Here is a 57,671-nt window from a genome sequence, read left to right as displayed (position 1 = left end):
ATGACCCAGTAGTTACCGGTGCCTACCCGTCCGTCTTTGCGGTGATAGCCCATGAAGGTGCGGTTTTTCCAGGGAGATGTATCCGGCGGCGTCCATTCAGCATGCCGTTCCCCGCTCACGCTGAACTGCCCCGAAGCGTGGCGTATATTTTTAGTGGTGATAAGTTCCCCGGCAGGAATATCTTCATTGGCCAGTCCTACCAGTACGCCGTACATAATCACGGGGCTATCTTTGGGAATAAGGCGTACCGCTATTTTATGCTTGGCGGCAATATCACGTATAGCCGTTACCGTTTGTTGCCCATTGGTCACCGCAGTACCGGCGGCAATATTTTGCAGCGCTACCCAAACGTTATCTCCCGGATGGATCTGTAAGATGCTTTGTTTCATTATTGTTTAAATAAAATGAGTTTACACCAGGGCCCTGTCCAGATGCACATAGCCACCATCCACATGAATGAGTTGTCCTGTAGTATGGCTTGATTTCACCGACAGGAGGAATGCGGTCATCTGGGCAATTTCTTCGGGGGCGGTCATGCGTTTTTCCAGTGGAATACGTTCCACGATGCTGGCCAGTTTCGCTTCCTTATCGGGGAAGGTGTTGATCCAGCTTTCATATAAAGGCGTCCATGATTCCGCTACCACAATGGCATTTACGCGGATGCTGAAAGGAAGCAGTTCCACTGCCCATTCCCGGGTAAGGGCATTGCGGCCGCCATTGGCAGCCGCGTAGGCGGAAGTATTTCCCTGCCCGGTTTCCGCGGTTTTGGAGGTGATATTTACAATAGCTCCTTTGGATGTTTTCAGGTAGGGAAGGGCATGATGCGCTACCAGGTAATAATGTACCAGGTTACGGTGCAGTGATTGCATAAAAGCCTCGTAGCTTCCTTTTTCCAGTCCAACGCCATCATTAATGCCGGCATTGTTCACGAGGCCGTCTATACGCCCGAATTCCGCCGCTACGACCGCTACTGCCTTTTCGCAGGCATGCGGATCAGTAAGCTCGGCTGTCACCTGTGCGCCTTTGCCACCGGCCTGCTGTATTTGCTCCAGGTGCCGCCGGTTATCTGCTTCACTTCTGCCAACAATAACAGGAATAGCGCCTTCCTGCGCCAGTACGCTGCTGATGGCGGCGCCAATGCCTTTGGCGCCGCCGGTTACGATGATGATCTTATCTTTTAAACCCAGGTCCATACGTAATATTTAGAGGGAGTTTTTTGAAATATCGCCATTCACCTGCCGCCATATCTTCATGGGATTTTCATCCTGTAGTTCAGGAGGCAGCAGGTAGGAGGGGAAGTCCTGGTAGCATACAGGGCGGCAGAAGCGGTAAATGGCAGCAGTACCTACGGAAGTGCCGGCGGCAGGGGTAGTAGCCGGCCAGGGGCCGCCGTGCACCATAGCATGACTAACGGCAACGCCTGTAGGAAAACCATTGATGATGATCCTGCCGGCTTTTTCCCGGAGTATATCAATCAAAGCGCTGTGCTCCCTCAGTTCTTCTTCTGTACCATGGATAGTGGCGGTGAGCTGACCTTCCAGGCGCTGCGCCACGGTATATATTTCTTCTATGCTGCCCGCATGGATGTGCAGGGAAGAAGGGCCAAATACCTCATGACAGAGGGAGGGGTTTTCCAGGGCCTGTGCAGCCGTTACCTGTAATAAACTGGGGGTAGCCTGTTGTGGCGCAGTGCCGGCTTCTCCGAGTATTTGTACTCCCTGCGCACGTAATGCGGCAATGCCATTATGATAGGCTTCCAGTATGCCAGGCGTGAGCATGTAGCCGTTGGGCAGCGTGCTGATGCCTTGCCGGAGCGCATCTATAAAAGCATCGGTAGGATTGCCTGCCGTGGTAATGAATAACCCGGGGTTGGTACAGAACTGCCCGGTGCCCAGGGTAACCGACTGAAGAAACTGGGTAGCCAGCGCCGGTCCCTTCTCCCGTAAAATACCCGGAAGAAAGAATACGGGGTTTACACTGCCCATTTCTGCATACACGGGAATAGGAACCGGTCTTCGTGTAGCCGTTTCATATAGTACCTTGCCGCCTTTAAAGGAGCCGGTAAAGGCAATGGCCGATACCAGCGGATGCGCGGCCAGGTACTGCCCCGTTTCATGGGAGGTGCCGTGTACCAGCGAGAACACTCCATCGGGCATACCGGTGCGTAAAACAGCTTTACGTATAGCCGTGGCAGTTAAGTGGGAAGTATGCGGATGCGCCGGATGCGCTTTAAATACAACAGTACAACCGGCGGCCAGTGCAGCGGTAGTATCTCCGCCGGCTACGGAAAATGCCAGCGGAAAATTACTTGCGCCAAAAATGCCGGTAACGCCTATGGGTATCTGCATTTGCCGCAGGTCCGGCGTGGGCGTGGTGATCCGCGCATTTACCCATGAGCCTTCCGTGATAGTGGCTGCAAACAGCCGGAGCTGCCCGGTGGTGCGGTCCCTTTCTCCCTGTAGCCTCGGTAACGGGAGCCCGCTTTCCGCGGAGGCGGTGTTGATCAATTCATCTCCCAGGGAAATTATTTCCTCTGCAATAGCATGCAGGAAAGCGGCTCTTTGCTCCGGGGTTGTTTTTTTATAAACGTTAAAAGCCTGTGCGGCCAGGTGTAAAGCCGAATCAATTTCGCCGGTAGTAGCTTCCCTGAATTCCTGCGGCAGCCATTGCTGCTGCAGGGGTGCGAACGCCCGGAAGGTATGGTCGCCTTCACCGGAGAAATTGTTGCCTATCATCTGCAATCCTGTCAATGATGTTCTGTTCATATTATTATGATTAGTTTACTTCCAGGTCGTTCATAGCCGGCAGTTTGGGGAATGGGGCATGTGGTTCGCGCTGGTACCAGTATACTACGCTGCTGATATCAGACTGTTGCGGAAGATAACGCCCGCCGCTGCGCCAGCCCAGGTCCTGTATAGTGATCTTCAGTTCTTTTTCAAAACGTATGGGATCCATGATATGCCAGCGGTATAAGCCAAACCGTTGCTGCGATTTGTACAGGCCATCGGGGCGTATTACCTGCGCCAGCCCTGAATACGGCGTGCAGAATTCCTGATACCGCCCTTTGTTATCGAAGTTATAGGAGCCGCAGAAATAATCTTCTGTACCGGTGCCGCAAATGGTAGGATATTGTTTATCGCCATCCATAAAGAATTTTATTTCTCCTTCTCCCCACCAGCCGTTGTTGTTAACGCCCCAGGCAATGTAGGTGCCCACGTACTGGCCTTTTCCTTTTACACCGTCGATCATGGTAAAGCTGGCATCTTTCACGGGATTGTTGCGGCGGAACTGCGCGTGGAAATAGCCCGCATCCTCCGGTACGTTGGTAAGTGTATAATCTACCTGGTAGTACAGCGTCATTCTTTCTGTATTGATATTTTCCATGGTGATGCGGCATTTCTTCCGGAAAGGCATAGCCCAGTAGCAGTTAAAGGCGCTGCCGGGGTTTACGCATACCGCCAGTGAGTTGAGCGGTGCATATTCGCCCCAGCCCATGCCGAAGAAATCGCCTACCGGCACTTCTACGGATGGAGTGGTTTCATCGTCCCAGTAAAAACGGATAATGGAATAGCGCCAGTTGCCGGTGGGAGTCATCCATATATGCTGGATGGCGCCAGGGCCTGTTATTTCAGCGAGGGTAACGGTTTTTCCCGGTTCAATATGAATATAGGGATTTACTTTCCATCCCTGTCCCAGTTCCCTGGCGGCGCCGCGGGCATTGCCCTGTTCCAGGGTGGCCATGCCGCCTTTGCCAGGCTCGCCGGTAAAGTTTTCCGGGCTGATAGAACGGGTTTTTGCATCAGATAAACGGTACAGATTTCCCATGTTCATTTCCAGGCCGTTAAAGGGTTGCTGGGCGCTGGCAGCGGTCCATGTGAAGAGCGCAAACAAAGAAAGGCGCAATAGTTTTTTCATCATACGTGAATATTAAATGATTAGGTTTACGGGTTTTGCTGAATATTGCTTTATCGTTTAAGCAAAATGATATGTTTTAAAGGATCATTTTCATACGTGCTTTAAAGATCACCGGCTTCCACAGGATTTCCTTATTACCAGCGTGGTATCGATACTAATGGCCGTAGTGGCGGAAGTATCATCTGCAATCTGTTCCAGCAACACGCGTACTGCTGCTTTTCCTATTTCAAGGATCGGCTGCCTTACAAATGTTACAGGCGCATAAAACAGGTCCAGCGCTTCTCCTTCGTCAAATGTGATCACTGCCAGTTCATCCGGTATGCGTATGCCAAGTGTGTTAATATATTTCAGTCCCTCTATGGCCAGGCTGTTGGTGGCAAAAAAGATGGCATCTGCCGGCTGTTTCCCTTTCAGCAGCTGGTCAATAGCCAGCTGTATATCTTCTTTCAGATGCGAGTATCTTGCTTTCTTCAGCCAACTATTACTGGCCTTTATTTTATGTTGTTGTAATGCATCCTGGTAACCGCCAATCCGCTCGCTGATATGATGCAGGGTGGTTTTATACGCAACCATGCCAATCCGTTTCCTGCCGGCCTTAATAAGATGCGATACGGCGCCGGCTGCGGATTCCCGGTTGTTAACCGCAATATAGCTGGCTGCAATGCCGGGAAAGAACCGGTCGATCAGCACAAACGGGATCTTCTGTTCCTTCAGTTGCTGCAGCTGCTGCTCAGATCCTTCTGTAGGTGTGATGATCAGGCCATCGACCTGCCGGTTTACCAGCACATTGATCAGGTCCTGCGACTTATCCACGTTTTCATCCGAACTGCCAAAGATCACGTTGTAATTGTTTTTTTTGGCTTCGTCTTCAATGGTACGTGCAATATTGGCAAAGAAAGGATTGGAAATATCCGCCACGATCAGGCCAATGGTGAACGACCTGCCGCTTTTCAGGCTGCGGGCAATGTGATTGGGCTGGTAATTCAGCTTCCGCGCAATTTCGCGGATCTTTTTTGCCATGCCTTCCCCGACACGGGCTTTCTTATCCTTGTTGGTCAGCACATAAGATACCAGCGCAGTGGATACACCTGCTTCGGTAGCGATATCTTTCAGCGAGACTTTCTTCATCTTTTAAAAATATGCTTAAACGTTTAAGTTTGCAAGTTTTTTGGAAGAAATTTTTTCAGATAGGAAGAAAGAGGGTCGAAAAGATTATGGTATTCCCGCATATCCAAAGGAAATACGGACATTTGTCCGGATAACGTAATAAGGCATTGACAATGAGTAGCTACATATTTACCTCCGCACGCCTGGGATTCAGGTACTGGGAAAATGAAGACACACCTCCTTTTTGTGAAATGTGCCGCGATCCCAGAGTAATGGAGTTTTTTCCAGGCACCCTGTCAAACCAACAATCGGAAGAAATGATCATCCGCATAAAAAAACATTTTGCGGAAAAAGGATATGGCTTATATGCTGTAGACCGGTTGGATAGGCAATCCTTTATAGGTTTCATTGGATTTTCCACCCCCTCATTTGAAGCCTCATTTACTCCCTGTACGGAAATAGGCTGGCGACTGCAACACGACGCCTGGGGACAGGGATTTGCTACTGAAGGGGCTATCCGTTGCCTGGAGTACGGATTTGCTACCTTTCATTTCCCGGAAATTTATTCATTCACCGCAGTGATCAACAAACGTTCGGAACAGGTAATGATCAAAGCAGGCATGCAGAAAACAGGTTACTTTGATCATCCGCTCGTTCCGGATAACAGTCCTCTGCTCCGGCATATCTTGTATAAAATAGTCCCCCCAACGGAGCATTTGTAATTTCAGTGGCAATGGGCTACTTTTAACAGTATGATACAGCTGGAAAGATTTACTGCCGCGGATTTTGACCGTTTTATTTCGTGGGTCGACAATGAAGAAGCACTGGTCCAGTTTGCCGGCCCGTTGTTTACTTACCCATTAACCCATGCACAGCTGAGTGCTTACCTGCAGCAAACAAAGAAGCAACCTTTTAAGATCCGCCTGCTGGAAACGGGCCAGGTGATCGGGCATTGCGAACTGAATTTCGAAAAAGAGATGCCCCGCCTGTCGCGTATCCTGATCGGGGAAAAAAGCATGCGCAACAAGGGCCTGGGCAAGCAGGTGGTAAAGGAAATGGTGAACCGTTTATTCAGCACAACGGAGCATACGGCGGTTGATCTGAACGTATTCGAATGGAACCACAATGCCGTGGCCTGTTACACCCAACTGGGATTTAGGATCAACCCGGATATGGCAGGCACTACCAAAGTAGGCGAAGCGGTATGGAATACCTATAATATGGTGTTGCAGAAAGCCGACTGGATACAGAAACATCATGTGGTGGACGGAGCAAAAGAAAGATATCTTTTTGAATGGCCGGGAAAACGCGCCGCTATGGCGGCCGCCAGCTCGCCGGCCACACAGGTCCTGCATCCCGTGAAAACAGATGCAGTGAATTTTGACAGTACAGAAAATATTTATATTGAAGGAGATAATCTTGAAGTGCTGAAACTGCTGCATCAGCAATATACCGGCAGCATCAAAATGATTTATATCGACCCTCCTTATAATACCGGGCGGAAATTTGTATACCACGATAATTTCAGGCAAAGCAGCGCCAGCTATCATATGCTCATTGAGCAGGATGAAGCTATGCCGGATCCCGAAGCCAGTGGCAGGTATCACGCCAGCTGGCTGTCTATGATGTACCCCCGCCTGAAGCTGGCTGGTACTTTATTGCGTGAAGACGGTATCCTCTTTATTTCCATTGATGACCGTGAACTGCCTAATCTCAGGAAGATCTGTGATGAGATTTTCGGAGAGATGAACTTTGTAAGTTGCCTGCCACGCATCACCAAAAAAGCCGGTAAATCTACCAGCATGATCGCCAGGAACAATGATTATGTATTATGCTACCGCCGGTCGCCTTCCGCCCGTTTTAATACCTCGCGCTTTGATGCCGCAGGATATATTCATTCTGATGAGTATGAGGCGGAAAGAGGCCGGTATAAATTAAACCAGCCCCTGGATTACAGCTCTATCCAATATTCCCCTTCCATGGATTATGAAATTGAAATAGAAGGACAGGTGCTGCGGCCCGGCAATGCCACCCGGGAGGAAATGCTCAAAAGACAGCAACGCAATCCTAAAAGTGATTTCTGCTGGAGATGGAGTAAAGACTTGTATGAATTTGGACGGAAGAACGGCTTTGTAGTGCTGAAACAATCCAGGAATGGTTACCGGATCTATACCAAAACATACGAGAAAGCTACCATTTCCCGTGCAGGGGACCAATATTCCGTGGAGATGAGGGAAAGAACAAAAGCCTTCTCCAGCCTTGATCTTATCGATAACCGCTTCTCAAACGATAATGCCAAAAAAGATATAAGCAAATTGTTCGGGGAGAAAATATTTGAATATTCAAAACCGGTATCCCTGCTCAGCGAATTAATTGACCTGGCTACAGACGAAGGCGATATAGTGCTGGATTTCTTTTCAGGATCAGCCACCACCGCACATGCCGTGTATTCGGTAGCAGCGCTCAGCGGTAAACAGCGGAAATTTATCCTGGTGCAGGAACCTCAGCCTACAGATGAAGAAAGCGAAGCCTGGCATGCAGGCTATAAAAATATTTGTGAAATAGGAAAGGAGCGGATCCGCCGGGCCGCCCAAGCCATAAGAACGGAAACCGGTGCATCATTCGACGATGGTTTCCGCGTTTACCGACTGGGAAATCCCGGCCAATAGCCATCTCCGTTAAAGCAACTTGAACCATATTCCACCACAGTTCTTTTATTAATTATATTTGGGCAGGCATGTCCAATTGCTGCCATTCCATTTGTTATAAGGTATATTATCACACTTAAAACTTAAAAAGATGGAAGAGTTTATGTTGATTTTCAGACACGAGGATGGCAATAAAGTAGCCTCCCCGGAGCAAATCCAGGTTTGGATGAAACAAACAATGGACTGGATCGGCGGGATTGCCGCGCAGAACAAATTCGTGGAAGGAAATGGCTTACCGTTTGCCGACAGCAGGGTGGTGCACCACAATAACGTAGTGACCAACGGGCCTTTCGGCGAAATCAAAGAAACCATCGGCGGGTATATTATTGTGAAAGCTGCTTCAGTGGAAGAAGCGGTGGAGTTTGCAAAAGGAAGCCCGGTATTACAGGGCGATGGCAATACTGTGGAAGTAAGGAAGGTGGACCGTCATTAAAATTATACAGAGGGGCATCAAAAGTAATTTTGCCCAATTCCATCCGGAGCGCATTTCCGCTTCATTACTTTTGATACCCCTCCTGTTTTGTATGGAACAACCCGGCTTAATACCGCACCTGTTCCGGACAGAGTTCCGGAAAATAACGGCCGTACTTTGCAAGGCTTTTGGCATTGCACATATGGAAGTAGCGGAAGACATTGCCGCTGAAACCTTTCTCTCTGCCATGGAAACCTGGCCCTATAAAGGCGTTCCGGAAAATCCAACCGCCTGGTTGTATCTCGTGGCCAAAAACAAAGCGAAGAATTATTTCCAGCGGAACAGGTTGTTTGCAGAAAAAATTGCGGTGCAGATAAAAAATACAGCCACAGAAACAGCAGTGCCGGAGATTGATTTATCGGAAGAAAATATTACCGACAGCCAGTTGCAGATGATCTTTGCTATCTGCCATCCCTGTATTTCCGAAGAAGCGCAGGTAGGGCTTGCACTTCGTATCCTCTGCGGTTTTGGGATCACAGAAATTGCCAATGCTTTTTTAACCAACAAGGAAGTTATCAATAAACGCCTGTTCCGCGCGAAAGAAAAATTGCGGGAAGAAAAAGTGGAGATCGCATTTCCACCGGAAACAGAGATCCCCAAACGGCTGGACAGCGTGCTTACTACCCTGTACCTGCTTTTTAATGAAGGGTATTATTCGGAAAGCCAGGATGCCGTGCTGCGGGAAGACTTATGCCTGGAAGCCATGCGGCTCACTTACCTGTTGCTCGAAAATACGGCCACCAATACGCCGGAAGTAAAAGCATTGTTTGCCCTGATGTGTTTTCATGCCTCGCGCTTTGAAGCCCGTAAGAATGAGAACGGCGAAATTATCCTATACCAGGACCAGGATGAATCACTATGGAATGAAACGCTGATCGCCAAAGGCGCCTGGTTCCTGCATGAAGCTTCCGGCGACGGGAAAAAAGTATCGCGGTACCACCTGGAAGCCACCATTGCTTACTGGAATACACAGAAGCAGGACACGCCGGAAAAGTGGGAGAATATCCTGCAACTGTATAACCGTTTGCTGCAGATCAGTTATTCGCCGGTGGCAGCGCTGAACAGGACCTATGCCCTGTCGAAAGCCAATGGAAAGGAAGCCGCCATAGCAGAAGCGGAGAAGCTGCAGCTGACCGATAACCATTATTATTTTGTGCTCCTCGGTGAATTGTATACCGGCATTGATCAGCCCCTTGCCGTTTCCCATCTTCAGAAAGCATTATTACTCGCTAAAACGGAAACGGATAAACGAACTATCCGGCACAAGTTGGATTTGCTGTTTTAATGAAATTGCTGCGACATTTGTTCCAGGTACGTTTCTATAGGTACCGAGTTTCTCAGCGCCATCAGGTGGTTGCCTGTATTGCCAATAACCGTACGGAATTGGTTGCTTTTCCGGGTAGCCAGGTCGTACAGTACTTTTACAATAACCATCCGGTCGTCTTTCATACTGGCATCTGCCGTTTCAAACAGGTGCTGCAATTTCCTGGTCAGTTCGTCGTATACGGTGATATCCGGATTTTTATTCCAGGTAACGTTCTCTATAAAATTGGTATCCATTGTACCGCCCTGTTCAATGAGCCGCAGTTCAATATTAAGTGGTTTCAGTTCATAGTATAATCCTTCTGTAAACCCTTCCAGCGCAAACTTCGACATGTTATACAGCGATCCCAGCGGCGCTGCGGTAGTGATGCCCATAAAGGAACTTACATTAATGAACATACCTCCGCCCATGCTGCGGAAATGCGGAAGGAACGCCCGGATAACATTAATAGGCCCCCTTGTGTTCACCGCAAACTGCCGGTCTATATCTTCTTCTTTTGCCAGTTCCAGCGCCCCGTAAACGCCCATACCGGCATTGTTGATCACCACATCAATTTTTCCGAATGCCTGAATGGCATCCTGTGTGGCCTGCTGCACTTCCCCCAGGTTGGTTACATCCAGCCGGAATATTTTAATGTTAGGATATTGCAACAGCTCCGTTTCTTTTTCCGGGTTGCGCATAGTGGCAGCTACATTCCACCCCTGTTCTGCAAAATAGCGGGCGCTTGCTTTGCCAAGTCCTGAACTGGTGCCCGTAATAAAAATTGTTTTGTTCATCGTTTTATTATTTACGATACAAAAGTATGGGCACATTGGTATAACTTTGTTACCAGTATCACAGAGTATACCAAAATTAATAGTATGGAAAAAGCAGCCACACCAAGAAATCAGCAGGCAGAATTAAAAGCATTACAGGATACCATTTACGTGGTAGGTGGTAAATGGACCTTACCTGTTATCAACTCCATCTGCAACGGAAATAGGCGTTTCCGGGAAATAGAGCGCAGCATACCGGGTATCACCACGCGTATGCTATCCCGCGTGTTGAAAGACCTGGAGCTGAACAACCTGGTTGTGCGTACAGTATATGATGAATCACCTGCACTGGTGGAGTATACTTCCAATGATTACTGCAAAACACTGGGACCGGTGATACAGGCAATGATCCTGTGGGGACAACAGCATAAGCATAAGATCCGGTCAAAAAAATAATGTCAGCTGCCGTGGCGCAGCGCTTTTGAAAAGGCGTCTGTAATGGCGGCATTATCCCTTCTCAGGATGGTCGGGTTGACGGTCATACGCGAAGCGCCGTACGACTGTGGCTGGCCCACGATGATCCCTTTCTCTTCCCGCAGCCATTTTGCGGTTTTTACGGTGTCGATCTGTTGATCGAAGTACAGGTCAAAAATATTGGTGCCTCTTTCCCTCGGGCTTATTTTTATCCCGCTGATCTTGTTCAGTTCTTTAAAGAGTGCATTGGATTTCCGGATAGATTCCTCCAGCACTTTGTCAATATCCTGTAAGTGGTGCAGTGCCATAGCAGCATTCCCCCAGTTTGTAAAAATGCCGCCTCCATGCACTTTCAGCAGGTGTGGCATTTTATCGATCACTTTCTTTTCACCACAAAGAACAGCGCCGCCCTGTGCACCCAGGTATTTATACAGGCAAAGGTAAACAGTGTCAAAGTTTTTCGTATAGTCGATTACTTTAGTACCGGTAAATGCAGCGGAAATATGCAACCGCGCTCCATCCAGGTGGGTTTTGATGCCCAGCTCCCGGCAATAGGCGGTAATAGCGTTGATATCTTCCAAAGGAAAAAAACTATTGGAGCATCTTCTTACCGGCGTTTCTATAGATAACGCGCCGATGGGTGCTTCAAATGCTTCTTCTGTTTTATGCCAGCTGATGGCCTGCTTCAGCTCTTCCAAGGTAAATGCAGCTTTGTCTTTTCCCAATGGGATCAGCCGCTTGTTAAAGATGGTTTGCGCTGCATCGGCTTCATCGCGGTAAACGTGGCTGCTTTCCTGTACTATCACTTTGGGATGATCGCCTGAAAGCACCTGTAATGCCAGCTGGTTGGCCAGTGTGCCGGAAGGCATATATATAGCGGCTTCTTTGCCGGTTATTTCACAGCATTTGTCCAGCAGCTCTTTCATGGTACCATCGCTGCCGTAAAAATCTCTTGTGATAGCGTGTTGTTGCTGGATAAGTTGAAGCTGTTCAATATAATCCACCGGTTTGTAGAAGATACCGTCGTTGATAAAATAAACCCTTTCGCTGTCTTTTTCAGGATTTACATTGTTGCGCCGTGGTGCCGCTTTTGATGCCCATGGAAGGGCGCCTGCCAACGCACTGAGGGAGGCTGCTTTCAGAAAATGCCTGCGTTGAATATAGGTCATAGTAGTATTTTTTTTGAAAGATATTTATGGGTCTGCCCGGTAAATATAATAAACGGAGAGCATCCCTTTTCATTGTGATCAGGTATCTTTTTTGTGGCATCACATAGTTATGTAACTTTAAAAAAAGATGTATGCAGGAAGAAAAAGCAACGGGGTGGGATTTCAGTTATCTCACCAATACCGGCAGGATGATGGAAAGCCCTTTACCCTGGAACTATTTTATAATGATTGGCCGTTACCTGAAACCGGGCTGCACCCTTCTTGACCTGGGTACCGGTGGTGGCGAGTTTTTAAGCCTGTTGCCGGATAAGGAGCAACTTCGTATATACGCTACCGAAGGATACCTTCCCAACGTGGAGCTGGCGCAAAAAAAGCTGCGCTCATTCGGTGGAACGCTTGTTCACGATTATACAGATGATAACCTGCCTTTCGATGATAATTATTTTGACCTGGTGATCGATCGTCATGAGAGTTATGATCTGAAAGAAGTATATCGCATCCTCAAACCCGGCGGGTATTTTATTACCCAGCAGGTAGATGGCAGAAGCGACCTTTCTATAGCAGAGGTACTGAAGGTAAAGGCCAATGAAGAATTCCTGCACTGGAATATCGACTATGCCTTGCTGCAGTTTGCGCCGCTACCCTTTAATATTATCCACCAGGAGGAAGATACAGGCTTTATGAGATTTTATGACGCAGGTGCATTGCTGTTTTATATCCGCTCCATGCCATACCTGTTTGAGGAATACGACCGCTTTGATTTCACACAGTTATCGGCCTTGTTGTCGGATTATTTTGCCATGAATACTTTCCTGGATGTGCGGAAAGACAGGTTTGTGATCATAGCGCAGAAATAGGCGCTGCAACAATATCTCCCGGCTGGTTGTTAAAAAAGAATAGAATATCGTATGATCATGAAAAATATACTGCTCTTTTTACTGTGCTTACCGCTTTTTACTTTCGCGCAGCGTGAGAAATTATTATATGGATATGCTTATGGCATGATCCACGATGGCAGCGGCGGAGGCGGGGTGACTGCCAATGTGGATTTGTTGCATCACACTATCAGTGTGGGCCCCGGTGTAGAGCTCACTTCCTATAACGGTCATACATTGATCCCTGTATTTGCGGATGTGAAGATCAAACATCGCTTCGGGCATATAGATCCATATGTTGCAGGGCAATTCGGGCGGAATGGTTACAATGTAAGCCGCACGGCAGACGTGCCATCGGGAAACGGGCAGGAACCGGTTACATTCAATGAATCAGGTAAATACTTTTATGGCGTGGGAGCCGGAGTAGCCTGGCACTTCAGCAAAATAGGCGTATTTGCTTCCTATATTTACCGCGGATATAAGTACCGGTATCCCGACAGGGTATCGGAAGAAGACCAGGGTGTTGTGTTTGGTGACAAGTCGGTGAACGCAAGTTTGTTTATAGTGGGAATCGTATTTTAAGATAAATGAGCGCGGGCAATCAATTCCCCGGGTAAATGCGGATGATCTGCCGGCAGGGAATGAAATCACCGGTTTAATGCATCCGCGAGCTGCTGTAGTTTAATTCTTTCAATTTGCCTCCTGTGCCGGAGTATATGCACAATGGCGTGTTCCGCCATTTGTTCTATGTCGTATACCTGGCCCCAGCCTGCTTTTATTTTAAGCGCATCATCCGTTTGTTCCAGCTCATTATCTTTAAATGCGCTGAATACTTTTTCTGTGAAGATGAATACCTGGTCCAGGTCTTCCATGTATTCGCTAATGCTCAGGTGAAATACTTTGGCCGGTCTTACCAACTGATGGCCGTGGAGGTTGTGAATACTGGTAGCGTAGCCAAATCCTGAACTGACCACATGCGACAGAATAGTTTGAACAGAACGGCAGTTGTCATCGGCCGTATCAGGATCGATGATAACAGTGAGTGCGTGATCGGGTATTGTTTTAATCACTTCTTTCAGTGCTGAGAGCGCTTTTTCGTATTCATCGAGCAGTGCGCCGATAGCGCCCTTTCTGAATGATCGGGTCATTTTTTTTTAAGATGATTCCGGCAAATGTAGGGGATTTGGTGTTAATGGCGAAAAAGCTATATTTATGATATGGCTTCGGGGATCCTCTTGTCCCCCAAAAAAAAAAATCCAGCACCTGTGATTTTTTAACCATTGATGCGAATAATTAGGAAATAGCATTCAAAGAATGAATCCAACTGATCTATTTCTTGCTGTTCTACAGGCAAATAAAGGCATTATCTATAAGATAGCCCATTCTTACTGCCAGGAGGCGGAGGACAGGAAAGATCTTGTCCAGGAAATCATTGTTCAGTTGTGGAGGTCATTTAGCAGCTACACCGGCGAGGCTAAGTATTCTACCTGGATTTATCGTATTGCACTGAATGTTGCTATTTCATTTTACCGTAAAGGAACCCGTCGCAAGCAGGCTTCTAATCCCTTATCGGAAGAAATTCTGCATATAGTAGACACTAATGTAAAAGATGATACAGCAGAGGACATTGGCTTGTTACAACGTTTTATTGCAGAGCTCAGGGAGCTGGACAAGGCCGTGATGCTGCTGTATCTGGAAGAGAAAAGTTACCGGGAGATCGGGAGTATAATGGGGTTGTCTGAAACTAATGTGGCTACTAAAATTGCAAGGATCAAAGGGATTCTAAAACAGAAATTTTCGTCCGTCAAAACGTAGCAAAATGGAAGACAAAGAATTGATCCATCTCTGGAAGTCTTATGATCAGAAACTGGAGGAAACCCTCGTACTTAACCGGGAACTGGCAACGGATATTACCCGGATCAAAGTGCAGCGATTTATGTCGTCTATGAAGCCTGTAAAGATTTTTGCCATCATTATCGGCTTGTGCTGGGTGGCCTTTGTAGATTTGCTGATTGTTCGTTTATTTCATACTGCCAGCCCTTTTTTCCTGGTGTCGGCAGGTATCCAGGTATTACTGACCAAACTGGCGATAGGCATTTATCTCTACCAGTTGATCCTGGTGCAGCAGGTGGATATAGGTGAGCCGGTGCTGGCTACGCAGGAGAAGCTGTCGCGGTTGAGATCATCCACACTTTGGGTAGCCAGGTTGCTTTTTCTGCAGCTGCCGGTGTGGACAACCTTCTATCTCAATGCAGCTATGCTGCTACATGCCGGTATCCTGCCGGTGCTGATCCAGTTACTGGTAACAGCGGCATTTGTCTACCTTGCTGTCTGGTTGTTTTTTAATATCCGCTATGAAAACAGGGATAAGAAATGGTTCCGGCTAATTTTCGGCGGCCGGGAATGGGATCCTATTATCAGATCAATGGAGTTGCTGGGCCAGGTGAGGGGCTATAAGGTGGAAGAATAATGATCTCCGGCCGGGAGATCACCTTCCTGTTGCGTAGGCTTCATCTTATTATAAATATCATTGTATGTATCAAAGTTCCGGAATACCTGGCTGGTAGGTAAGTTTAGCTGCTGGGCTATCGTGGAAATACTATCTGCTCTTGTGAGCAGTTTGATGGCTTCTTTTGTCTGGTTGGTGGCAATAAGCTGGCTAACAGCCTGGATGAGCCGCTCCTGGTAGGAATTCCCTTTTACATTGGCGATGTAGGGATGTGTAACAAAGGTTCTTGTGAGCTCATCCAGCCGGTTCATAAACCCGGTAAGGTTGCTGTAAGGCGCATCTATCTTTGAAAAATTATTCCAGTAAAGGTCATACTTAACATAGTCGATCACCATATCGACCAGCAGTTCCTGTTCAAAATTGATCCCGCCGTTGTTTTCGTTAACGGCAAACTGCGTCATCACAGCGGAAAGTATAGGAAGGAGGTTATTGAGCTCAATAAGCTGTTTGTTGCCTGCCAGTAGCTCCAGGTCCGGTATGGGAAGGTATTCGTTTTCCGTAAAGTCTGTATTTTTCCCGGTGGCGAGTATTTGCAGGGCGCGTACCAGCGTTACCAGGAAAGGATGCTCCCGGATAATCAGGTGATCGTTATCGGTGAGCTTCTGGAAATTTTTGTAATCTTTAAAAGCGTACATGATTTTGTCCAGCACCAGGTATTCCTCTGCCTCCCTGCGAAACGACTGTTTGTTGGAGTAGAAGAAGAAACAATTTTCCATATCCGCTTTGTTATGATAGCGGATCATGAATTGGGTTTGATAATGATCGTAAATATAGAAGGGAAATATCCTGGTATCTTCCGTGCCGTTTGCTTTCAGGAAATACAAACCGTTGTCCAGTTTGCAGGAGAAGATAAACCAGCCTTCTTCGTTATTGAACCGGGTGTTGGCAACGTCAAATTCAACCAGCGTTTCATTGGCGCTGCTGAGTATGGAGTAACCGCCAAGTAGTGTAACAGGCACCAGGTCAGGAAAGCTGTTCCGGTCGTACTTGGCGCCAAAGAACAGGAAGTTGGGCCGGCCCGGTGTAAGGCTATTGGTAGCAGTGATACTGAATGTTTCAAGATTTTTGCTCAGGTATTCGTGGGTGGCTTTGAATGATAATATGGGCGCCACGGAGGGATAGTCGATATCGAACTGGAATGCTTTGTCTTCATCTACAATGAGCAGGTATTCCTGGTAATAATCGATCAGGGTTACCTTCAGGCGGTAGATGGCTTTTTCCACGAACATATCCAGCCCGGAAGTGTACCCAGTGTAAATGATCTGCAGGTCGCCGTTTACAAGTACCAGGTGCAGCCCTTCCACCGGCTGGTTGAAAGCTACGGTTATATGGAATTTATCTTCAGAATTGTTCATAACCCATTGTATTTTCAGAGAAGTTGATGATAGTTTTTTGTTCGCCACTTACATTGTCCAGTAACACATAATTTCCTTTTTCCAGCTTATAATGCCATTTATCTCCTATGCTTACATTATCTGTACGTAACTTATCTGCATTTTTATTGTAAAGGGTTACATTGGAATTGCGGTTAAAAGTGATCTCGAAGTTGTAGGCTTCTTCCAGTTTTTTCACCTCGCAGATCACGATGTTATCGCCGCCATTGTCTGTAGAAGCGCTACCGTTCTGGATCTTGTTGTATTTCAACGCATAGGTGGGGAAATTGCTTTCAATATGCTGTTTCAGATCCAGCGCAGTGATCCTGCCGTTGTTGTTGATGTCGGCATCTCCTTTCAGGCTTTCGATGAGAAACGAAGTAAAGGCGCCCCTTTTCTGGTTGGAGTCGATGGAAACTTCATAGCTTAGCTTCCCGTAAATGGTGGAGTTGCATACCAGTACTTTGGGGACCCGTTCGCCTACTTTATTTTGCCAGTCGCCTATAGGAGGGAGCCCTTTTATAATAGTATCGCTTTCCCGGCAGCAGTCGAGGAACAGCAGCACTTCATCAAAGATGCCTTTATTGATGAGCCCCGTGAGGTAGTCCAGGCTGGATATACAATGGTTGATCATTTTGGGCCAGAACCGCATACAGAGTGCGGTATTATTGAAGGTATTGCCGATACCATGTCCTGAGAAATAGAAGTAGAAGCGGTTCGTTTCGTTTTTATGTGCTTTTGCATTTTCGGTGAAAGCTTCAATAGCATTATCAATTTCATAGCCAATCACCACCTGGTTATTAGCGTCGGATTTCAGTAGTTTGATGTTGTCCGGGTTGGAAACGAGATGCATATCGGTGAGGAATTTTGCAAACGCTTCCGCATCTGCTACCGCCCCGGAGAGTGCCCTTTTATCATAATGGTCAATGCCTACTATAATTGCATATTCCATGGGTTAAATGCTTTTTAGAATAGCGGTTAAAGTGAGCGCGTCGTTATCGAAGTCGCCATGTTTAAGAGAACTGCACCGCAGGCTTTCGTCTGCATTTTCCAGGTCGGTGGAAAGGATCAGTTTATTATTGCTGATGTACTGGTTCAGTTTTTTCAGCTCATCAAAGGTTTCATAGCGACCCGTGGCTTTCAGCTGTTCATGCAGTCCCATAATTTTTGCGTCCACTTCGTCTTCAAACAGACCGGATACCAGGTATAACAGGGAATGGGTATAGGCAAAAGGAATGCAATGATCTTTTTTTTCATTGCTTTCTTCCATGGTAAACATTTTGAAATGTTTGAACACACCTTTTTCCTGTGCGGGGGATCCTTTCTGCAGGAAGAAATCGGTGCGGCAGGCGGGCGCCAGGAAGAAGACATTGTTATAGGTGATGCTACTGAAATACTGGCTGCTGGCTTCCAGCAGGTTACATACGGCAATGGCGCCGGCGCTGTGGCCTACCAGTTCTATGTCCAGTTTTTTGCCTGCGGCTTTTCTTTTTTGCAGGTGTACATCCAGCAGGGAAAGAAAGTGGGTGCCGGCATGGAGGTTACTCCCGCTTAAACCGTTATTGCTGCTGAACATGTTGCCGGACTTATCTTTGATCTGTTTCCATCCCCATCCGCCGATCCTGTCCAAATAGAGTTTCCGGAAGGCTTCTTCCATAATGGTAGGGTAGAAGTCGTGGTGCGTTTTTTTAAAATAACGTTTCAGCACGGCAAAAGCTATCTGTGCTACCACTTTGGCTACGAACAGCATTCCACCCTTCGCAATTTCATCTCCTTCGGCCTGTTCATATTTTAGCTCATCTGATCCTTCGGCGCTCACCAGGCCTTTGGCTTCTGTTTCCAGTTTAGCGTAGTAGGTGCTGTAGTTTTCGTCTTCCTCATCTATTTCAAGGGGAGTGCCACCGCGGGCATCCAGCGATTTATCCAGGTCTTCAAAGGGGGCTGTTTTCTGTTTTTCTATGGCTATGGTTTCATCGCTGAAATAGGTGCCGCCGCCTTTCGCATCGTCAAGCCCCAGCTTTTTGGCCACCAGTTTGGTGACAAATTTCACGACCTCATCAAAAGCGCCTTTGCCGGTAAGCTCTTTCAGGTTCTTCAGGTTCTGCACCACCACTTCAGCCGGACCGGTTTCCCATACAAAGGAAACGGTATGCCTTTTGGCATCCGTACTGGCAAAATGCTCTTTCATAACCATTGCGGCCTTTAGCCCGCTTTTTTCGCTCACCAATCCTCCATGGAAATAAATAAGCAGTTTTTCAATATCCTTTTCTTCAAGGAAATTAAAGATCTGTTCCACATCGGCAGGGGAAGAGGATAAATGACCGGAGTCTGCAAACGTGCCATTGGCGCCAACATTGACAAAGAAAATTTTTTCAAGTGCTTCCATGATGTTTTCTGGGGTTGATTTAAATTACACAGGGAGCCCTTTGCTTTTGGAGTTTGGGGTGTTATTGGGAGTTACTAGTCTTCCGGGGCTTCTTTTCCTTTGATCTAATTTCGGTCATTTTTGCAGAAATTCAAAGTTTATTGTGTATACGATGATGTAACTTCACCGGGAGAATAATTGGTTCTCTTTTAAGAAAACCAAAATTCTTTTATACCTTTACACCCGGATATCAGTAACTATTTTGGAAAAATACAGGGAAAAGATTGAGCAGCATAGTACTACTATGGAATCAATGGGGCTTACACCCGTAGCGGCAAGGATATATATATACCTGATGCTGAGTGAAGAGCACCAGGCCACATTTGAACAAATGGTGGACTATTTCGGGGTAAGCAAAAGCGCCGTTTCCAACGCGCTCAAGATGCTGGAATCGGTAAAGATGGTAGACGCCAAAACCATTGGTGGACAACGTAAGCGGTATTTTTCCGTGAATATGAAAGGCATGTTTAGTGAGGAGTACCTGTCTACCAGGATAAAAGCTTTTTACAATCTACTGGATGATATCAGGACCATCAGAAAGGCCGATGATGATTTTAGCGGGGAGCTGGAAGATATATCAGGTTTATATAAAATGATGCTGTTCGAAATTCCGTTGATCCTGGAACGATGGAAAAGAACCATTGCATTAAAACAACAACGCAAATAATCTCTTTTTTTGTCCACATTGGTTCTTTTAATTCAGAACTAAAAGAAATTAATTTATTCAGATGAAAACAGTCGCACTGTTGCTGTTACTGGCTTTCCATGTACGGGTAGCAGCCGGGCAAAGCATGCCTGTAAACAACAACGCCCCGCAATGGACACTGGAGAAATGTCTTGAGTATGCCATTACCCATAACCAGGACGTACTGGCCCAAAAACAGCTGGTGCAAGCCGGTATGCAGGATCGTAAGGCGGCGGTAACGCAGCTTGTACCCGAACTATCATTAAAAGGCGCCATCAATAACTACTGGAAAATTCCTGTACAGGTATTCCCGGGAGAGCTGGTAAACCAACCCGCCGGCACCTTTGTACCAGTAAGAATGGGAACTCCCTGGATGGGCAACTACGGCGTGGATGCAGACCTGCCACTGGTAGATGTGCAAACCTGGCAGCGCATAAAACTGGCCCGGTTGCAGGAACAGGGCGCACAGGCGGAATACAACTCCCTCCTGAAAACCCTGCTGAAAAATGTGCGCATCGCCTGGTACAGTGTACAGCAGCAACAGGAATACGTTACTGTTACCAGCGGCCTGCAGGAAAATTATGAGCATGTTCACCAGCTGATCTCCCGGCAGTTTGATAAAGGGCTGATCGATAAAATTGTATTGAACCAATCGGCCACACTGTTGAAAAACCGCGAAGCGGAGCACATAAAAGCCGTTGCCGGTTTGCAACAGAGCTACCTGGACCTGAAATTCTGGATGGGCTTCCCGCTGGAAGACACGTTGCCGGTTACCCCTTCTGACAACCTGCCGGAACTGGCTGTTGCCGGTTTTCGCGCGGAAGAACTGCCCGGTTATGAAGCGGAGTTACTGAAGGTAACAACCGCCCGCCAGGATTACCGTTCTTCTTTGTCTGCCATCTATCCGAGCCTGCATGTTAAAGGTAGCTGGGAACAACTGGGCTTCGGCGATAAAAGCAATTTCATCACCAGGTCGCCCTGGTTCACCGTAGGCTTTATCGGTTTGCAGCTTAGTATGCCGCTATCGCTCAGCAGGACCACCTATACGCCCCGCAGCCGGAAAGCCCGATGGGAAGCGGCCGGCCAGCAGTTCAAAAGGTATACATCTCAGCAGGAAAAAAAATACCGGCAGGAGAAAGTATTACTGGAACAGGCGGCTGAAAACATCCGGCTGCAACAGGAAAACACCCGGCTGGCAACGGAGAATGAGCAACTCACCACTTTAAAAATCAATAAAGGCATCATTGATATGATACAGCTGAAAGAGGTACAAACCGATCTTTATAAAGCGCAGGAACAACTGAATGAAGCCCGTATGGATTTTTTCAGGCACTATACAGAAATTAATTACCTACAAAATAAATAAGCTTACATGAGAAAGCTTTTATTAATAGCAGGAACGGCTATCCTGGTAACCGCCTGTAAACAAAAAACACCTGTTTATACTGTGCAGCGCCGCATCCTTAATGAAGCAGTATATGCTTCAGGTGAAATTATGCCCGGGGCTTATTATTTCCTGAAATCCAACAGCACCGACCTGCTTCTGCAAATGAAGGTAAAAGAGGGAGATGCCGTTATCCGCAACCAGGTACTGGCCGTATTGGGAACGCCCAGTGAACAAACACAGGCAGCTATTCTCCAACGCCAGGTAGCGCTGGCCGGTAGTAATGCCAATGAGGGTTCGGCGGCGCTCAACGAATTACAGGAAAGAATAGAACAGGCAAAACAACAGCATGAGGCAGACGAAGTAAACGCTGCGCGATATACAGATCTTGCAAAAGATAAAGCTGTTTCTGAAAAAGATGCGGAGCAGGCCAGGCTGCAGGCCGCCGGCAGCTTGCGTACCTATAAAGCATTACAGCAGCAGTATCTCTCCCAAAAAAATATACTGGCAGATAAATTCCTGCAAACCCGTGAGCAACTGGCGGCCAACAACCAGGTAAGAGAAGGGAAAATACTGAAAAGCCCGGTGAATGGAACTGTATTTAAAATATATGGGAAAGAAGGAGAACTGGTACCACTCAATAATCCCGTGCTGATGATAGGCCTGCCCGGTACATTCAAACTGGAACTACTGGTAGACGAAAGGGATATTGCGAAGATCAGGACAGGCCAGAAAGTATATTTTGAAACAGAGGTGTATGCAGGCAAACAATTTGCAGCCACTATCAATAAAATTATTCCCGTGTTGCAAAAGGAAAGCAGGAGCTTCCAGGTGGAAGCCGCGGTGCTGGACAGTAACACATTCTATCCCCAATCATCAGTAGAAGCCAATATTATTATCCGTGAAAATATTCCTGCATTAATGATCCCTGCAGATTACCTGCTGAAAGGCGATAGCGTATACCTTCAGCAGGGAAAGGAGTTGCGTAAGATCCATATCGGCACGCATACAAGAAGCGGCGATTGGGTGGAAGTAACAGGTGGACTAAAACCGGGGGATATCATCGCCAAAAAGGAGTAAGCCATGAAAATATTTACCAACATACAACTGGCGGCGTCTATCGCATTTACACATATGCGCACCAGGCTGAAACAAACTATTGTAGCCACTGCCGGTGTTGCTTTCGGCATTACGGTTTTTGTGTTCATGGTAAGCTTTATCAAAGGGTCCAATGAATTTATCAGGAACATCGCCTTTGAGCAATCGCCGCACCTGCGGCTGTATAATGAAGTACAGGCCACGCCGGGCACTATTCTCGATAAAGTAAACACACAGGCCATAAACATAGTGGATCATGTAAAGCCCAAAGATGTTTTGCTGAGCCTGAAAGATGGAAAACAAATTGTACAAACCCTTCAACATGATCAGCGGGTGAGCGCTGTTTCAGGGTCTATCAACACACAGGTATTTTACCGGCTGGGATCCAGCGCTATCAATGGTATTATCAACGGTATTGATTTTGAAGCGGAGAATTCCCTGTTTAATCTCCAGGCAAAACTGGTGGATGGCAGTTTCCAGGAACTGGCCACCATGCCCAACAGCCTGGTAATGGGCGCCGGGCTGGCAAAAAGACTTAATCTGAAAACCGGCGACCGGCTTACCCTCACCACGGAGAAAGGAAATACTTTCTATGTAACGGTAGTGGGGATCTTTAAAACAGGGATGACCGACATCGACAAGCAGCAGAGTTATGCCAGTCTGAATACGGTACAGCGTTTCTTCGGTGTGCCCGCTGCATATATCACCGATATCAAGATCAAGCTGCACGATATGGAGCTGGCGCCGGCATTTTCAAAGGAGCTGCAAACGAAGTATGGTTTTCATGGATCGGACTGGAAACAGGATAACTCCACTATCATTGAAGGGGATGTGATCCGCAATATGATCGTATATGGGGTAGCCGTTACCATATTGCTGGTGGCGGGATTTGGGATCTTCAATATCCTCACCATGATGATCTATGAAAAGATGAAGGATATCGCCATCCTCAAGGCAATGGGTTTTTCTGATGCGGATATCCGGTGGATCTTCCTGGTACAGGCGCTGACGATTGGCTTTACCGGCGCTTTGCTGGGACTTTTATTCGGTTTTCTTTGTGCCTACGGCATCTCAAAAATGCCCTACAAAAGTGATGTGATGATCACCCTGGATCATTTGCCGGTGAGTTTTGCCCCGGTATATTATATCACCGGTTTTACTTTCGGTATTATCACCACTGCACTGGCGGGCTACCTGCCGTCGCGCAAGGCATCCCGTGTAGATCCGATCACCATTTTAAGAGGATAAGTCATGAACCTGATCTCCGTAAGAAATGTAAATAAATATTTCCTGCAACCGGCAAAGATGCAGGTGCTGAGCAATGTGAGCTTTGATATAGAAAAAGGAAAATTCGTTGCGATTACCGGTAAATCAGGGAGCGGAAAGTCTACGTTGCTTTACCTGCTGTCTACCATGGACACAGATTTTGAAGGCAGTATCCGTATTAACGGGGAGGAGATGCAGGGAAAAAGCAATGCCTGGCTGGCCGGTTTCAGGAACCATCATATCGGTTTTGTATTCCAGTTCCATTACCTCTTACCTGAATTTACCGTGTTAAGAAATGTAATGCTCCCTGCGCTTAAACTAAGGGAATACAGCGCCGCGGAAACGGAGCACCGTGCCATGGAACTGCTTAAATTACTGGGAGTAGACAGCCAGGCACATAAGCGGGCATCCCTGCTTTCGGGTGGGCAGCAGCAGCGGGTGGCCATTGCGCGGGCGTTGATCAACGACCCGTTGATTATTATGGGAGATGAACCTACCGGTAACCTGGACAGCTATAATTCTGCGGTGGTATTTGATCTCTTTAAAAAATTATCAACAGAAAAAGGGCAAACGATATTAATGGTTACCCATGATGAAGATATTGCCAGGAGATCAGATCATACCATTCATCTTACAGATGGCAAAATAGATGAGGAAACCGGTGTATAAAAAAATTCAGGGCAGCTTCGCCACCAGTTTTTCAGGCAGATGCTTCAGGATAAAATAAATGATCTTCCATTTGCTTCCCGGTACTATCGCAAAGCCATTGCCGGCATTTACTATTTTACGGGCAATAAAGGCCGGCTCCATTAACAGGTATTCCGGAAGAGCCAGTCCTGCAGTCATTTTGCTCCGGATATATCCTGCTATAATTACATTTACAATAACTTTCCGGGAGAAGAGATACTGGCGTAATCCCGCCAGGTATTGGGTAAATGCCGATTTGGTGCTCCCATATACAAAGTTGCTTTTGCGGCCGCGTACACCGGAAAGCGACGACAAGCCAATGATGCGTTCCAGGTGCATGTTTGTGGTATCTGTAGCAATGATATTCAGAATAGATACCGCGCCGGCATAAAGCACATTTATCATCCGGTAACTGCCCTCCCAGTCTGCCAGCGCCTGTTCATTGGTTACCTGGAAGCCCGCTGCATACACCACGATGTGCGGCTTGGCGGGTAGTCCTGCATAAAACGCGGCGTGATCACTGAATGTGGTGGCATCAAAATAACAGATGGATAGCTGCTGTGATGCAGCATTCCGCGCTTTCATGAACGCCGCGATTTCTTCCGTGCTGCGGGAAGCGGCGATAACATGATAACCTTTTTCCAGGTATAGTAATATAGCTTCTTTGGCTACATCAGAATTGGCGCCGAGTACAAGCACTGTTTTAATGGCATCATTACGCATAGGCCATAAAAATAGTCATTGTCCGGAGATTGCCCGCATGGCAGGGGAAATAACTCCCCCGCGCATTCATCCGTCAGGATTTTCTTTTACTGATATCGCACAGCATATCAGAATGGATATTTAAACCGATGTTGGTAATATTATAGAGATGTTCGCTGGCTACCAGCCAAACAATTTCACAGATCTGCCGCTCGGAGTAATATTCCGCCAAACGGCTGAAAGTGGCCGGGCTTACGTTTTTATCTTTTGTAAGGGCGGTAACATAGTCCAGCAGCGCCCGTTCAGCCGGGGAAAAAAGCGGGCTTGTTTCATACTCGTCCAATGCGTCGAAACGGTTTACATTCATGAATGCCTGGATCGCCACATACCGGCTGGTGTCTATACAAAAGAGGCAGATATTAATGCGGGACACCTGCTGGCGGACCAGCATCACCAATTCCGGCGACAGCTCCAGCTTTTTATCCAGTTGGGAAACTTTACCGTAAAACATGCCGAAACCCAGTGGTAACCGGGCAGAATGCACCTTCAGCGGGGCCAGTACTTTACCGAACTGCCGGCGTGTAAAAAAATAAACCAGTTTCATTACCAGGCCCCTGGGCTGGTCGATAGGGGTGAGGAAAGTGTCCATTGTTATTGTGTTTTGTATGTTAACAGGTTGCTTATACCTTAATAAAGATCGGGACCGTCGAAATTGGACAATAGGAGGGGAAAATATTTTCCGGCCCCGGTTTTTTTATCCGGCTATTTACTGTAATCTTATATAGTAATACAATAACCCGATGATGATACCTAGCATGAACAGGTGGATCTCCAGCCTGTGTTGTTTAACTATAGCGGCAGTAGCCACTGCCCAGGCTCCCGTTAAAAATAATAAGCTCGAAAAAGTAGATGCTGCGTTAGCCGCTATTCTGCAGGAAGCAAAAGGCGCCGGTTTTGCGGTGGCAGTAGTGGAGAAGGACCAGGTGATATTTTCAAAAGGCTTTGGCTACCGGGATATGGCCCATAAATTACCTGTTACAGCGCATACCCGCTTTGCTATTGGCTCCTGTACCAAGGCTTTTACCAGCGCTTTACTGGGCGGATTACGCAAAGAGGGAAAAGTGGATTTTGATAAGCCGGCTACCTATTACCTGCCGGCGCTGGACTTTTCAGATCCGTATCTTAACACCCAGGTAACATTGCGGGATATGATGTGCCACCGGACAGGGTTCGCCCGTTACGACCTTGCCTGGTACCTTTTCGAAACCGATTCCAGGGATTCGCTGCTGAAGCGGATGCATTACATGAAGCCTAATGCGCCATTGCGGGCCCGCTGGCAATACAATAACTTTATGTTCATGGTACAGGGCATGGTGGCGGAGAAGTTAACGGGGCAATCCTGGGAACAGAATATTAATAACCGCTTCTTTCAACCGCTGGGCATGAACGAGTCATCTATCGGCTCCGTTTCCCTGGCAGCCGCGGAAGAAGCCTCCCGTGGATACGAATTAACCGATGAAAATGAGATCAAAGAAAAGAAGTATCACGCTATTGTTGCCATGGGGCCTGCCGGCGCTATCAACAGCACGGTAACGGATATGTCCAGATGGCTCATTGCCTGGATCAACGGGGGAAAATATAACGGCAAAGAAATTATCCCGGCAGATTACCTGAAAGAGGCGATATCTCCGCAGATGGTCATCCCCGGAGGTTTACCGGATAAGAAAACCCCGTATGTACAGTTTGCCGATTATGGTCTTGGCTGGATGTTGTTTTCCTACCGGGGTCATTACCGGGTAGAGCATGGCGGGAATATAGACGGCTTTACCGCGTTAACCACCTTTTATCCGACAGACAGTATCGGCATCGTGGTGCTGAGCAACCAGAATAATTCAGCTATCCCTACCAGGGTAACCAACCTGATCACCGACCGGCTGCTGGGAGTTGCCGAAGAGGCGAAGCCAAAGGAAAAGAAAGGTAAAGGTGGGGAAGCGCCTAAGCCCTACATAGATTCAACTTTGAAGCCCCATCCTGCTACGCACCCGTTAACAGCATTTGCCGGGGTGTTTAAGAATAATGCCTATGGCGATTTTAATATTTCTGTGAAGAAAGATTCCCTGTTTGCCACATTCCCTGAAGTGACCTGGTACCTGAACCATGAGGACTATAACATTTTCTCTCCCTATGATGCTGCAGATACCGTGATCGATGTAAAGTATAGGTCGAATATGCGGGTACAGTTCCTGATGAATAACAGCGGGGACATTGACCGGTTAAGTTTTAATTATGACGGCGACCCGGTTATATTTGAGCGTGTAGCCCGGCAGGTAGTACTGCCTCCTGCTTCCCTGGAGCAGTTTAAAGGTATTTATAAGATAGGATCTATGCCGGTAACCATTAAGCTGTCGGATGCCAAAGCGCTGACAATGGAAGTGCCGGGCCAGCCATTGTATACGCTGGAAGCCACGGACAATACCACTTTCCGGATCCTGGAGCTGAAGGACTTCAGGGTTAAGTTTATAAAAGATGATAAAGACAAGGTAGTGGCATTAATATCCATGCAGCCCAATGGCTCTTTCCGCGCGGAAAAGGAAGCCGGTAAATAAAAAGAAAAAACCGGTGCAGTTCTGTAGTACTGCACCGGTCTTGGGGAACATTGTATTTATTGCATGGGGCCGGGTTACGAAACAACGGCGTTAAGACACACTTTTAAATTTAACATTGGGGTGTTACTGGGGATACCATCGGTCATACAAATCGTTGCCAGAGCTGTATTTGATGGGATCTCCGGATAAAAGGCCATTAGCTGTTATTCCTGTTAATCCTTAACGGATTGTATTACAGGCACAAAAGTATAACGCAGATAAAGGGGAATCAACTGCGAAAATTCGCAGGTTAAGCTATTCTTTATTATTTTTACTGTCAAAAAGATGCATCCTGATAAGTTGGCGTTTGGAAGTTATTCGAAAGCATTTATAACAGATGTCCCGGCTGATCTTACCAGCCCGGAAGCATTGCATTTTAAAAATACGATCCGCCGGTTCGCGGATGAAGCCATCTATATATATTCTTTTAAGGAGAACAAAATGTTGTATGCCGATGGCTGGGAAGACCTGCTGGGCTATGCAGACAATGAGATCAGTATGCTTACCATTGTAAATATTACGGCTCCCGAGTATGCTCCCTTCTCCAATGAACTGAACGACAAAGCCCTGATGTTTCTCCATAATAAATATATTGGGGACGAACCATACAGCTTTACCATAGAACTGAAAAAGATCCATAAGAACGGCACTCCTGTGCCCCTCATTTCCAAAGTGGGCGTATTTACCACCGAGCAGGGAAAGGTGACCAGTATTATAGGCCACTCCCAGAAAAATGAGAGCATTAAATTTGGTAACGTGATGCGCTATGCGGCATACGGCCCGGAAAAATCCGAGTTTGAAGAAGAGCTGAACAAGCAGCTGTTCCGCTATTATGCTATCTCCGAAAAAGAGAAAGACGCGCTGTCCCTGGTAGCAGAGGGTTATTCTTTTAAGGAAATTGCCGCGCGGTTTGGCGTATCGCAATCCGCCATCGAGAAACGGATCTTACCGATGTATAAGCGTTTCAATGTAAAAAGCCTGACCCACCTGATCAGCTTTGCATTTGCAAACCATATTCTGCCTTAGCTGGTTTTTTCTTCGGCACATATCTTTCCAGGTTGAGGGAAAGCATCTTTTCCCTTTCCACTCCTATACTATGCAGCATATTCTGCCAGGTGGCAGATAGTTTCCGGTCCTCATCATCATTGCCCAGCACCCATATCACATTGGTGTCTTTGAGCGCGGTCCTGTTAATATCGTTGGTGGAAGAGCCATCTACAAAGCTGAGGAACCTGTCTGAAGTAATGAGGTCTTCCTTGATGGGGTTGCCTGGGTTGATATCGTCAATTACCAGGATGGAGGCCTTTCGCCAGGTCCACAGTACATCTGCGGTGGAGTCGTCGTCCTGTTCATAGAACATGCAGTACAGCTTCATGGCGGAAGTGTAAACGGCGGAATAGTGGCGGATAGACAGCTCGGTAGCGATAGCCACGCTCAGGCTGGTTTTACCGCTGTTCTTGGGGCCAAACAGGAACAGGTGCATGCCTTGGGTATTGCTGTCGAGGAAACGCCTGATCAGGTTGATATCTTCCGGCGCAATTTGTTCGGTGCTCCACTGGCTAAGCCGGAACTGGAAAGGATAGCCAGGTGTTTGCAGGTACATTTTGGTAAGATACCAGTAATAGGTAGGATATATCAGCAGCAAACTGGTTACCACTACCGCCACCCTGGCGGTGGTGGTATCATAGCACAGCAGGGAACAGAAAAATGCGCCAAGCCAGAAGAACAGCAGATCCGTGATGGTATCAAAAGCCACGTTGCCCCAGGCTGGCTGGAATACATATGATTTTACACCCCCTTTTTTCCCGATGGTCAGTGGCCCCAGGAAGTTAATGACTTCAAAAACCAGCCACAATGCGCTGATGCTCCAGGCAGCGGTAAGCGCGGCGCTGGCCTCATCCATACGATTTTTTAATACCAGGTATACAATAAAAGAAGGAATAAACCCGAGTGAAAAATGGCCAAACTGGTTGGCCAGCCATGTATAGGTAAGTGTAACCCCGCGGTAAGAATCCTTACCTCCGAGGTCAGCTTTCAACTGACGGAACATGTTTCCGCGGGTAATAGTTTTTTTCATGAGCAGTTGGGATAGCAGCGGTTGGATTAATTGAGGGTAAATATAGTAAGTTGACAGAAATAATATGTGCTGTCTTTAAAAAAGATGCTTCCTGGGCGTATATTTAAAGGATATTCAGCTTTTATGAACAAAATACTTGTTTTTGTTTTTTTATCAGCGCTCCTGTCCAGCGCAACCGCACAGGAGGCGGTTTATTTATTTGCTTATTTTAAAGACAACGGGCAGGATGGCCTGCACATGGCGTATAGCCGGGACGGTTATAAATGGCAGGCGCTGAACAACGATCGCTCCCTGCTTACTCCCACAGCGGGAGGGGACAAACTGATGAGGGACCCCTGCATCATCCGCGGGGCAGATGGCCTCTTTCATATGGTATGGACGGTTAGCTGGCACGAAAAAGGAATAGGCTATGCTTCCTCGCCCGATTTGCTGCACTGGTCCGCCCAAAAGGAAATTCCCGTGATGGCGCATGAAGCCGGGGCGCAGAACTGCTGGGCGCCGGAAATTACTTACGATGCCCGTCGACGGGAATATATGATCTACTGGGCTACCACTATCCCCGGCAGGTTTGCTGCCGGCGACACCTCCGGCGATGGTCATTATAATCACCGTTTATACTACGTTACCACGAAAGATTTTCAGCATTTCAGTTCTGCAAAATTATTGTACGACCAGGGCTTTAATGTTATCGACGCCAGTATTGTTCCTGATAAAGGCCGTTTTATAATGTTCCTGAAAGACGAAACAAAAACACCTCCGCAGAAAAACATCCGCATTGCCGTGAGCAATACCTTAACCGGTGGCTATGGGAAACCATCCCCACCCATTACCGGGCAATACTGGGCAGAAGGGCCAACCGCCCTGCATACAGCCGGTAAATGGATCGTGTATTTCGATAAGTATACCCAACACCGTTATGGCGCCGTGGAATCTACCGATATGAAAACATGGACAGATGTATCGGATCAGTTATCCATGCCGGATGGGATACGGCATGGCACTGTACTTACCATTACCGGCAAAGAGTTGGACCGGCTGATGGAGGGAGCCGGCAGGTAAATGTTTTGAAAATTCCCGCCTGTTATCGTTTCCGCCTGTGGCATTTATTTGCTGGCATCACCGGAAAAATATCCCGGTGTCGGTTTTATTCTATTTTCCCGGAACCTGCCATAGTAGTTTTGAGAAAAAAAGAACATGAAAACAGCAAATACCACAAAACAGACAGTACTTGTATTAGGCGGCACCGGTAAAACCGGCAGCAGGGTAGCAGCCCAACTTACAGAAAAGGGCTGGCCCGTGCGTATCGGGTCACGTTCTGCGGATCCCTCCTTCGCCTGGGAAGACCGGTCCACCTGGGGACCAGCCCTGCAGGGTGTGCACGCCGTATATCTCAGCTATCACCCCGACCTGGCCGTACCGGGTACCACGGAAACTATTCGTGCATTTACAGCTGCCGCTATCAGCAGTGGGGTACAGAAAATAGTACTGCTGTCCGGCCGCGGGGAAAAAGAAGCAGAGGCATGCGAGCAGATCATTATGAACAGTGGTATCAGCTGGACGGTAGTAAGATGCGCCTGGTTTAACCAGAACTTCAGTGAAGGATACCTGGTGGACCCGCTGCTGGCCGGTCATGTGGCCCTTCCCGCAGGAAGCGTTGCAGAGCCCTTTGTTGATGTGGATGATATTGCAGATGTAGCGGTAGCAGCGCTCACAGACGACCGCCACAACGGTGAATTATACGAGCTCACCGGTCCACGGCTGCTGACCTTTAAAGAAGCTGTACAGGAAATAGCCAAAGCCACAGGTAAGCCTATCCGGTATGAAGCCGTTTCAACAGACGCTTACAAGGCTATGCTGGTGGAATATAATATCCCCGACGATTTCATCTGGCTGGTTACCTATTTATTTGCGGAAGTACTCGATGGCCGTAATGCCCATCTCAGCGATGGAGTGCAACGTGCATTAGGCCGGGCTCCGCGTGATTTTTCCGAATATGCCCGGAAAACAGCCGCCACCGGCGTATGGAATTGATACCAAACAGCAGCGCAGTATCATTTCCATACTGCGCTGTTTTTTATAAAAGATAAATAAGCAATACTCCTATACTGAATAAAACATGGCTCAGTCCCACGGCAGTTACATACGACACTACCGGAACAGCCGGAGGGTTTGGATGAAGCCGGATAAATGCCAGCCAGAACCCCATCGCGAAAATGCCGGTCAATATGCCCAGTACAATAGTATAACGAATGGTCAGATCTCCTACACCGGCGTCCCACAGGTAAAAATAAATAAATGCAAAAAATACCCCGATGAGATAATGCAGTACCGTACCGGTAACAAGATCTGCCGGTTTACGTGTGAGCCCGCCACCAACCCCGGTGTGGTTGGTAACCATGGTGGCAAGCACGCCAACCACCTTATAATTTCTCCCTGTAATAGCTGTCAGAAGATATAAAGCACTTGTCATCAGTAAAGTACCGGATATGCCAGCCGCGATCGCTTTCAGATAAAACATAAGAAACGGGTTAGTATATCAGTGTTTTATCAAATAGTAATCCGTTTGGCAACAACCCGCTTTGACCTGCTTTCTGTTGGCGCTGCGATGTACAGGCGCTACATTTTGAGGCGAGGTTTCTGCAATGTTGTGCATGGCGGCGCTGCAATTACAGCATCGCGACTATCATCCGGCAGGGCATGTAATTTGTGGCACTGAGAGATAGAGCAATTTCATCTTTCACTTAAATTTCATTGTTATGGCAGATGATAAAAAAAATGTAGGGAAACAGGATGATATCCGCGTAGATAGCCAGGATCCTTCTGAAGTGGAATACCTGCATCAGCAGTTCCCGGCTAAAACCCATGAGCAAATTAAGGACGCCATTAAAAAGGCCGGGCCCCTTAGAAAGGATATTATCAACTATCTGAAAGGTCATTAAGGGGATTGATTTATGGCGGAAAAAATTTCCCATAAAAGTTTACTGGAACAGGCCAGGCAACTGGAGTCGGAGGATGATTTTACAGGCGCCATTGCAAAATATAACGAGGCGCTTTCCAACGATCCGCTTACCATTGCTGCCTACAACCGGTTAATGATCATTTACCGTAAACAAAAGGCATATAAAAAAGAACTGGATACGATCAGCAAGGGGATAAAATCGCTGGAAGATCATGCGCATCAAACCCGCGCCACCTGGATGAAAGCGCACCGGAAAGCGGCAAAATTAAGCCAGGCGCTGGCAAAGAGCCTGGGGCAGATAGATGCCAAAGGAAAAATGACCAGCGAGGATCCGGTGATCACCGGGTGGAAGCGCCGGAAAGCGATTGTATTAAAAAAAATGAAGACCCCATGAGTGGATGCCGTATAAAAAGCGTCTTACAGTAATGATGCTGTAAGACGCTTTATTTTTTAGCTCCCGACGCTGTTAACGGACAGATAACCCCTGATATGTAGATCATTAACCTGGTGCTCATTGTAGAATAACCGGTATATGATAACCGTTTGTCACTTTTTTTTATAACTTTACCGCGTGAAAAAAGCGGTCGCTATACTTTTAATGGCGCTCTACCTGATGGGCACTACTGAAGCGGGGCAGGTGTTAAAACTGCCGCTGCTGGTGGAGCATTATGTTAAGCATAAAGGGGAAAGTCCCGGCACTACCATTTTCTCATTCTTTAAAATGCATTACGTAGATCCTCAGCCCTACGATGCAGATTATCAGCAGGACATGGAACTGCCGTTTAAAACCTGCCTGTATTTTTTCACGCTTACACCTCCCAGTATATTACCCGTTTTACCGCAACTATCATTTAAAGTGCCTGCCGAGGCGCCTGTGATGCGGGAAATTATCAATGGTGAAATACCTCCCTATCTTCCTCTGCACAGCATTTTCCAACCTCCCCGCTGCGTATAGTGAGCGAAGGATCGCCTCCGGCGATCAAAGCGAATTTTGTCTGACTCAGGATTATGATGATTTCGCTGATTTTATTTTAGAGTTTGAAAATAATTTGAGAGATACTAGCGAATCCGCTTACATCTCCCTTAATTACAAAAATTAAAAAAATAAATCAGCGTAATCAGCGAAATCATCATAATCCTGAGTCAGACAAAATTCGCGCCCTACCGGCGCAGGCTATGCCTGTGGGCCGTTGCACTGTTATATTCATGTAGTCCAACAGATAATCATGTTAAATAAGATCATTCATTTTTCCGTCAGGAATAAACTGATCATCGGCCTGTTTATGCTGGCATTGATCGGCTGGGGCAGTTACTCCGTCACGCAGCTGCCCGTTGATGCGGTTCCTGACATTACCAATAACCAGGTGCTGGTGATCACATCAGCGCCTGGTCTTGGTGCGCCCGATGTGGAGCGGTTCATTACCGTGCCCATAGAACAGGCCACCCGTAATGTGCCCGGCATTATTGAACAGCGTAGCTTTTCACGTTTCGGGCTAAGTCTTGTTACCATTGTGTTCAACGATCATACCGATGTATACTGGGCCCGGCAACAGATCAATGAACGGCTGGGCCAGGTACGGCCACAGATCCCGCCGGGCATGGGTGATCCGCAACTGGGGCCGGTTACCACCGGCCTGGGAGAAATATTCCAATATGTGGTGAAACCCAAACCGGGATATGAAGGCAAATACGATCTCACCGCCCTGCGCGATATACAGGACTGGATTGTAAGGCGGCAGCTGCTGAGCGTGGAAGGCGTAGCCGATGTGAGCAGTTTTGGGGGCATGGTAAAACAATATGAAGTAGCCATTGACCCTGATAAGCTGAGAAGCTTCGGGCTAACGGTAACGGACGTATTTAAATCTTTACAGGAAAATAACCAGAACACCGGCGGCGCTTACATTGAGAAAGGCCCTAACGTAGTTTTTATCCGCAGCGAGGGACTGGCAAAAAATATGGCAGACATCAGCAATATCGTAGTGAAGCAGGTAAGCGGCGGTGTGCCGTTGCTGGTAAGGGATGTAGCCACCGTGAAGCAGGGCCATGCCGTGCGGTACGGCGCCACGGTATACAATGATGAAGGTGAAGTAGCCGGCGCCGTGGTGATGATGCTGAAAGGGGAAAACAGTGCAGCCGTTATAAAAGGAATAAAAAAAAGGGTAAAGGAAATAGAGAAAACATTGCCGGAAGGCGTGATGATAGATCCTTTCCTGGACCGCACCAAAATGGTGGATAACGCCATTTCCACCGTGGAGCGCAACCTGCTGGAAGGAGCGCTGATAGTGGTGTTTGTACTGGTGATATTTATGGGTAATATCAGGGCGGGGCTGATAGTGGCTTCCGTGATCCCACTGGCCATGTTATTTGCCATCATCATGATGAACCTGTTTGGCGTAAGCGGCAACCTGATGAGCCTTGGCGCGCTGGATTTTGGCCTGCTGGTAGATGGGGCTGTGATCATTATTGAAGCAGTGATGCATAAACTTACCAAAGGCGCTGCTTTACGGGGAACGGCTGTAATGACCCGGGAGCAGATGGACAGCGAAGTAGAGACATCCGCGAAAACGATGATGAACAGCGCAGCCTTTGGCCAGATCATCATCCTGATTGTTTATCTTCCTATTCTTTCCCTGCAGGGCATTGAAGGAAAGATGTTCCGGCCAATGGCGCAAACGGTATCTTTCGCTATCATCGGCGCATTTATTTTATCACTTACCTATGTACCGATGATGGGGGCATTGGTGCTGAATAAAAAATTGAGTCATAAAGACAGCTTCGCGGATAAAATGATGCGCTCCGTGCAGCGGTTTTATGATCCTTTGCTGAAAAAAGCCCTGCGTACACCGCGGATGGTAGTGGCGCTGGCTTTTATATTATTTGGCGCTGCCATCCCGGTGCTGATGTCGCAGGGAGGCGAGTTTATCCCACAACTGGAGGAAGGGGATTTCGCAGTAGATACCCGGCTGCTTACAGGGTCTTCTTTAACCACTACCATTACTACCACGCAGCAATCGGCCAGGGTGTTGCTGGATAAATTCCCGGAGGTGGAGAAAGTGGTGACCAAAATAGGCTCCGGTGAAATTCCCACGGATCCTATGCCAATGGAGGCCGCCGATATGATGGTGATACTGAAGCCTAAGAAAGAATGGACCAGCGCAACCTCTTTCCCGGAGCTGGCAGGCAAAATGAGCGCCGCACTGGAAGAGGTGCCGGGTATTGCCACCGGCTTCCAGTTCCCCGTGCAAATGCGGTTCAATGAGCTGATGACGGGCGCAAGACAGGATGTGGTGTGCAAGATCTTTGGCGACGACCTGGATACTTTGTCGGCCTACGCCGACAAACTGGGCAGGATAATCCAGTCCATTAACGGGGCAACGGACCTTTACACCGAAACAGTGACCGGTATTCCGCAACTGGTGGTTACCTACAACCGTGAAGCGATTGCCCGCTCCGGCGTTTCCATCAGTGATATCAACAACACGTTGCAGGCCGCCTATGCAGGCGCCGTAGCGGGCCTGGTGTTTGAAGCCGATAAGCGGTATGATCTCGTGATCCGTATGAACGACCGGCAACGCCGTGATATTAATGAAATTTCCAACCTGCAGGTAGGGCTCCCGGGCGGGCAACAGGTGCCTCTTCATATGCTGGCCACCATTGAGCTGCAGGACGGTCCTTACCAGATCCAGCGGGAAGATGCCCGGAGGCGGATCACAGTAGGATTTAACGTAAGGGGAAGGGATGTACAGAGCATTGTGCAGGAGTTACAGCATAAAGTAGGCAGCCGTGTGAAGTTTCCTTCCGGTTATTACGTTACTTATGGTGGGCAATATGAAAATCTTCAACACGCTACCCGGCGCCTGGGCATTGCTTTGCCGGTGGCCTTGCTGCTGATCTTCCTGCTGTTGTTTTTTGCTTTCCACAACCTGAAATACTGCGTGCTGATCTTCTCTGCTATTCCTTTATCCGCTATAGGAGGGGTATTGGCGATCTGGCTGAGAGGAATGCCTTTCAGTATTTCCGCCGGCGTAGGTTTTATTGCGCTCTTTGGCGTAGCCGTATTAAACGGGATTGTGTTAATAGGAGAAATGAATCAATTGAAAAAAGACGGTATGACAGATACAATGCAGATCATTTTACGGGCCACGCACGACCGGCTCCGGCCTGTGCTGATGACCGCCACCGTGGCCTCTCTTGGCTTCCTGCCAATGGCGCTGAGCCAGGGAGCCGGCGCCGAAGTACAACGCCCGCTGGCCACCGTAGTGATAGGCGGGCTTATTACTGCAACCATGCTTACCCTGCTGGTGCTGCCCTGCCTGTATTACCTGGCGGAAAGAGGCTGGAAACGGCCACCAATAAAACCGTTGGCAGTATTACTGTTACTGACAGGCTGCCCCGGACTGCTCAGGGCGCAGGAGGCCAAACCGCTTTCCCTGCAGCAGGCGCTTCAAATGGCAACAGAACAGAACCGGCAGATTGCGTTGGGCCGTTTGCAGGAATCTTATTATGAAGCCTTGCGGCATTCTTCAGTAGACCCTGCCAGGACTACCCTTACAGGGGAGCTGGGGAATATCAACAGCACTTCCTTTGACAATAAGTTTACCATCTCCCAGGGATTTTCCCTGCCCGCCCTGTACAAAAAACAGAGGAATGTTTTTGAGCAGGAATGGCTGGCGGCAAAATGGCAAACTACTTTACAAAAAGCGGAGATTATACGCCTGGTGAAACAGGCCTACCTGCAATTGCAGTATCTTAACAGCAGGCGCTTACTATTGGAAAAAATGGATAGCACCTATTCACGGTACACAAAGGTAGCCGCCCTGCGCTTTGAAAAAGGAGAAACCAACCTGCTGGAAAAAACATCACTGGAAAACCAGGCCAACCAGCTGAAAATGCTGCTGAGGATGACTTATGCCGATGAGAAAGTGGCCGGTGTTCAACTGGCTACATTATTGAACGAACGCGGTGCTATAACGGCTACGGATACACTGAATACAAATGTAGTGCTCTACGATACCACCTTGCTGGCACAGCACCCGGTGTTACAGCTTTACCAGCAGCAGGAGCGTGTTGCCGCCGGGAACACGCGGCTTGAGAAAGCAAAACTGCTGCCCGACTGGAACCTGGGATACTCCAATCAATCGCTTGTAGGCTGGCAGATGGACAAGCAACAGGTAGACCATTACTATGGCCCCGGTTCCCGCTTTTCTACAGTGCAGGTAGGCGTGGGGATCCCCATTTTTGCCAGGGCCCAGCATGCAAAAATAAAAGCAGCCGCACGCATGGAAGATATTGCGGCGCTATCGCTGGAAGTGGCTACCACAAAGCTATGGGCACAGCTGCAGCAAAATCACAGCGAGTACCTGAAATACCAGCAGGCCGTGGATTATTATACCGGCAGCGCTTTACCCCAGGCAGACGTGATGATAAGGACTGCTAACCTTACCTATAAAAATGGAGAAATCGGTTATATAGAGTGGGGAACGCTGATAAACAATGCGGTTACCCTGCAGAGTGAATACCTTGACGCGGTGAAGGAACTGAACCTGCGCAAAATTGAACTTGAATATTTATTGTCATCCAATCAAAATTAGTGGCATGAAAAGGTTATTAATATATAGTCTGATAATAGTGGCGGGAATGTCCTGCAAACCCAAAGCCGAAACGCCGGCTGAATCGAAGACGGGGACGGAAGTGGCAGGACAGAATATAGTGAGCCTCGACAGCCTGCAAAAGCAGCATGCAGGCATTGCAACGGCTACCGCGCAGGAAGGTACCACCCATGCTACTGTCCGTGCCAGCGGCTCGGTGGATGTACCTCCGCAAAGCCTGGTCTCCGTAAGCTTTCCTCTTGGCGGCTACCTGAAAAGTACCTCGCTGCTGCCTGGTTCACCGGTATCCAAAGGCCAGGTGATTGCAGTGATGGAAGACCCGGCTTATGTACAGCTGCAGCAGGATTATCTTACCGCAAAGGCCAGGATGCAATACCTCGCAACGGATATGCAGCGGCAAAAAGAACTGAGTGACGCAGACGCCACCAGTAAAAAGAGCTACCAGTTATCGCTTAGTGAATACAATACCCAGGAGGTGCTGATACAATCCCTGGCCGCAAAACTGCGCATCATTCATATCAACCCGGATAAGCTGAGCCCCGGCACTATCTCCGGCGTTGTGCCCGTTTATGCGCCTATCAATGGTTATGTAAGCAAGGTGAATGTGAACATCGGTAAGTATGTGAACCCGGCGGATGTATTGTTTGAACTGGTGAACCCCGACGATATCCATGCTGCCATCACCGTGTTTGAAAAGAATATCAATTCCTTTCATAAAGGTATGCACGGAAAAGTAAGCCTTGTGGATAAGCCGGATGAATGGTACGATGTGGAAACCATCCTGGTGACCCGTAATGTGGACGAGAACCGCAGCGGCGTACTGCATTGCCATTTTGAAAAACAGATGCTGCACCTGTTGCCCGGCATGTTCCTGAATGCCGTGTTTGAACTGGATAACAAACCAGCGGCCATTGTGCCGGAGGATGCACTGGTACGTTACAACGGCAAGGAGTATGTATTCACCACCACTGATGAGAACAGCTTTCACCTGGTGCCGGTAACAGCCGGCGACCGGGAGAATGGCAACGTAGCGCTGATGCCGGACAGCAGCATTAACTGGCTGAAAACAAAAATTGTTGTGAAGGGCGCGTATGCCCTGTTAGGAAAATTGAAAAACAAAATGGAAGATTAGTGATAACTTAGATAAGACCATCTCTGTAAAAAAATGGAAACAGATAAAGCAGCTGTTTTACTGGAGCAATTTAATAAAACCATTGATATATGGATCAATCACCTCCATGACTATACGTTGGATATGCTATGCCGTAAACCCGGTGAAAATTCCTGGTCACTGGGGCAGGTATACCTGCACATTATAGCAGACACCGCCTGGTTTGTGGAACAAATGGATACCGCCCTGTTGCTCAGCAATGCCAACAGTGAGAAAGAAATGCATGAAAATGCCAAAGCAATATTTGCCAATAACGCGTTTCCTGATGCGTTGCTGGAAAATCCTTCCAATGATCCGGATTCAAGACAGCCCCGGGATAAGGAAGAATTATTGCAGGGCCTCACAGATATAAAGCAGGAGGTGAATGACCTGTATGCGGTGGATCATCCGCAGGCGGACGGGAAGACCGAGCATCCGGGCTTCCTTTTTTTTAATTCGCTGGAATGGCTTCAGTTTGCAGAGATGCATATGAGGCATCATTTGCGGCAGAAGCAGCGGATCGATGAGCAGCTGTTCCGGTAAAACGGGCGGGGTATTTATACCTCATCCGCCAGGATCTCCACTTCTTCCGGGATAACAAAAAACAGCACGCACCCGGTTTTGCTGGTAACGGAGTGCCGGAACCCGGGTGGTGTGTAGAGGTAATCGCCCTCCTGCAGGGTGGCATGTTCCAATACCGCGTCGCCACTCAGCACAAAGATCTCCTCACCCCCGGGATGGTTATGATAGGGATAATGGGCGCCGGGCTCAAATTTGAGCAGGATAGTTTTGGAGCGCCCGGAAGCTTCATCGTACCGGAGCGATTTTACAAATATGCCTTTATAGTGGATGTTTTTCTCTACGAGAGGTTGCCAGTCTGTTTGGTGGCTCCTGGTGATGTAGTGATTGATATCTGTATTCATAACTTTGTATTTATTTCTACAAAGATGGATTTTATAGCTGGCCGGGAGAATAGACAATCCTGCAAAAAACATGTAATATTTACAGGGAGCATTGTTCTTTATACAATTTTGGGGAGAGGTTAGTTTGTTTTTTGAAGAAGTTGGAGAAATAGAAAGGGTCATTGAAGCCGAGCTTATAAGCCACTTCTTTTACCGTAAGATCGCCATAGGTAAGCAGCCTTTTTGCCTCGGCTGTAACCAGGCCATAGATCACGTTCTGGGCCGTTTTCCCGGCATGGAGCTTTGCCTGCTCATTGAGCTTTGCTTCTGTAGTGCCCAGTATCCCGGCGAATTGCGCAAGGGTATAATTATGCTCAAAATTATTTCTTACGGCTTCCAGGAACTTCAGGAACAAGGCATCCGGTTTCCAGATCTCATCGCCACGCTTCACTTTTGCCCGGTTGATGGACACCAGTATCAAAGCCACACGGCTATGCACGGATATAAGATACTGGTAAGGCTGCTCGGTTAATTCCTTCCTGATCAGCGCCAATTGCGCTTCTATGATATCTTTCCCCACAGGGATCACCTCGTTCATGGCAAAGTGGCAGAAAAGCCCGTTGTGGAAGATCAGCTCTATATCGTTATCATTCTTACAGAAAAAATCCAGTGTAAATTCAAGGATATATCCCCTGGCTTCAGCCTCCGGAGCAATATGATGGATCTGGCCGGAAGTGATCGTGATTACATCGCCCGCCCGGAGAACAAAGGGGGTATGATCTGCCAGTACCTCCAGTTTCCCGGCGGCGCAATACACCAGCACATACTTCATGATGCGTTGGGGCCTGGCAGGAAGCAGGCTTGGGTCCAGGTCTTTTATTTCAATCATCCTGCGGGAGGAGGTTTGGTTATATAGATGAAGATAGGAATTTATGGTGGAATAATTTGTTAGCAGTATCCGGTATTATCATTAATTTCCCATCTTAAAAAAACGCCCATGCGCTCTCTACTCAAACTATGCCTGTCCCTGTTTATCGCATTGCCGGCTATGGCCCAGAAATCCGCGAACGAATTACACTTTACCAGCAGCCAGCAACAGCTGATCACCGTGTACAAAGGCACCATTTTCGTGAATGGTAATAAAGCTTTTGTGCTTCATGACGACATTATCAACTATAAAAGTAAACGCAACCGCCTGGTGGAAAACGGCAGATCTGTTTTCCTTTTCCTGGAAGTAAACGGAAGTCCGAAGAAGAATAAAATGTATGTATTCAATATAGATCATTCCCTGGCTGATTCCCTGCTGACGGCAATCAGCTCTGATGTAAAGGACTGGGACCACGACGGCAACCCCGAATTTGGCGGCGCCGATCTTACCGACACCTATCCTTCTCCCGACTCTATGTATTACATCTCCTCAAAATTTTATGAGATCAAAAAAGGGAAAATCACCTATGATGCTGAACTGACCGAAACAACCGATAAAAAGGCAAATGGTATTTTCCTGGCCAACCCGGTAAATGGCCAGGTAATTCCTAAAGGAAAGAAACGGCCATAATTTTCGGTATCACAACCGGCCCTTCTCATCGGAATAATGTACTGCCGTTTACCAGTTTTCCTAAACCGGCAGGGGAGCCATCTAAAAAAGTTCCTTTCGTAACTCACGGTAACCCATACACGTTATTCTGAGCAGGTATTTGCCAGGCATTGTGTATGAGCGAATGAACATGCCCGTACTGTCGCTTTGCGCCTGTACTACTACCCGCTGACCGGTTGATTGCAACAGCCCGATGGAGACAAACGGAACAGGCACGTTTTGTTCATCGGTGACGTAGCCGCCCACCGTAAGGCTTTGCGCCGGCAGGTTGGCGGCGCTGCAAATGAAAAGCAGCAAGCAAACGGACAGGCTTTTCATGAATAGACCTTCTTTCTGAAATTATATAAAGACAAAAAAGCAAGCAGCCCTGTAAAGCCGGCCAGTGAAATAATGCATGGCCATATTGTATCATTGTTATCCCCGTAATAGCGCTTTAATTTAAACTGGCTCCAGTTGATACTTTCAACGGGCTGCTCCCGGAAAATGGACGGATAAAAGTACAAACGCAGCTGCTCATGATAATGCCTGAGCGCCTGCCGGAACTGCAGGTGCTGCTGCAGGTCCGACCCGGCAATGCCATTAAGCGCCAGTTGTGCCTGGATACCGGGCAGCATAAACGCAGCTATACCTGCAAACCGGCTTCTTTGTTCCAGTTTCCGGTTCATGGCCTGTGCGCCCGGAGCGGCCTGGTCATCGCCGTTTTGCTGCATGGCAAAATACCAGTACCAGCTGAATGCCTGTTCCTGCGGGAAAGGATATTTTTTAAACTGTGGATAATGTTTGTAAAATGAGTTAAGCGCCACACTTTTATCCATATCCCATTTTTCATGATAACCCTCCCTTTGCATTACTACCGTTTCCAGCGCTTCCGGAACAGGGTATAGCCGGGTAAGCCACACATTTACCATGGCCGGAGCAAGGATATTAAGCACTACCCAAAAGGAAATAAGGCTCACAGCATTAAAGCTGGAAGATTTTCCCTGAGAAATGATCCAGAAGGAGAGGGCAAACCAGAACAACAGGTACAGGCTCAATACTACGATTACGGTGAGCAGTTGCCCGTCGGCAGCGAGTTGCAGGTATACCGTTGCAATGACCATCAACACCCCTGCAGCCAGGTATACGGCCGTCATTCTTACCAGGAACTTCCTCCATATTACTTTTAACGGAACAGTGGATTGTGAACGGAGCAATCCCCATACGCCGGATTCCTGTTCTCCGGAAAGCAGGTTATAACTAAATGCAATAATGACCAGCGGGAATATAAAGATAAACACAAAGGCAAGGTCCATATTGCCCAGCAACAGCGTGGAAGGATTATTAAGATCAGTATCGTACAGCTGCCCTTCCAGTCCCAGTGTGGTTACCCCGATAAGATAAGGGTTAATATCGCGCTGCCCGTTGGAAAACGCTGCCCAGTTGCGTGGCATATTGGCCATCTGGAACTTGTTGTGATACAGTGTTAGCCCCAGTTCCTTACCAAAGTATTTAATATTCCTGGCGGTGTTTTCGGTTTGCAGTTTTTCCGCTTTGGCAATCACTTCTTTTTGTCTCTTTATAAAATCCTTTCCAAAATATAATCCGGCAAGCCCGCTCAACAGCAGGATCAATAACCCCGTGATCACTGTTTTATTCCTGAAAAAGATTTTACTTTCCAGTTGATATATCCGTTGATTCATATGCATTGTTATAAAGTTTTAACCCATTTTGATGATAGCAGCATACCGCCCAGCAGGGCAAGTAACCAGCACAGCAAAGAAATGATGGTATCGGTATGATGTGCGATCACCTGTTCCACTGGTTTAAATACATATTTGAAGTCGGCCTGCTCCGCCCAATGGCTGCGACTGATCGTTAAAGGTTTATCTTTTTCTCCCGGGGGGATGTTGCTGATCTTTTCTTTCTGCAGTTTGTTCATACGTTGTGCAAGCCCATAACGATAGGCTTCCGCCTGGTCCTGGAAATCCGCATAGGTGTTAAAATCCGAGGCGGTGAGCGCCATGGATAAATGCTTAATGGCCAGGAAGGGATTCAGGTAACCGGCCGCTACGCCGAAACTGTTTTGTTGTTCAAAGATGTGCATCAATGCTTTCTGATGCTGGTTGTAAATAGCAGCGGAAATCCTTTCCCCTTCTGCCATTACATAACCGCCATAATTAAACGGCAACTGTTTTACATCGGTTACATGGTATTGTTTTAACACCTCCTCCCTGAACTTTGCATAATGCGGATCATCCGGGTTGTGGCTGTCGCCCTGCTTGTGAAGATCAGATTCAACCGCAGCGGCAAATTCAATTTTTGACGGGGAGGGAAATGCTTTAACACCTATAGCCTGGGTGATCCTGGGCATCACGATGGTAAAGAACACCCAGCATGCCAGCAGGGTGGTAAGCGAAGCCCTTGAAGTTTTGTGCAGGGCAGATACCACTACAGCAATGCCTGCACAAATGATAAAGTAAATTGCATAAGCAAGTATGAGTAAAGCAAGGCGGATAGCGGCATCGTTGGTTACCTGCCAGTGGCTGAGCATGGCCCAGAGGAAAATGGTGAGCAGGATAACCGGTATAAATAGTGTGAAGCTAACGGCCACAATGCCTGTTGTTTTTCCCAATAACAATGTTCTCCAGCTGGCTCCCTGGCAAAGCAGTATTTTTAAAGTGCCGTTTTCACGCTCTGCGGAAATGCTGTTATAGCCCAGGAAAAAGATCAGCAACGGCACCAGCAGCTGCAATACCATAGCCACGCTCATTTCCCCGAAACGGAGCATGCCATTGGAGAAACCGGCTTCGCTGAAGTTGACGGTGTTTTGCTTGTGCGCTTCCAGGAAGATGGATACGCCGGCGAAACTTTCAATACCAAAATCAAAGAAGCTCAATTCATGTTTATCACGGAAAGCAAGGTAGCCGTAGTGCGCCATGCGGTGCGGATGCTTATCCGGTTTGGCCAGCCATTGCTGGCGGACGATCTGTTTGTATTTCAGCCGTTGTCCGTTCTGGACGTTGAAGTTCTGCCACCCGGTATAAGTGGCTATGCACAGCGCCAGTCCGATGATCAGCGTCAGGGCCAGGGTGGCTTTGTTCCTGAAGGCTGCTTTCCAGGTGCTGGCGGCAATCAGCAATATTGTTTTCATGTAATCGGTTTTTCCTTTTAAAATTTATAGGTGGCGTTGAACATCACGCTTCTCGGCGAACCGGGAAACAAGCGGAGGTAATTCTGCGCGCCTATCCAGTAAGTTTTGTTCAGGATGTTATTAACGTTTACGGCCAGCTGTATCCTTGTTTTAGCCGGACTGTAGTACACGGCGGCGTCCAGTAAGGTGTAAGCCGGCAGTGTAAAGTCGCGGATATACCAGGGCAGCTTGTTGCCGCTGTATTGAACGCCGGCGCCGAAACCAATGCCTTTCAGCAGCCGGTGCTGGTTCAGATCATAGCGGGTCCACAGGCTGCCGCTGTGTTTGGGCGTGTTTTGCACGCGCGTGCCTTTTAGCTTTGGGTCCAGGTCTTCTATGATCACCGCATCTATAAAACTGTATCCCGCGTTGAACTGCCAGTTGGGCAAAATGAAACCGGATGCCTCCAGTTCCGCACCCCGACTCCTTTGCGCGCCGCGTTCCACAAGGCGGTTTACATCTTCCGGATCGTTGGCATTCATGAGCAGGTTTTTCTGGTTGATTTCAAACAGGGCGATGTTCACCATCAAAAGATTGTTCAGCCAGGTGGATTTTGCCCCGATCTCTTTCAGATCGCTTTCCAGTGGTTTATAGTTGGTACCTGCCGGCGGCGGCACTATTACCAGCGTGGAGGTATTGCCCTGTGGCTGGTACCCACGGAGATAAGTACCATAAAGGTTTATATCAGGGGAGATGGCATAGGTAAGCCCTATCCTGGGCAGCAGTTTATGCTGCGAGATCTTTTTTTCCGGGGGAAGTTTATAATAGCTGATATCCTCATACCATTCCTGGCGCAGGCCCAGCGTGAGGGTGAGCCGCTCATGGCTCACCTGGTCCTGCACGTATACGCCGTTCACCAGGTAATATGCCGGTGGAATTTCTGTCTTGTTAAAAATATAATCACTCAGGTTACGGATGGTATAGCCGGGATTGGCCAGGTTAAAGTGATCTACATTGGGCACTGGTGCATTAATGCCGTTAATGTTTTTAAAGAGATAGAGCTCTTTCTTTGCAGGATCATATTTAGTGGCGATACTGCCGTCTTTCAGGCGGTAGCCCGCTGCGGAGTTCTCCCCGCCGCCCCTGTACTTTTGCGTGGTAATACGATCGTATCCTGCTACAATTTTATGATGCAGCGCGCCGGTATTGGTATTGATACTGAAGTAGGCGCTGAGGTTATCGGTGTTCCATTTCTGTTGCCGTTGTACGGCGCGCATACCTGCCAGCGTTGGAATGGGCGTATTGTTTTCATCCACTGCGAAAGCGTTGGTAGTACGGTGTTCCAACAGGTCTTCATTCCAGGTTTGCTTCATGTAGGCAACGTTCAGTTTTACTTTGGAACTGAAAGCATGGGATCCGTTGATCATGAGCATGAGATCCTGCGTATTGAAATGATCGTTGCTGCCGCCCATATTAAAAGTAATGGGTGTGCTGTTCAGGTTTGTTTGTCCGGCTACAGCGCCGAATATCGCCTGCCCGCGGTCCAGCCTGGAGTTGCTGTTGTTCATCACCAACTCCACGTTAAGACTGGTACGCTCATTGGGCACATAGGAGAACGACGGTGAAATAAGATAGGCTTTTTTATATTGCAGGTCGCGGAAGCTTTTACTGTTTTCATACCCCACATTGAGCCGGTACAGCAGTGTTTTTTCCTGGTTCAGCGGCCCTGTGAAATCCAGCGTTGCACGGATGGTGCTGAAGCTGCCGGTGGAAATGCTTATTTCCTTCCTGCTTTCCTGTAGCGGTTTTTTGGTCACCATATTGATGCTGCCACCGGGATCCACACTGGAGAACGTGGCGCTGGCCGGTCCTTTGATCACTTCAATTCGCTCTAGGTTGTTGGTGAGCGGCTGGTTAAAAAAATATTGCCGGGTACGCATACCGTTAATGATAGCGCCTTCCTCATTCTGGCTGATGCCACGTATAGCGAATTGGTTGTAGTAACTGCTTTGCGAAACGGCCGTTACATTTTTTACTGCGTCGGCCAATGTGAATGCCTGCCGGTCGGCGATCAGTTCTTTTGATACGGAGGAAATGGCCTGTGGAATATCTTTGTTCGGCGCCGCGATCTTTGTAGCGGAGAAGGAATAATCGCCATAATATTTCTGAGCGTTGGTGCCTATGATCTCCACGGTCTGCAGGGCTGTACTGGCCACGGAAAGCATTACAGGCGGCAGTTCCACGTTGCCCTGCAATTGATAGCTTTTAGTAAAGGTATTTAAGCCGGCAGCGCTTACACGCATTATATAATCGCCGGGTTGCGGAAGGATGAGCTGGAATTTGCCGGAAGAATCGGTGATCGTATACAACCGGTTGGCGCCATTCTTCATGGTAATAACAGCATTACTTACAGGTTGCTGTTGCGTGTTTGTTACCGCCCCGCTCACCTTTGTTTGCGCTCCTGCATGTAATGAAAAGAGCGCAAGGATTGCTGCCAGGAAAATATTTCCGGCAATTGGAAAAGAATAAAAAAACTTCATGAGTTAGTTGGCTAAATGGTTTCCAGGTATAATTCCTGCAGATCGCGGGCATTGATATCGCCTGCATTTAACGTGTGCACCAGCTGGCCTTTGCGCATGATGCCGATATGTGTGCCCACATTTACGGCATTGAATATATCATGCGTGGCCATCAGTACTGATTTACCCTGTTGCCCCAGTTCCCGGACCAGGCCGGTGAACTCGTCGGTGGCTTTGGGATCCAGTCCACTGGTGGGCTCGTCCATGAGGATCACATCCGCATTTTTTGCCAGCGCTATGGCGATACCTACTTTTTGCCGCATGCCTTTACTGAAACCGGAGAGGCGCTTATCATGGGCTTCGGGTTGTAAGCCGCAGCCGGAGAGGAATTGCACCAGCCGGGAGGTATCGTATTTAAAACCTGCCAGCCGGCTGAAGTAGTCGAGGTTTTCCACGGCAGTAAGACCACCATACAGCATCACCACTTCCGGGATATAGGCCAGGTGCCTGCGGGTGCTGCCATCGCCGGGGCGCACTTCCTGTTGATGGATCATCACCTTTCCTGATGTAGGAGCAGTAAAGCCAAGGAACAGGTTGATGGTAGTGGTTTTGCCCGCGCCGTTCTGGCCCAGCAGGCAGTAGATTTCTCCCGGTTTAACTTCCAGGTTGAGATTGTCCAGCGCCACGTGCGACTGGTAATGTTTTGACAAGGATATTGCCTGAAGCATAAGACTAGAATATAAGCGGTAGTACGCCTTCCGGGCGGATGGCGCATAAAATCAGTATACGGATGTAGCTACAGCAGGTGCATCTCACGAAAAAAAATTAACAAAAAGCAGGCGGCCCTTTATTAGCGCAGGCCAGCAGGTAGCTGGAATAGGCCTGTACACGAAAAAGTGAAGCAGTGGTTTTTTTTACCGGTAAAATGAAAACCGGCTGCAACCATTGTGTGGGGAGGAAGTCGTGCGACTGATACTTCATCAGGTCGCATAACTTACATTTTATGTGAAACGTATTGAATTGGTGATGACCTGCAGCGGCATTTTGCTGCAGCAGTTCCGTTCCCCCGTTGCCGTTGCAATGATGATGGTGAAAAGCCTCTGTCAGCAGGGTGCTCAGGAATACGAGCAATAAGAATACCGCTCCAATCCTGGAGAGTATCTGAGGGCGGTATTTTTGTGTTCGTTTCAAAATTTGCAACGAAGTTACAATTTTTGATAAAAAGGGAAAGTTTTATTTTTTGCAGTGCGGTTGTTCAGGAGGTTATTAAAGCCTGGCGGTATGCCGTTAAGCTTACTCCTTTTTGTTTTTTAAAGAATTTGTTCAGGTGGCTTCCATCGGCAAATCCGAATTCATCGGCCAGTTCATTGATCCTGAGATCGCTGAATTTTAACCGCCATTCAATCAGCCTGATCCTGTAGCCGCTTATGAATTGCTGTATGGTTTCGCCGCATTGTTTTTTAAAGTAAACGCCGAGGTAAGTTTCAGAAATACCGAAAGCATTACTGATAGCGGCGGCAGTCAGCTCGTTGGGGGTAAATATATTCCGTTCAATATAGTTGATGATTTCAAGGATCCGTTTATCAGTATTGTCACGTACATTTCCCGGTCTGAGTTTGGCTATATTCCTGGCTGCAATTACAATCAATGCATTCACGAGGTTCATCTCCAGGTCCTGCTGGTAAGCGCCTCCCAGCTTTATACCATACAGCAGGGAATCCACAAGCATTTCCACCAGGCGGCTGTCGTCTTTACACCTCATCACGCATCCTGATAGTTTGGTAGCATAAAAGAGCAGGCATTCCAGGTGATGGATACTTTTCCAGGGATAGGAGCGCACATAGCTTTCACTGAAACGAACCAGGAGGAATTCCGTGGCTTCTGTTATCTCAAAATGATGACGGTCGTCAGGAGTGAGCAGCAGCAGGTTGCCATCGCGATAGGCCATCCGGTTGCCGTTGATGTTTACAAAACCTTTCCCTGAGATAAGATATACTATTTCAAAAAAACTATACTGCCGGTTCACCAGCGGACAGTGATCGGTTTTAAGGTATTCTACCTCCACCTGTTGATGTATATTCTGCTTAACCATAGTACAAACATACCTTTTTATAATAGAAATGAACCGAAAAGATGGATGTTTGTCGGTCTATTTTTGTTAAAACGAAACAAGGATAAAACTATGTTTAAAAACAAAAAGAACGCGCTGACCCTCGCAGCCATCTGTCTTTCTTCATTGATGTTCGGATTGGAAATTTCCAGTGTACCGGTATTGTTGCCCAGTCTTGAGAAATTATTGCATGGCAGTTTCAGTGATGTGCAATGGATCATGAATGCCTATACCATTGCGTGCACCACCGTGCTGATGGCCACCGGCACCCTGGCCGACCGTTATGGAAGGAAACGGGTTTTTGTGATTGGTCTGGCGCTTTTCGGTATCACTTCATTGCTCTGCGGCCTGGCTACATCCATGTCCGTACTGATTGTCAGCCGGTTTCTGCAGGGCCTTGGCGGGGGCATCATGCTCATTTGCCAGATCGCCATTCTTTCCCACCAGTTCCAGGAAGGGCGGCAGCGCAGCAAAGCCTTTGCCATGTGGGGTATTGTATTTGGAACAGGTCTTGGTTTTGGCCCTGTTATAGGTGGGCTGATCCTTTCACTGGCCAGCTGGAAATGGGTGTTCCTGATACATTTCCCATTGAGCATACTTACGTTGGGCCTTGCACTGGCAGGCATAAAAGAATCCAGGAATACCCATGCGCAACAGCTGGATGTATGGGGTATGATCCTGTTATCGTTGTCTGTTTTCGCGCTAACCTATTTCATTATCCAGGGGCCGGTGCTTGGATTCGGGAGCACCTCTGCTTTGCTTATTCTTGCCGGATCGGTGATGGCCTTCCTGCTTTTTCTTTATGCGGAGAAAGTGAGTCCCCAGCCAATGTTTGATTTTACCGTATTCCGCGTGCCCAATTTTTCCGGCGCCATCATTGGCTCAATTGGTATGAACTTTTGTTTCTGGCCTTTTATGATTTATCTGCCTATTTATTTCCAGGGTGTACTGGGTTATAACGGTGTAGTAGCAGGAACGGTGCTCCTGGCTTACACCCTTCCTACATTGGTGGTTCCTCCTTTGGCAGAAGGGCTGCTGCTGCGGTACAGGCCGGGGATTATCATTCCACTTGGGTTGTTCAGTATCGGGGTCGGCTTTATCCTGATGTGGCTGGGTATACATACCGCGCACCCGGGTTGGCTTAGCATGCTTCCGGGCACTCTTGTATCCGGTATTGGATTGGGTTTATGTAATACGCCTGTTACCAATACCACCACGGGGTCCGTTAGTTCCGACCGTGCCGGTATGGCATCAGGGATAGATATGAGCGCCAGGCTCATCACGCTGGCGGTTAACATCGCCTTGATGGGCCTGGTGCTGAGCAAAGGCATTGTGGCCCATTTAAAGGGAGTATTCAACAACAGGTTTAATGCAGAACAGCTTCAGTTGATGGCGGAAAAAATAGCGGCAGGTAATTTTGCGGGTTTGAATGAAAAATTTCCGGAGATGAATATGGCGGATCCCGGTGGATACGCCGCTCATTCGGCGCTTAGCTATGGGTTTGAGCTGCTCACACTTTTTGGAGGGATCGGCGTTTGGTTACTGGCGCTGCTGAGCTTTTATATATTTAAACCCGCTGAAGGGAAAGCTGTATTTAAATGATTAGTGCCGGCGGTTTGCCGGCACTAATCATTATTTAATTGTAAACTTCGCTTTCATTGTAATTGTGCAGGATCTTGTTCAGTTTACCATCTTTAAAATACAATCTCACAATAGAGTTACCTTTTACGCCTGGTTTAACATCTGTGGTAATAGAAAATCCCCATTCGGCATATTTCTCCATATCGGGATCGAAAGGTTTATTCAACGGTTTGTCCGGTAAAATGATTTTAAGATAATTATAAGCCGGGATTTTGTAAATGGCAACCAGTTTTGTGTAGATGTCGCCCACCGGGTCATTTTTAAGAATGGCTGTTTCCGGGGGCAACGATGCCGGCCATTGGTTCATCTCTTCCGGTAGCGCCCCGCCGGAACTGATAGCAGCTACTTTGTCGCCTGGGAACTGTATCAACGCCCGGTCTATTACAACGGTGGTATCCATCAGGGTAACGGCATTGTAATAAGGAAGGAGGTATTGCACCTGCTGCGGAGAAGAAAAAGGCTGACGGTATACTACAGCTACTGATGAAAGATTTTTTTCCTTATCAAGTTCCTGCAGCCGGCTGTAAACATCAGCATAGGAACTGCCGATTTTGATGCCCCATTTATCTCCTTTGGTAATGGTTTCTATTAATGGAAGCTGGTCTTTTTTACTACAGGAAAATAATAGTATTGCAGGGAATAATAAGAAGAACAGTCGTTTCATATGGTGATTCATTAATGTGACTGTTGAAAAATAATATATTCCAGAGGGAAATGCGTGTGGGAACGACAACTTTAAAATGAATGCAGCCACTGGCGAGGAAGGAGCGGGGAGAGGGGGGTGGGTAGAACTTATCGTGTAGGGCGTCTATTTTGAAATATCACCCATAGCAGGCAGCCCATCATACTCAATTTTCTTTATCATCACCCATTGCTTCAGATCTTTATGGGGAGTCTGAAGACTATAATTTGTTGAAAGGCGGAATTTTATCTTTAACCAATAAAAAGCATCGGGGTCATAGGCGAGCTGGAATTCCAGCCGATCTACCTGGTTGAGATATGCGTTACATTTATTCAGAATAACAGATGAAGGTTCTTTATCAAAATAAAGATAGAATGCGGAACTGGATTTTTCATATTCTTTAAGGATGGCACCATAAATAGTACCTGCTTTCAATTCACTTTGTAATTGTCCACCTACATTCCAGGTATCTTCTACGTAAAAAAAACGGGCTTCAATAGCATTTTTGGTGGTGTCCTCATGATTGGTAAAAAACCTGGATATTGGTTTTGAGGAATTAAAGACAGGTGAAGTACGCCCATCTTTATCAAAGGTTATCCGTCCTGATAACACACCTGCGTTCAGATTAATTTGTGCCACAGGGGAATTGGGCGACATGATGTATTCCATATTTTTGAAAACATGGTTCCGGGAATTGCTGTCAAGAAACCCGGCGCTGTATTGTTTTTTCGCATATTTCAGCTCCTCGAGCCGGTTTTTTGGTGTAAAAAGCGAATCTTTAAAATGGATTCTAAAGTAATAATAAGGGCCTACCGGTACCAGGGACAGCTTCATGAATTCATTGTCTTTTTGCAGTTTTTCCGCTTCTGTTTCGCTCTCATATTGAAGATACAAGGACATTGATAATGTGATAGCGAGGCAAATACAAGTAATAATTCCCCAGGGAGTGATCACTTTAACTTTTTTTTCACCGCGGTCAATTTCTTTATGAGTTTCCAATAAAACTCCCAGGATAGCCAGGATACCGGTAATAGTGATAAAAAGGTAGCTCATAGTTTAGGTATAATGGATGGGGTGAGGTATAGTGTCTATCTAAGATAACTAAATTATTCCGGAATATTTGTGTAACTCCATGGAGCACATAGCAGCGGTATCATGAAATTGTTGCTGGCAAGAGCGGATGAGTTATTGTTGTCGTATTAACATTTAATTATTACCTTGGTTGAAGGCATCTTATAAAAGATGCTCTTCAAAGCGCGAAGAAGTGATCTATACTTATCCACGTACTGTCGTTATATACCTATTGCTGGCGTTGCTGGCCGTGTGCCTTGAGGCACGGGCGCAACAGCAGCTCATCAGTCACCTCGGTATTGAACGGGGACTGTCAAACAATTCCGTTACCTGTATTCATAAAGACCGTTACGGCTTTATGTGGTTTGGCACATATGACGGGTTAAACCGTTTCGATGGCTATAGCTTTAAAGTTTCCCGGCAGCAACTGAAAGCGCCCAATTCCCTGACCAATAACCGTATTGTGACCATTGCGGAAGATTCCACCGGTTTTATGTGGGTGGGCACCAAGCATGGCGCCAACCGGCTGAATGGCCCAACGGGTTTGTTCCAGCCCGTTTACTACCATCCCTGGAAAAAACATGATACCTTACCGGTGTTATCGGAAGTATATTCCATTGTTACTAACCGCAAGGGACAGGTGCTCATGGGCACTTCCAGTCATGGTTTTCTTGTATACCCTCCCAACAGCTGCATGGCCCGGCAAATGCCGCTGGTAAACGGCGACACCGTTTTGTCCGGCAACGTGCCTGCTATTGTAAACGATGTGAAAGACCGTTGCTGGCTTATTATACAAAATGTAGGACTTTGCCGCTATGATGAGAAGCAGCAACAGATCACGGTAGTGAACCGGCAACAGAAAAGAGGTAACTGCCTCCTGGCCGATACCGATGGGCAGCTATGGATGGGGACAGACGAAGGCGTATATAAATATGATCCGGTATCGAACACCCTTTCACATTTCCCGGAAGCTACACGGCAACAGGATAGTAAGGTGATCAGTTTAACAATTGATAAGAACCGGCAGCTATGGGTATCTACCGACGGTAATGGCATTTTTGTAATGCCCGCTGCAGGTGGCGCTGCGTGGCAGCTGCAAACCGGTAAAGATAAATCGTCGCTTTCCAGCAATGCTGTTTACGCCGTGTATGAAGATGACGACCAGCGCAAATGGATTGGCACGTTGCGCGGGGGCGTGAATATCATCGATAAACAGAAATCCCGTTTTACTACTATCAATCCAAGTCCTTTAACAGAGAACAGTCCTGCTTCCAATTTTGCTTTTTCATTTTGTGAAGATGATAATAAAGATATCTGGATAGGTACCGACGGCGCCGGTATTTCCGTATGGAACCGCCGCCAGGACAGCTACACAGCGTTTGTTCATAAAACGGGTATCCCTGGCTCACTCAGTAATAATAATGTAACCAGCATCGTAAAGGACGCCGACAATAATATATGGGTAGCCACTTTTGGCGGTGGCATAAACCGTTATAACAAGGCTACGCATACTTTTGAAAAATATTCGTGCAGCCTGAACGGGTATGAAGACAAGTTTGTATGGAAATTGTACCTCGACAGCCACAACACCCTCTGGGCAGGCACTTGCATGGGAGGCACCATTTACCGGTTCAACAGGGCAGCCAAGCGTTTTGAATGCTTTGATCCCGGTCTCCGCGATATTATCACCATCTCGGAAGATAAAGCCGGTGAGCTTTGGCTGGGCACTTTCAACAGGCTCATAAAAGCGGATACAAAAAACCGGCAACACCGGTATTATGATATGGATTTTAATGTCCGTGCTATTTATGAAGACAAAGCCGGTCATTTCTGGATCGGTACGGAAGGAGGAGGCCTGGTGAAGTTTGACCGCCATACCGGTAAAAGCACTACCATTGCCCAACAGGAAGGATTGCCCAACAATGCGGTTTTAAATATCGAGGAAGATAACAAAGGCCACCTGTGGATGAGCACTTATAACGGCATTGCCCGTTACAACCCTGCTACCGGGCAGTGTAAAAGCTTTTATGAGTCCGACGGGTTGCAGAGCAACCAGTTCAACTATAACGCTTCCCTGCGGCTATCGACCGGGGAGCTGCTGTTCGGCGGTATCAGGGGTTTTAATATTTTTGACCCGGCCGCCATTGAAGAGAAAAACGATTTTCCCGCCCTGCTCATTGCCGGGCTGAGGATCTCCAATACGCCATATGAACAGGAGCAGCCACTTACTACTTTGCAGGAATTGGTGCTGCCATATGACAAGGCCGTTTTTTCGCTGGACTATGTAGCCCTGGAATATTCCTCTCCCGATAAGATCAGTTATGCATATTATATGGAGGGATGGGATAACGATTGGAACTATGTGAATACACAACGGACCGCCAATTATACCCGTCTGCATGAAGGCAGTTACCGCTTCCGTATAAAAAGTACCAATGCCGATGGCACCTGGAACCCGCAGGAGCGCATCATAAAAATTACTGTATTGCCACCCTGGTACCGTACCTGGCTGGCATATATAATATATGGACTGCTTACAGGCGGACTGCTGTACACCTATCGTTTTTACCAGCAGCGACAGGCCCGGCTACGGTATGAAATAGAATTATCGCGCCTGCATGCCGAAAAAGAAAAGGAAGTGCATGAGAAGAGATTGTCCTTTTTTACCAATGTATCCCATGAGTTCCGTACCCCGCTTACACTGATCATCAACCCGGTTAAGGAATTGCTTTACAGCGACGGCCGGCAGATTGAAAGCAAGGATCTTACTATTGTATACCGCAATGCCCGCCGTTTGTTAAGCCTGGTTGACCAGTTGCTCTTGTTCAGGAAGGCAGACCAGGAAGAAGACCAGCTGAAGATTGTACCGCTGGACCTGGCAGCTATCTGCCGGGAAGTATACCTCTGTTTCACGCACCAGGCCAGTGCAAAAAAGCTGCAGTTCGATTTCAGCTGTGATGCCGAACAGGTAATGGCGTATGCCGACCGAGAGAAAATTGAAGTGGCTTTGTTTAACCTGTTGTCCAATGCCTTTAAATATACCCCTGACGGGGGCCATATCCGTTTCTCCCTGTCTGGCAGTGCGGAAGGAATAGTGATCCGCGTGGCCGACAGCGGCTGTGGTATTCCGCGGGAAGTGGGGAACCGGTTGTTTGAGCGCTTTTACCAGGTATCAGGAAAAGATACCACCCTGAAAAACGGCTTTGGCATAGGGTTATACCTGGTGAAGCAGTTTATACAGGCGCATAAGGGTACGGTGGTCTATGAAAGTGAGCCTGGAAGCGGTACCACCTTTACCATCACCCTGAAAAAAGGGAAGGAGCACCTGCACGGCTATACGATTTACGAGGAAGCTGCCGGAATGGAAACCCTGCTGGAAGAACTGGTGGAAGAGGACGATCTTGCGCAGATGGAGGCAGAAGAAGCGGCAGCGGAGGATACGCTGGATGTGTTATTGTCGCCCCGGCCAAGCATGCTCATTGTAGACGACAACGGCCAGATCCGCGACTATATCAAAAGCATTTTCCGGAACAGCTTTAATATTTATGAGGCCTCGGAAGGCGGGGAGGGGTACCAGCTGGCCAGCAGGCACCTGCCGGACATCATTATCAGCGATGTATTAATGGAAGGGCAAAGCGGTATCGAATTGTGCCGGCAGATAAAGTCGGACCCGGCGCTGGGGCATATCCCGGTGGTATTGCTTACCGCCAGTTCTTCTCCCGAAATAAAACTGAAGGGCATTGAAGGCGGGGCCGATGACTACCTGAGCAAGCCGTTTGATAAAGAATTGTTTGTAGCCCGCATCACTAATATTATCCGCAGCCGCAATACCCTGCAGCAATATTTTTATAAGGAAATTACCCTGAATACCGGCAACCAGAAAATATCTGCAGAATACAAGGAGTTCCTGCACCGCTGTATTGCTGTTACAGAAAAGCATCTTGATAACCCCGATTTTAACATCAAGCTGTTTGCCCTTGAAATAGGCATCAGTCATTCCACCCTTTATAAAAAAGTGAAGTCCATTTCAGGACATTCCGTCAGTGAGTTTATCCGTTTCATCCGGTTGAGGAAGGCGGCGGAGTTGCTCATCAATACCGGGTGCAACGTAAACGAGGCGGCTTTCCAGGTAGGCTTCAACGATGTAAAGTATTTCCGCGAGCAGTTTTGTAAAGTATTCGAGATGAACCCCTCGGCTTATATCCGGAAGTACCGCAAGAAATTTGATAAGCGGATTTTGTCTGACTCAGGATTAGGATGATTTTGCTGATTGATTAGGATTTTTCTTTTGGATTTTTAAAGGATTGTGGGAGATGTGAATGGAGGTATAAAGAGATTGCTTATATCCCCTATTGATATATTCTTTTTTAAATCTTTTAAAATCTAAATTATTTTAAGGGCTTTGGAAGATGCAAAGAAGTATCTAAGCCCCATATCTTCTTTTATACCTTCTCTATGGCCTTTTAATTCCAATAGTTTGTTGCTTCGGGAAATATAAGAGAATATATTCGCTTGTATCTCCCACAATCCTTTAAAAATCCAAAAGAAAAATCCAAATCAATCAGCAAAATCATCCTAATCCTGAGTCAGACAAAATCCGCGTCAGACAACCTCCACATTCCTGATCTCACCCCCTAAATAGGCGAATCTCTCCCCCTTGTTTCAGGATGAA

General features: G+C 47.6%; 52 protein-coding genes and 1 pseudogene (1 of these 53 running past the window's edge). 27 read left to right on the top strand and 26 right to left on the bottom strand.

Annotated elements, in window-relative coordinates; all coding sequences use genetic code 11:
* The 5 genes from VIM72_RS05640 to VIM72_RS05620 all read right to left on the bottom strand — a co-directional run.
* Positions 1-389 carry part of the coding region annotated (locus tag VIM72_RS05640) for a UxaA family hydrolase (RefSeq protein WP_332001893.1) on the bottom strand (this coding region is incomplete at its 3' end). 682 nt of the annotated region lie to the left of the window's left edge, so 389 of the 1,071 annotated nt are shown.
* A 21-nt stretch (positions 390-410) separates the two neighbouring features.
* On the bottom strand, positions 411-1,193 hold the full coding sequence (locus VIM72_RS05635; RefSeq protein WP_332001892.1) for an SDR family oxidoreductase: 783 nt from the start codon (positions 1,191-1,193) through the stop codon (positions 411-413).
* Between the two features lie 9 nt (positions 1,194-1,202).
* On the bottom strand, positions 1,203-2,765 hold the full coding sequence (locus VIM72_RS05630) for an aldehyde dehydrogenase (NADP(+)) (protein ID WP_332001891.1): 1,563 nt from the start codon (positions 2,763-2,765) through the stop codon (positions 1,203-1,205).
* 10 nt (positions 2,766-2,775) lie between these two features.
* Positions 2,776-3,915: a glycoside hydrolase family 172 protein gene (locus tag VIM72_RS05625; RefSeq protein WP_422653325.1), complete on the bottom strand. Its 1,140-nt coding sequence runs from the start codon at positions 3,913-3,915 to the stop codon at positions 2,776-2,778.
* Positions 3,916-4,023: 108 nt separating this feature from the next.
* The gene (locus tag VIM72_RS05620; protein WP_332001889.1) at positions 4,024-5,043 is read right to left on the bottom strand and encodes a LacI family DNA-binding transcriptional regulator; all 1,020 of its coding nucleotides are present in this window, start codon (positions 5,041-5,043) and stop codon (positions 4,024-4,026) included.
* Positions 5,044-5,195: 152 nt separating this feature from the next.
* Here VIM72_RS05620 and VIM72_RS05615 point away from each other — a divergent pair, with 152 nt between their 5' ends.
* From VIM72_RS05615 to VIM72_RS05600, 4 genes are all read left to right on the top strand, one after another.
* Positions 5,196-5,744 (top strand): GNAT family N-acetyltransferase, encoded by a 549-nt coding sequence (locus tag VIM72_RS05615; RefSeq protein ID WP_332001888.1) that lies wholly within the window; start codon positions 5,196-5,198, stop codon positions 5,742-5,744.
* 30 nt (positions 5,745-5,774) lie between these two features.
* Positions 5,775-7,691: a GNAT family N-acetyltransferase gene (locus VIM72_RS05610; protein ID WP_332001887.1), complete on the top strand. Its 1,917-nt coding sequence runs from the start codon at positions 5,775-5,777 to the stop codon at positions 7,689-7,691.
* 142 nt (positions 7,692-7,833) lie between these two features.
* Positions 7,834-8,163 (top strand): YciI family protein, encoded by a 330-nt coding sequence (locus tag VIM72_RS05605; RefSeq protein ID WP_332001886.1) that lies wholly within the window; start codon positions 7,834-7,836, stop codon positions 8,161-8,163.
* Between the two features lie 91 nt (positions 8,164-8,254).
* Positions 8,255-9,487 carry an RNA polymerase sigma factor gene (locus VIM72_RS05600; protein ID WP_332001885.1) on the top strand — a complete coding sequence of 411 codons (1,233 nt, stop codon included), beginning with the start codon at positions 8,255-8,257 and terminating at the stop codon, positions 9,485-9,487.
* Here VIM72_RS05600 and VIM72_RS05595 read toward each other — a convergent pair.
* Positions 9,484-10,302 carry an SDR family oxidoreductase gene (locus VIM72_RS05595; protein WP_332001884.1) on the bottom strand — a complete coding sequence of 273 codons (819 nt, stop codon included), beginning with the start codon at positions 10,300-10,302 and terminating at the stop codon, positions 9,484-9,486. The genes VIM72_RS05600 and VIM72_RS05595 overlap by 4 nt on opposite strands.
* Before the next feature lie 84 nt (positions 10,303-10,386).
* Between VIM72_RS05595 and VIM72_RS05590 the strand changes: the two genes are divergently transcribed.
* Complete coding sequence (locus VIM72_RS05590) at positions 10,387-10,737, top strand: helix-turn-helix domain-containing protein (RefSeq protein ID WP_332001883.1); 351 nt, start codon at positions 10,387-10,389, stop codon at positions 10,735-10,737.
* A gap of 2 nt (positions 10,738-10,739) precedes the next feature.
* Here the strand turns inward: VIM72_RS05590 and VIM72_RS05585 are convergent, their stop codons facing one another.
* Entirely contained in the window at positions 10,740-11,924 is a 1,185-nt protein-coding gene (locus tag VIM72_RS05585; protein WP_332001882.1) for a threonine aldolase family protein, read from the bottom strand.
* A gap of 131 nt (positions 11,925-12,055) precedes the next feature.
* Between VIM72_RS05585 and VIM72_RS05580 the strand changes: the two genes are divergently transcribed.
* Together VIM72_RS05580 and VIM72_RS05575 are read left to right on the top strand one after the other, a co-directional pair.
* Positions 12,056-12,781, top strand: coding sequence for a class I SAM-dependent methyltransferase (locus tag VIM72_RS05580; protein WP_332001881.1), 726 nt, complete (start codon positions 12,056-12,058; stop codon positions 12,779-12,781).
* 57 nt (positions 12,782-12,838) lie between these two features.
* Positions 12,839-13,381, top strand: a complete 543-nt coding sequence (locus VIM72_RS05575; RefSeq protein ID WP_332001880.1) for a hypothetical protein — start codon at positions 12,839-12,841, stop codon at positions 13,379-13,381.
* 65 nt (positions 13,382-13,446) lie between these two features.
* Here VIM72_RS05575 and VIM72_RS05570 read toward each other — a convergent pair whose 3' ends face one another.
* A complete protein-coding gene (locus tag VIM72_RS05570; RefSeq protein WP_332001879.1) occupies positions 13,447-13,947 on the bottom strand; it encodes a DinB family protein in 501 nt (166 codons plus the stop codon).
* Between the two features lie 166 nt (positions 13,948-14,113).
* Between VIM72_RS05570 and VIM72_RS05565 the strand changes: the two genes are divergently transcribed.
* A complete protein-coding gene (locus VIM72_RS05565; RefSeq protein ID WP_332001878.1) occupies positions 14,114-14,614 on the top strand; it encodes a sigma-70 family RNA polymerase sigma factor in 501 nt (166 codons plus the stop codon).
* Between the two features lie 4 nt (positions 14,615-14,618).
* A complete protein-coding gene (locus VIM72_RS05560; protein WP_332001877.1) occupies positions 14,619-15,269 on the top strand; it encodes a hypothetical protein in 651 nt (216 codons plus the stop codon).
* On the opposite strand, the gene VIM72_RS05555 is transcribed toward VIM72_RS05560, so the two are convergent.
* The 3 genes from VIM72_RS05555 to VIM72_RS05545 are packed head-to-tail and all read right to left on the bottom strand — an operon-like array spanning position 15,251 to position 19,067.
* Positions 15,251-16,663 carry a hypothetical protein gene (locus tag VIM72_RS05555; RefSeq protein WP_332001876.1) on the bottom strand — a complete coding sequence of 471 codons (1,413 nt, stop codon included), beginning with the start codon at positions 16,661-16,663 and terminating at the stop codon, positions 15,251-15,253. The two genes, VIM72_RS05560 and VIM72_RS05555, sit on opposite strands and share 19 nt — an antisense overlap.
* Positions 16,650-17,633, bottom strand: coding sequence for a caspase family protein (locus tag VIM72_RS05550; RefSeq protein ID WP_332001875.1), 984 nt, complete (start codon positions 17,631-17,633; stop codon positions 16,650-16,652). Before VIM72_RS05550 ends, VIM72_RS05555 begins: the two co-directional genes overlap by 14 nt.
* Before the next feature lie 3 nt (positions 17,634-17,636).
* Complete coding sequence (locus VIM72_RS05545; protein WP_332001874.1) at positions 17,637-19,067, bottom strand: hypothetical protein; 1,431 nt, start codon at positions 19,065-19,067, stop codon at positions 17,637-17,639.
* A 241-nt stretch (positions 19,068-19,308) separates the two neighbouring features.
* On the opposite strand from VIM72_RS05545, the gene VIM72_RS05540 reads away from it, so the two are divergent.
* The 5 genes from VIM72_RS05540 (at position 19,309) to VIM72_RS05520 (ending at position 24,208) form a co-directional block, all read left to right on the top strand.
* Positions 19,309-19,773 carry a hypothetical protein gene (locus tag VIM72_RS05540; protein WP_332001873.1) on the top strand — a complete coding sequence of 155 codons (465 nt, stop codon included), beginning with the start codon at positions 19,309-19,311 and terminating at the stop codon, positions 19,771-19,773.
* A 61-nt stretch (positions 19,774-19,834) separates the two neighbouring features.
* A complete protein-coding gene (locus VIM72_RS05535; protein WP_332001872.1) occupies positions 19,835-21,157 on the top strand; it encodes a TolC family protein in 1,323 nt (440 codons plus the stop codon).
* 6 nt (positions 21,158-21,163) lie between these two features.
* Positions 21,164-22,255, top strand: coding sequence for an efflux RND transporter periplasmic adaptor subunit (locus VIM72_RS05530; RefSeq protein ID WP_332001871.1), 1,092 nt, complete (start codon positions 21,164-21,166; stop codon positions 22,253-22,255).
* 3 nt (positions 22,256-22,258) lie between these two features.
* Complete coding sequence (locus VIM72_RS05525; RefSeq protein WP_332001870.1) at positions 22,259-23,521, top strand: ABC transporter permease; 1,263 nt, start codon at positions 22,259-22,261, stop codon at positions 23,519-23,521.
* Between the two features lie 3 nt (positions 23,522-23,524).
* Positions 23,525-24,208, top strand: coding sequence for an ABC transporter ATP-binding protein (locus tag VIM72_RS05520; protein ID WP_332001869.1), 684 nt, complete (start codon positions 23,525-23,527; stop codon positions 24,206-24,208).
* Between the two features lie 6 nt (positions 24,209-24,214).
* Here VIM72_RS05520 and VIM72_RS05515 read toward each other — a convergent pair whose 3' ends face one another.
* Positions 24,215-24,949, bottom strand: a complete 735-nt coding sequence (locus tag VIM72_RS05515) for an SDR family NAD(P)-dependent oxidoreductase (protein WP_332001868.1) — start codon at positions 24,947-24,949, stop codon at positions 24,215-24,217.
* Between the two features lie 73 nt (positions 24,950-25,022).
* Positions 25,023-25,577, bottom strand: a complete 555-nt coding sequence (locus VIM72_RS05510; protein WP_332001867.1) for a carboxymuconolactone decarboxylase family protein — start codon at positions 25,575-25,577, stop codon at positions 25,023-25,025.
* A 151-nt stretch (positions 25,578-25,728) separates the two neighbouring features.
* Between VIM72_RS05510 and VIM72_RS05505 the strand changes: the two are divergent.
* Positions 25,729-27,216, top strand: a pseudogene (locus VIM72_RS05505) (serine hydrolase); the annotation flags it as partial.
* 642 nt (positions 27,217-27,858) lie between these two features.
* Positions 27,859-28,599, top strand: coding sequence for a LuxR C-terminal-related transcriptional regulator (locus VIM72_RS05500; protein ID WP_332001865.1), 741 nt, complete (start codon positions 27,859-27,861; stop codon positions 28,597-28,599).
* Here the strand turns inward: VIM72_RS05500 and VIM72_RS05495 are convergent.
* A complete protein-coding gene (locus VIM72_RS05495; RefSeq protein ID WP_332001864.1) occupies positions 28,565-29,650 on the bottom strand; it encodes an ATP-binding protein in 1,086 nt (361 codons plus the stop codon). The two genes, VIM72_RS05500 and VIM72_RS05495, sit on opposite strands and share 35 nt — an antisense overlap.
* Positions 29,651-29,773: 123 nt before the next feature.
* Here VIM72_RS05495 and VIM72_RS05490 point away from each other — a divergent pair, with 123 nt between their 5' ends.
* Positions 29,774-30,709, top strand: coding sequence for a glycoside hydrolase family 43 protein (locus VIM72_RS05490; RefSeq protein WP_332001863.1), 936 nt, complete (start codon positions 29,774-29,776; stop codon positions 30,707-30,709).
* Between the two features lie 135 nt (positions 30,710-30,844).
* Positions 30,845-31,681, top strand: a complete 837-nt coding sequence (locus VIM72_RS05485; RefSeq protein ID WP_332001862.1) for an NAD(P)H-binding protein — start codon at positions 30,845-30,847, stop codon at positions 31,679-31,681.
* A 43-nt stretch (positions 31,682-31,724) separates the two neighbouring features.
* Here the strand turns inward: VIM72_RS05485 and VIM72_RS05480 are convergent, their stop codons facing one another.
* Positions 31,725-32,168, bottom strand: coding sequence for a hypothetical protein (locus tag VIM72_RS05480; protein ID WP_332001861.1), 444 nt, complete (start codon positions 32,166-32,168; stop codon positions 31,725-31,727).
* 238 nt (positions 32,169-32,406) lie between these two features.
* Here VIM72_RS05480 and VIM72_RS05475 point away from each other — a divergent pair, with 238 nt between their 5' ends.
* From VIM72_RS05475 to VIM72_RS05450, 6 genes are all read left to right on the top strand, one after another.
* On the top strand, positions 32,407-32,589 hold the full coding sequence (locus VIM72_RS05475) for a DUF3606 domain-containing protein (protein ID WP_332001860.1): 183 nt from the start codon (positions 32,407-32,409) through the stop codon (positions 32,587-32,589).
* 12 nt (positions 32,590-32,601) lie between these two features.
* Positions 32,602-33,003: a hypothetical protein gene (locus tag VIM72_RS05470; protein WP_332001859.1), complete on the top strand. Its 402-nt coding sequence runs from the start codon at positions 32,602-32,604 to the stop codon at positions 33,001-33,003.
* Between the two features lie 177 nt (positions 33,004-33,180).
* Entirely contained in the window at positions 33,181-33,564 is a 384-nt protein-coding gene (locus tag VIM72_RS05465) for a hypothetical protein (RefSeq protein WP_332001858.1), read from the top strand.
* A gap of 271 nt (positions 33,565-33,835) precedes the next feature.
* The gene (locus tag VIM72_RS05460; protein ID WP_332001857.1) at positions 33,836-38,200 is read left to right on the top strand and encodes a CusA/CzcA family heavy metal efflux RND transporter; all 4,365 of its coding nucleotides are present in this window, start codon (positions 33,836-33,838) and stop codon (positions 38,198-38,200) included.
* Positions 38,201-38,204: 4 nt separating this feature from the next.
* Positions 38,205-39,350: an efflux RND transporter periplasmic adaptor subunit gene (locus tag VIM72_RS05455; protein ID WP_332001856.1), complete on the top strand. Its 1,146-nt coding sequence runs from the start codon at positions 38,205-38,207 to the stop codon at positions 39,348-39,350.
* 33 nt (positions 39,351-39,383) lie between these two features.
* Positions 39,384-39,911, top strand: coding sequence for a DinB family protein (locus tag VIM72_RS05450; RefSeq protein WP_332001855.1), 528 nt, complete (start codon positions 39,384-39,386; stop codon positions 39,909-39,911).
* A gap of 14 nt (positions 39,912-39,925) precedes the next feature.
* On the opposite strand, the gene VIM72_RS05445 is transcribed toward VIM72_RS05450, so the two are convergent.
* Together VIM72_RS05445 and VIM72_RS05440 are read right to left on the bottom strand one after the other, a co-directional pair.
* Positions 39,926-40,291 (bottom strand): cupin domain-containing protein, encoded by a 366-nt coding sequence (locus VIM72_RS05445; RefSeq protein ID WP_332001854.1) that lies wholly within the window; start codon positions 40,289-40,291, stop codon positions 39,926-39,928.
* Positions 40,292-40,370: 79 nt separating this feature from the next.
* On the bottom strand, positions 40,371-41,159 hold the full coding sequence (locus tag VIM72_RS05440) for a helix-turn-helix domain-containing protein (protein ID WP_332001853.1): 789 nt from the start codon (positions 41,157-41,159) through the stop codon (positions 40,371-40,373).
* Positions 41,160-41,267: 108 nt separating this feature from the next.
* Here VIM72_RS05440 and VIM72_RS05435 point away from each other — a divergent pair, with 108 nt between their 5' ends.
* Positions 41,268-41,828 carry a hypothetical protein gene (locus tag VIM72_RS05435; RefSeq protein ID WP_332001852.1) on the top strand — a complete coding sequence of 187 codons (561 nt, stop codon included), beginning with the start codon at positions 41,268-41,270 and terminating at the stop codon, positions 41,826-41,828.
* Positions 41,829-41,909: 81 nt separating this feature from the next.
* On the opposite strand, the gene VIM72_RS05430 is transcribed toward VIM72_RS05435, so the two are convergent.
* The 7 genes from VIM72_RS05430 to VIM72_RS05400 all read right to left on the bottom strand — a co-directional run bounded on the left by VIM72_RS05430 (position 41,910) and on the right by VIM72_RS05400 (position 49,587).
* The gene (locus VIM72_RS05430; RefSeq protein ID WP_332001851.1) at positions 41,910-42,185 is read right to left on the bottom strand and encodes a carboxypeptidase-like regulatory domain-containing protein; all 276 of its coding nucleotides are present in this window, start codon (positions 42,183-42,185) and stop codon (positions 41,910-41,912) included.
* Entirely contained in the window at positions 42,182-43,546 is a 1,365-nt protein-coding gene (locus tag VIM72_RS05425; RefSeq protein ID WP_332001850.1) for a DUF3526 domain-containing protein, read from the bottom strand. Before VIM72_RS05425 ends, VIM72_RS05430 begins: the two co-directional genes overlap by 4 nt.
* An 8-nt stretch (positions 43,547-43,554) precedes the next feature.
* On the bottom strand, positions 43,555-44,997 hold the full coding sequence (locus VIM72_RS05420; protein ID WP_332001849.1) for a DUF3526 domain-containing protein: 1,443 nt from the start codon (positions 44,995-44,997) through the stop codon (positions 43,555-43,557).
* Between the two features lie 17 nt (positions 44,998-45,014).
* Positions 45,015-47,516, bottom strand: a complete 2,502-nt coding sequence (locus VIM72_RS05415) for a TonB-dependent receptor (RefSeq protein WP_332001848.1) — start codon at positions 47,514-47,516, stop codon at positions 45,015-45,017.
* A gap of 11 nt (positions 47,517-47,527) precedes the next feature.
* Positions 47,528-48,223, bottom strand: a complete 696-nt coding sequence (locus tag VIM72_RS05410; RefSeq protein ID WP_332001847.1) for an ATP-binding cassette domain-containing protein — start codon at positions 48,221-48,223, stop codon at positions 47,528-47,530.
* A gap of 97 nt (positions 48,224-48,320) precedes the next feature.
* Entirely contained in the window at positions 48,321-48,686 is a 366-nt protein-coding gene (locus VIM72_RS05405) for a hypothetical protein (RefSeq protein WP_332001846.1), read from the bottom strand.
* Between the two features lie 64 nt (positions 48,687-48,750).
* Positions 48,751-49,587 (bottom strand): AraC family transcriptional regulator, encoded by an 837-nt coding sequence (locus VIM72_RS05400; RefSeq protein ID WP_332001845.1) that lies wholly within the window; start codon positions 49,585-49,587, stop codon positions 48,751-48,753.
* A gap of 90 nt (positions 49,588-49,677) precedes the next feature.
* On the opposite strand from VIM72_RS05400, the gene VIM72_RS05395 reads away from it, so the two are divergent.
* Positions 49,678-51,207, top strand: a complete 1,530-nt coding sequence (locus VIM72_RS05395; protein ID WP_332001844.1) for an MFS transporter — start codon at positions 49,678-49,680, stop codon at positions 51,205-51,207.
* 34 nt (positions 51,208-51,241) lie between these two features.
* Here the strand turns inward: VIM72_RS05395 and VIM72_RS05390 are convergent, their stop codons facing one another.
* The gene (locus tag VIM72_RS05390) at positions 51,242-51,910 is read right to left on the bottom strand and encodes a hypothetical protein (RefSeq protein ID WP_332001843.1); all 669 of its coding nucleotides are present in this window, start codon (positions 51,908-51,910) and stop codon (positions 51,242-51,244) included.
* 144 nt (positions 51,911-52,054) lie between these two features.
* Positions 52,055-52,981, bottom strand: a complete 927-nt coding sequence (locus VIM72_RS05385; RefSeq protein ID WP_332001842.1) for a hypothetical protein — start codon at positions 52,979-52,981, stop codon at positions 52,055-52,057.
* A gap of 169 nt (positions 52,982-53,150) precedes the next feature.
* Between VIM72_RS05385 and VIM72_RS05380 the strand changes: the two genes are divergently transcribed.
* Positions 53,151-57,260, top strand: a complete 4,110-nt coding sequence (locus VIM72_RS05380) for a hybrid sensor histidine kinase/response regulator transcription factor (RefSeq protein ID WP_332001841.1) — start codon at positions 53,151-53,153, stop codon at positions 57,258-57,260.
* Positions 57,261-57,671 lie beyond the last annotated feature (411 nt).

Source organism: Chitinophaga sp., from assembly GCF_036569185.1.
Taxonomy (GTDB): domain Bacteria; phylum Bacteroidota; class Bacteroidia; order Chitinophagales; family Chitinophagaceae; genus Chitinophaga.
The sequence above is the reverse complement of the archived record's forward strand: the minus strand, read 5'-3'. Positions and strand labels throughout refer to the sequence as shown.

What these genes read in the sequence shown, in the direction of transcription:
- VIM72_RS05635 (WP_332001892.1), bottom strand. Translation starts at nt 1,193, where the DNA reads ATGGACCTGGGTTTAAAAGATAAGATCATCATCGTAACCGGCGGCGCC.
- VIM72_RS05630 (WP_332001891.1), bottom strand. Translation starts at nt 2,765, where the DNA reads ATGAACAGAACATCATTGACAGGATTGCAGATGATAGGCAACAATTTC.
- VIM72_RS05625 (WP_422653325.1), bottom strand. Translation starts at nt 3,915, where the DNA reads ATGAAAAAACTATTGCGCCTTTCTTTGTTTGCGCTCTTCACATGGACC.
- VIM72_RS05620 (WP_332001889.1), bottom strand. Translation starts at nt 5,043, where the DNA reads ATGAAGAAAGTCTCGCTGAAAGATATCGCTACCGAAGCAGGTGTATCC.
- VIM72_RS05615 (WP_332001888.1), top strand. Translation starts at nt 5,196, where the DNA reads ATGAGTAGCTACATATTTACCTCCGCACGCCTGGGATTCAGGTACTGG.
- VIM72_RS05610 (WP_332001887.1), top strand. Translation starts at nt 5,775, where the DNA reads ATGATACAGCTGGAAAGATTTACTGCCGCGGATTTTGACCGTTTTATT.
- VIM72_RS05605 (WP_332001886.1), top strand. Translation starts at nt 7,834, where the DNA reads ATGTTGATTTTCAGACACGAGGATGGCAATAAAGTAGCCTCCCCGGAG.
- VIM72_RS05600 (WP_332001885.1), top strand. Translation starts at nt 8,255, where the DNA reads ATGGAACAACCCGGCTTAATACCGCACCTGTTCCGGACAGAGTTCCGG.
- VIM72_RS05595 (WP_332001884.1), bottom strand. Translation starts at nt 10,302, where the DNA reads ATGAACAAAACAATTTTTATTACGGGCACCAGTTCAGGACTTGGCAAA.
- VIM72_RS05590 (WP_332001883.1), top strand. Translation starts at nt 10,387, where the DNA reads ATGGAAAAAGCAGCCACACCAAGAAATCAGCAGGCAGAATTAAAAGCA.
- VIM72_RS05585 (WP_332001882.1), bottom strand. Translation starts at nt 11,924, where the DNA reads ATGACCTATATTCAACGCAGGCATTTTCTGAAAGCAGCCTCCCTCAGT.
- VIM72_RS05580 (WP_332001881.1), top strand. Translation starts at nt 12,056, where the DNA reads ATGCAGGAAGAAAAAGCAACGGGGTGGGATTTCAGTTATCTCACCAAT.
- VIM72_RS05575 (WP_332001880.1), top strand. Translation starts at nt 12,839, where the DNA reads ATGAAAAATATACTGCTCTTTTTACTGTGCTTACCGCTTTTTACTTTC.
- VIM72_RS05570 (WP_332001879.1), bottom strand. Translation starts at nt 13,947, where the DNA reads ATGACCCGATCATTCAGAAAGGGCGCTATCGGCGCACTGCTCGATGAA.
- VIM72_RS05565 (WP_332001878.1), top strand. Translation starts at nt 14,114, where the DNA reads ATGAATCCAACTGATCTATTTCTTGCTGTTCTACAGGCAAATAAAGGC.
- VIM72_RS05560 (WP_332001877.1), top strand. Translation starts at nt 14,619, where the DNA reads ATGGAAGACAAAGAATTGATCCATCTCTGGAAGTCTTATGATCAGAAA.
- VIM72_RS05555 (WP_332001876.1), bottom strand. Translation starts at nt 16,663, where the DNA reads ATGAACAATTCTGAAGATAAATTCCATATAACCGTAGCTTTCAACCAG.
- VIM72_RS05550 (WP_332001875.1), bottom strand. Translation starts at nt 17,633, where the DNA reads ATGGAATATGCAATTATAGTAGGCATTGACCATTATGATAAAAGGGCA.
- VIM72_RS05545 (WP_332001874.1), bottom strand. Translation starts at nt 19,067, where the DNA reads ATGGAAGCACTTGAAAAAATTTTCTTTGTCAATGTTGGCGCCAATGGC.
- VIM72_RS05535 (WP_332001872.1), top strand. Translation starts at nt 19,835, where the DNA reads ATGAAAACAGTCGCACTGTTGCTGTTACTGGCTTTCCATGTACGGGTA.
- VIM72_RS05530 (WP_332001871.1), top strand. Translation starts at nt 21,164, where the DNA reads ATGAGAAAGCTTTTATTAATAGCAGGAACGGCTATCCTGGTAACCGCC.
- VIM72_RS05525 (WP_332001870.1), top strand. Translation starts at nt 22,259, where the DNA reads ATGAAAATATTTACCAACATACAACTGGCGGCGTCTATCGCATTTACA.
- VIM72_RS05520 (WP_332001869.1), top strand. Translation starts at nt 23,525, where the DNA reads ATGAACCTGATCTCCGTAAGAAATGTAAATAAATATTTCCTGCAACCG.
- VIM72_RS05515 (WP_332001868.1), bottom strand. Translation starts at nt 24,949, where the DNA reads ATGCGTAATGATGCCATTAAAACAGTGCTTGTACTCGGCGCCAATTCT.
- VIM72_RS05510 (WP_332001867.1), bottom strand. Translation starts at nt 25,577, where the DNA reads ATGGACACTTTCCTCACCCCTATCGACCAGCCCAGGGGCCTGGTAATG.
- VIM72_RS05500 (WP_332001865.1), top strand. Translation starts at nt 27,859, where the DNA reads ATGCATCCTGATAAGTTGGCGTTTGGAAGTTATTCGAAAGCATTTATA.
- VIM72_RS05495 (WP_332001864.1), bottom strand. Translation starts at nt 29,650, where the DNA reads ATGAAAAAAACTATTACCCGCGGAAACATGTTCCGTCAGTTGAAAGCT.
- VIM72_RS05490 (WP_332001863.1), top strand. Translation starts at nt 29,774, where the DNA reads ATGAACAAAATACTTGTTTTTGTTTTTTTATCAGCGCTCCTGTCCAGC.
- VIM72_RS05485 (WP_332001862.1), top strand. Translation starts at nt 30,845, where the DNA reads ATGAAAACAGCAAATACCACAAAACAGACAGTACTTGTATTAGGCGGC.
- VIM72_RS05480 (WP_332001861.1), bottom strand. Translation starts at nt 32,168, where the DNA reads ATGTTTTATCTGAAAGCGATCGCGGCTGGCATATCCGGTACTTTACTG.
- VIM72_RS05475 (WP_332001860.1), top strand. Translation starts at nt 32,407, where the DNA reads ATGGCAGATGATAAAAAAAATGTAGGGAAACAGGATGATATCCGCGTA.
- VIM72_RS05470 (WP_332001859.1), top strand. Translation starts at nt 32,602, where the DNA reads ATGGCGGAAAAAATTTCCCATAAAAGTTTACTGGAACAGGCCAGGCAA.
- VIM72_RS05460 (WP_332001857.1), top strand. Translation starts at nt 33,836, where the DNA reads ATGTTAAATAAGATCATTCATTTTTCCGTCAGGAATAAACTGATCATC.
- VIM72_RS05455 (WP_332001856.1), top strand. Translation starts at nt 38,205, where the DNA reads ATGAAAAGGTTATTAATATATAGTCTGATAATAGTGGCGGGAATGTCC.
- VIM72_RS05450 (WP_332001855.1), top strand. Translation starts at nt 39,384, where the DNA reads ATGGAAACAGATAAAGCAGCTGTTTTACTGGAGCAATTTAATAAAACC.
- VIM72_RS05445 (WP_332001854.1), bottom strand. Translation starts at nt 40,291, where the DNA reads ATGAATACAGATATCAATCACTACATCACCAGGAGCCACCAAACAGAC.
- VIM72_RS05440 (WP_332001853.1), bottom strand. Translation starts at nt 41,159, where the DNA reads ATGATTGAAATAAAAGACCTGGACCCAAGCCTGCTTCCTGCCAGGCCC.
- VIM72_RS05435 (WP_332001852.1), top strand. Translation starts at nt 41,268, where the DNA reads ATGCGCTCTCTACTCAAACTATGCCTGTCCCTGTTTATCGCATTGCCG.
- VIM72_RS05430 (WP_332001851.1), bottom strand. Translation starts at nt 42,185, where the DNA reads ATGAAAAGCCTGTCCGTTTGCTTGCTGCTTTTCATTTGCAGCGCCGCC.
- VIM72_RS05425 (WP_332001850.1), bottom strand. Translation starts at nt 43,546, where the DNA reads ATGAATCAACGGATATATCAACTGGAAAGTAAAATCTTTTTCAGGAAT.
- VIM72_RS05420 (WP_332001849.1), bottom strand. Translation starts at nt 44,997, where the DNA reads ATGAAAACAATATTGCTGATTGCCGCCAGCACCTGGAAAGCAGCCTTC.
- VIM72_RS05415 (WP_332001848.1), bottom strand. Translation starts at nt 47,516, where the DNA reads ATGAAGTTTTTTTATTCTTTTCCAATTGCCGGAAATATTTTCCTGGCA.
- VIM72_RS05410 (WP_332001847.1), bottom strand. Translation starts at nt 48,223, where the DNA reads ATGCTTCAGGCAATATCCTTGTCAAAACATTACCAGTCGCACGTGGCG.
- VIM72_RS05400 (WP_332001845.1), bottom strand. Translation starts at nt 49,587, where the DNA reads ATGGTTAAGCAGAATATACATCAACAGGTGGAGGTAGAATACCTTAAA.
- VIM72_RS05395 (WP_332001844.1), top strand. Translation starts at nt 49,678, where the DNA reads ATGTTTAAAAACAAAAAGAACGCGCTGACCCTCGCAGCCATCTGTCTT.
- VIM72_RS05390 (WP_332001843.1), bottom strand. Translation starts at nt 51,910, where the DNA reads ATGAAACGACTGTTCTTCTTATTATTCCCTGCAATACTATTATTTTCC.
- VIM72_RS05385 (WP_332001842.1), bottom strand. Translation starts at nt 52,981, where the DNA reads ATGAGCTACCTTTTTATCACTATTACCGGTATCCTGGCTATCCTGGGA.